This is a genomic window from Arthrobacter sp. Y-9 (assembly GCF_029690065.1).
Lineage (GTDB): Bacteria > Actinomycetota > Actinomycetes > Actinomycetales > Micrococcaceae > Arthrobacter_E.
The window spans coordinates 3023840-3080370 of record NZ_CP121463.1 but is presented as its reverse complement, the minus strand read 5'-3'; the positions used below and the strand labels follow the sequence as shown (position 1 = coordinate 3080370).

The following is a 56531-nucleotide window of genomic DNA, read 5'->3' as shown; positions in this document are numbered from 1 at the left end:
CCGATCGGCCTGGCGGCTCTGATCATCGCCTGGCGCATCCTGCCCCGGCGCTCCGGCGACAAGAGCGTGGGGATCGATGGGCCGGGCGCCCTCCTGATCGTGGCGGCGTCCGCGCTGCTGGTGCTTCCTCTGAACCTCGGCCAGGAGGAAGGCTGGCCTGCATGGACCTGGGTCAGCATCGCTGCCGGGCTCGCCGGGTTCGTCCTCTTCGCCTTCCAGCAGCGCCGTGCCCACGGCCGCGGCAAGACCCCTCTGGTGATGCCCAGCATTTTCAGCAGGCGTGCCTACACCCTAGGTCTGGCGGGCATCGCGCTGTTCTTCAGCGCCCTGATCGGGACCCAGCTGGTCCTGACGCTGTTCTTGCAGATCGGCCACGGATTCTCCGCAGGCGAGGCCGGGCTCGGCAATCTTCCAGTTGCGCTGGGGACCATGGTGGGTGGCGCACTCAGTGGCGCCTACCTCGCCGAACGTCTGGGCCGTGGTGTGCTGCAGATCGGCGGAATCCTGCAGGTCGGCGGTTCGGTGCTGCTCTGGGCGGAACTGCAAGGCACCGGGGGGTTCTCCATCTGGACGATCGTGCCCGGCATAGCAATGGCCGGTCTCGGCTCAGGCCTGGTGATCGCCGCACTGTTCAGCATCATCCTCGCGGCCGTCCGCGATGAGGAGATCGGTTCCGCCTCCGGCGTCCTGACTGCTGTGCAGTCGATCGCTGGGTCCATCGGAGTGGCCGTCCTCGGTTCCACCTTCTTCGACGGGATCAAGAGAGGTTCCCCGGAGTCCGCCTTCCAGCAAGCGCTCTGCATCCAGGCGGGACTCCTGGTGGTGTTCCTCGGGCTCACTTTCCTCTTCCCGCGTAAGGGCAGGGCGGATGAGTTCGCGACGACGGCCGACGAAGCCGACGACGGCGCAGTGTCTGTGGGCGCCGGGCAAGCCGGAGGAGAGTCCGGGCCGCAATCCGCCCAAGGCGCCGCCGGCCGGGAGTGAGCCCGGGTTGGTCAGCCCTGCAGGGGCGCGATGCGGAGGCGGCGGACGCTTTCGGCGAGGATCGCCTGAGCCTTCTGTCCCAGCCCGGGGTCGGTCACGAGCTCATCCGCGTCCTCGAGGGCCGCGATGCTGCTGATGCCCTGGATGCCCCACTTGGAGTGGTCGGCCACCACGACGAGTTTGCGGCTGGACGCCAGGAACGCGCGGTCCGTCTCGGCCTCCAGGACATTAGGCGTGCTGAATCCGGCCTGCGGATCCATGCCGTGCACGCCGAGGAAGGTGACATCCAGGTTCATGCTCTTCAAGGCCTGGGTGGCGACCGGCCCCACGAGGGCGTCAGACGCCGTGCGCTGGCCGCCGATGAGAATGACCTCGGTCTTCGGGTTGACCACGGTGGAGCGGTAGAAGATCTCCGCCGTGCGGATGGAGTTGGTGACCACCGTGATGGCCGGACCCTTGACCAGTTCCTGGGCGAGTGCCCAGGTGGTGGTCCCGGCGCTGAGCCCGACCGCCATGCCCTCGGAGACGGAGCCCGCGGCGACGGCGGCGATGGCCTGCTTCTCCGCCGTGAATTGCGTGGACTTCAGTTCGAAGCCCGGTTCGTGGGTTCCGGCGTCGCCCAGGATCTTGGCGCCGCCGTGGATCCGTTCCAGCAGGCCCGTGTCGCTGAGGGCTTCGATGTCACGGCGGACCGTCATGGCGGAGACTTTGAGGGCGTCGGCGAGATCGGAGACCTTGACGATGCGCTCCTTCTGGACCATCTCCAGGATGGCCTGATGCCGGGCGGCTTGCAGCATGTGCGACTCGCTCCTCATGATCGTCTCCTGTGTCTGGATGAAGTCTAGTGCTGCGGTGCCTGAGCGGGGACGACGGCGCGGCTCACCCCTTGCTGGACCCGAGAGTGAGGCCCGCGACAAACTGCCGTTGCAACAGGAGGTAGATGACCAGGGTGGGGATCACCGTGATCACCGCACCGGCCGCCAGGAGGTTGTAGTCGTTGAAGAACTGGCCCTGGAGGTTGTTGATCGCCGTCGTGACCGGAAGCCGGTCACCGTTCTGGATGAAGAGCAGCGGCCAGAAGAAGTCGTTGTAGATGAAGATGACTTCCAGGGTGCCGAGTGCGGCGAAGGCCGGGCGGCAGAGCGGCATGATGATCTCCCAGTACTGCCGCCACAGTCCGGCGCCGTCCACGAGCGCCGCCTCGGTGAGGTCCGGGGAGAGCGCCTTCATGTAGTTCGACAGGACGAAGGTGCAGAAGCCGATCTGGAACGCCGTGTTCACGGCGATCACGGAGATGTAGGTGTTGAGCATGTTGCCGGAGTCGCTGACGGCGTACGGCACCTGGAAGTGCTTCATCATCAGGAACAGCGGCGCGGCGAGCACCTGGGGCGGCAGCAGATTGCCGGCGGTGAACATGATCAGCAGGGTGATGTTGAATTTCCAGTTCACGCGGCTCACCGCGAAGGCCATGAGCGAGGCGAGGAACAGTGTCAGGAGCACCGCCGGCACCGTGATGATCACCGAGTTCCAGAAGTACTTGGAGAACCCGCCCTGGGTCCACGCCTGCACGAAGTTGTCGAAGTTGAAGGGGCCCTGGACGCTGAAGTAGCCGTACTGATTGGTGGCCCAGCTCGGACGGAGGGCGGTGTACAGCGCCCAGCCGAGCGGCACCAGCCACATCACGGCCATCACCACGAGGAAGAGGTGTGTCCCGTAGTGGCGCTTGCGCTTGGAACCCCGCTGCACGGCGTCGTGCGCGACGGCGACGCCGGCCTGCCGCCCGGCGCTGCGGGTCCGGGGTGCGGTGGTGCTGCTCACGATCTGCTGTCCTTTCCGAAGGTGCGGGTGAGATAGAAGACGATCGGGACGAGGGAGACCACCAGGAGCACGGTGGCCAGCGCCGATCCGACCCCGAGGACCTGTCCTTCGCCGACCAGGTTCTGGATGACCAGGGCGGAGAGGAGCTCCAGGCCGTTCGTGCCGCGGTTGATGACGTAGACGACGTCGAACGCGCGGAGGGATTCGATGATGGTGATCACCACGATCACGATGTTCACGGGCTTCATCGCCGGGAACACCACGCGGAAGAAGGTCTGGAAGCTGTTCGCCCCGTCGATGGCGGCCGCCTCACGGAGCGTGGGGTCCACGCCTTTGAGGCCGGCCAAGTAGAGCAGCATGACGTAGCCGGCGTGGCGCCAGGTGGCGGCGATCAGCGCGGCCCAGATGTTGACCGAGGAGTCCCCGAACCAGTCGACCGCCTGCGGGGTCCCCGCGGTGCCGAGGAGGAAGTTCAGCAGGCCGTTGTCGCGCTGGTAGAAGAGCTGCCAGATGATGCCGACCAGCGCGAGCGAGAGCATGACGGGCGCGAAGAAGATGCTCTGGTAGATCCGGGTCCCGCGGATGTTCTGATCCAGCAGGACGGCGAGGAGCAGGCCGATAGGGGTGGCGATGACGGCCAGGAACACCAGCCAGAGGACGTTGTGCTGGATGGCCGGCCAGAAGGGCGGATAGTCCTGCAGGATGAAGCGGTAGTTGTCCACGCCCGCGGGTTTCATGTCCGCGAAGTCCAGGCCGTTCCATTTGAGGAAGCTGAGCCCGATGGAGAAGAGGGTCGGCAGCCAGACGAAGATCAGCTGGATGAGGGTCGGGATGGCGACCATGGCGCTCAGGACGAGCACATCGCGTCTGCTCAGCCGGCGGACATGGCCCGGGCGTTTCCGGGGTCCGGGGCCCTTCCGGGGTGCGGGGCCGCCGCCCGTCCGGGAGGCGGTGGAAGAGGTGGTCATGGGGGTCTCCTTGCGGCGGTGACCGGGGCGTCCTGGAGAGCGCCCCGGTCACCGGGTGGGTCCGGGCTACTGGGCCGAGTAGAGGGCCTTGGCCTGGGACTCGAGATTCTTGACGTCCACGGTGCCGTCCTTGAGGAAGGCCTGGAGCGCCGGGATCATGACGTTGTTCGCCATCGCCGGGAGGGCGTCGCGGTCGAAGAACTGCGTGATGGACTTCGCCTGGCCGATGACGTCCGCGCACTTCTTGTTCAGGGCTGTGAAGCTGCTCTGATCGGAGCCCTTCGCGGTCTGGATGTTGGAGGGATCGCCCTTGTAGTAGGCGTCCTGACCCTCCGGGGTGCCGATGAATTCCAGGAAGTCCTTGGCCGCCTGGTTGTCGCCGCCCTTCTTGGAGAGCAGGAATCCGTCGATCGGAGCCTCCACCGCCTCCTGGCCCTCGACCGCCACCTCGGGGAACGGGAAGAAGTCGATGTCCTTGAGCACGGCGGGATCGGTGAACTGCTGCGTCACGAACGAGCCGAGGAGGTACATGCCGGTCTTCTGGGCCGCGAGGGCCTTGGCGGCGTCCTGCCAGGTCTGGCCGAGAGCGCCCGGATCCTGGTAGGGCAGGAGGGCCTTCCAGGTGTCGAAGACGTCGCTCACCTTCTTCTGGTCCCACGATTCCTTGTGGGCGCAGAGATCCACATGGAACTGGTAGCCGTTGAGCCGCAGGTTGAGGTAGTCGAAAGTGCCCATGGCCGGCCAGCCGTCCTTGTCGGCGAAGCCGATCGGGATGAAGCCGTCGGCCTTCATCTTGGCGCACAGGGTCTTGAGCTGGTCGAAGGTGGTGGGGACCTCGTAGCCCTTGGCCGCCCAGACGCTCTTCCGGTAGAAGAAGCCCCAGGGGTAGTTGTAGTTCGGGATGAAGTACATCTTGCCGTCGGGACCGGTGGAGGCCTTCTTGAGGGCGTCCGAGTAGTTGCCCCCGATCTTGGACCAGACGTCGTCGATGGGCGCCAGGAGTCCCTTGCCCGCGTAGTACTGCATGCGGTAACCGGCGAACCAGGTGAAGGCGTCGTCCGGGGAACCCTGCAGGTACGAATTGATCTTGTTCTGGAAGTCGTTGTGGGGAACGGTGTTGATGGTGGCGGACTTGCCGGACTTCTTCTGGAAGGCGGCGAGCGTGTCGGCGAGAGCTTTCTTCGGCACCTCGTCGGACAGGCTCGAACCCAGGGTGAACGTGGTGGCGGCGGAGCCACCGCCGGAGGGGCCGGAGCCCCCGGTGCACGCCGCGAGGAGCGGAACGCCGGCGAGGCCGGCCGCGCCGAGTGCGAAGGATTTGAGAACGGTGCGACGCGGGGCGACTACGCTGCCGGCCGGCATCTGAGGCTGTGGCATTTTTTCTCCTTCAAGAACCCATTGCCTGTGATGTGCGCCACACTAGCAGTCAATGGAACAAAAGTGAACAAGAAGAAACCTTCGCAAACATAAAGATTCAGAATCGATCTGGATGTCGCGTCGGCATAACGGCCTCCCTCGCCCGGAATGGCGGGGTTCGGCGGGGGGCTGAGTCAGCAATCTACACGTGTCACTTCTGCGTAACGCAAGCATTTCGGGAAGAATCTCGAACCTATTGACTCGAGTAGATGGCGCTGGGAGACTCTTCCGCATGACTCAGATCTCACCGTTCTCCCTCGGAATCGTCGGCGCCGGCCAGTTCTCCGGCCAGTTCGCCAAACTCTTCAAGGCCCACCCCCTCGTGCAGGACGTCTATGTCACCGATGTGCTCGCCGAGCGGGCGGAGGCGCTGGCAGCCCGCCAGAACCTGGCCGGCACGTTCCCCAGCTTCGAGGACATGCTGGCCTCCGACGTCGACGCCGTCGCGATCTTCACGCAGCGCTGGACGCATGGACCGCTGGTGGTCCAGGCGCTCAAGGCGGGCAAACACGTCTACTCCGCGGTGCCCATGGCGATCAGCGAAGAGGAGATCGCCGCCATCATCGAGGCCGTCCGGGAGACCGGGCTGACCTACATGATGGGGGAGACCAGCTACTACAACCCCGCCACGATCTACGCGCGGGACCGCAAGGCCGACGGTGCGTTCGGCCGGATCTTCTACGCCGAAGGTGACTACGTCCACGACATGGACCTCGGCTTCTACGCCGCCTACCAGTACAGCGGCGGGGAGGAATGGCAGAAGACCGCCAGCTACCCGCCCATGCTCTACCCGACGCACTCCCTGGGCGGCGTCCTCGGGGGCATCGGAGGCCATGTGACGAGCGTGAGCTGCATCGGCGTCCGGGACGACCGCGGCGACGGCGTCTTCGACCGCGAGATCAGCATGTTCGACAACGACTTCTCCAACGCCACGGCCCTGTTCGAGATGGACGGGGGCGGGAGCATCCGCATCAATGAGTTCCGGCGCGTGGGCTACCCGTCCCATCTGCGCGAGAGCCGCTTCCGGTACTTCGGCACCGAGGGCAGCTTCGAGCAGCTCGTCGAGACGGCCGTGTGGCAGGACAAGGAGGGCTTCACCGATGTGAGTGAACAGATCAGCACCCTGCCCAGCATTCCGCTCGATGACCCGTCCCTCGCCGACGTCGACCCCGCCCTGCGCGACGCCTTCGTCTCGGGCCTCGCCCCCGTGCACGATCCGTCCCGGCTCCCCGCGGAACTCCGCGCGCTGCCGAGCGGGCACGAGGGGAGTCACGCCTTCCTGGTGGACGACTTCGTGACCGCCGTGGCCGCCGGCACCCTGCCGCCCGTGAACGCCTGGACGGCCGCCCGCTTCACGCTGCCGGGCATCGTGGCCCACCAGTCGGCACTCCGAGGAGGGGAGCGGCTCCCGATTCATGACTTCGGGGACGCCCCGGAGCTTCCGGCGGCCCGCAGCACCGAGGCCGCCCGCGGCTAGCATGGTGGCTATGCCGGACCTCTCCGCCTCCCCCCGACCGGTGATCACGCGGAAGGACGTCGCCCGCCTGGCGGGCGTCAGCACCGCCGTCGTGAGCTATGTGGTCAACGGGGGACCCAAGAACGTGGCCCCGGCCACCGAGGAGAAGGTCCGGCAGGCCATCGCGGCGCTCGGCTACCGGCCGAACGCGGCGGCGCGGGCGCTCAAGAAGGGGTCGTCGCAGATCCTGGGCATGGTGGTCCCGAAGATCAGCAACCCGTTCTTCGCGAGCCTGGCCGAGGCCGTCGAGCAGGCCGCGGAGGAACAGGGTTTCGCCCTGCTCCTGGCCGACTCGCGGGATTCGCTGACCGCAGAGCGCAGGCATCTGCGGAACTTCATCGACCGGCAAGTGGATGGCGTGTTCCTCTGCTCGGTCCTGGTCCAGCCGGACATCCAGGAGCTCCGGGAGCGCGGTGTCCGGACGGTGCTGCTCAACTTCTCCGAGGAGTCGCCGTCGGTGGACGCGATCGGCCCGGAATTCTCCGAGAGCACACGACGCGCGGTCGAGCACCTGGCCTCGCACGGTCACCGGGACATCGCCCTGGTCATGGGCCTCACCACCGGGAACGCGCCGGACCGCCGCGAAGGCGGCTGGCGCGCGGCCCTGCAGGGCCTGGGGGAGTCGGAAGGACGGATCTTCCGCTGCACCTTCGACCGGCACGGCGGTTACGAGGCCGGGAAGCAGTTCCTCGCCGTCACGCCCCGGCCGACCGCGGTGTTCATCAGCTCGGACCAGCAGGCCATCGGCTTCCTCCGCGCGGTGCAGGAAGCCGGTCTCCGTGTGCCCGACGACGTGGCGGTCATGGCGTTCGACGGATCGGACGAGGCGGAGTACTGCTGGCCGCCGCTGAGCACCGTGCGCCAGCCCGTCAAGGAGATGGCGGAGGCCGGTGTCCGGGCGATCATCGGGGCCGAGCGTGACGAGCCCTCCCGGAACCAGGTGTTCGACTGCGAGCTGATCCTGCGGCGGTCCTGCGGCTGCCACGCCGAGGATTCCTGAGCGCACCCGGCGTCTGTATCCCGGCGCCGCCGCGCACGTGTCGCCCCGCACCTCCACCGCCCCGCACCTCCACCGCCCCGCAAAGGGGCGTCACGGACTACCGTGCGTCGGAGCCCGTGTGCCAGTCTCGGAAGGATCGCTCAACGACGGGAGAACGCCATGCCGGGCGGGTACACGCACATCGTCATCGGCGCGGGGGCCATCGGCTCTGCGGCCGCCTACTGGCTCTCCCAGACCCCGGGCACCCGCGTGCTCGTTCTGGAGCAGGACGAGCTGGTCAACACACGGAACTCGTCCGGCGACGTCTCCCGCATCATCCGGCACGCGTATCACAGCACCGCGTACACGGCCCTGACGCCCGCCATGTTCAACGCCTGGGCGCACGTGGAGGAACAGTCCGGGCTGCCGCTCTACCTCCGGACCGGCGGGCTGGACCTCGCTCCCTCGGAACCTGCGGCCCGCGCGTCCCTGGACGGCTATCGCAGTGCGCTCGCGGCGCAGGGCATCCCGTATGAGGACCTCGACGCGGACGAGATCCGCCGTCGCTGGCCCCAGTGGCGGATCGAGGACGACGTGACCGGCATGTACCAGGAGGCCGGCGGGCTGATCGACATCCGGGCGAGCGTCGCCGCCCACACCTCCCTGGCCCTCGCCCACGGGGTGACCTTCCTCCCGCACACCCGGGCCACCGGGGTCGACGTGAGGCCGGACAGCGTGACGGTCCGGACGACGCGGGGCGACTTTCCCGCGGACCGGCTCGTGGTGGCCGTGTCCTCGTGGCTGGGGGATCTCATGCCGGACCTCGGGCTGGACTACCGCCTCACCCTGTCGCAGGAGCAGGTCAGTTACTTCACGTCGGCCCGTCTGTCCGAGTTCACCCCGGACCGATTCCCCATCTGGATCTTCCACGGCGAGCAGGACCACTACGGGTTCCCGGTCTACGGTGAGCCGGCGGTCAAGATCGCGCGGGACATGCGCGGCCGGTTCATCAGCAGCGACGAGCGCGTCTACGAAGGCGACGCCGAGGAAGCCGCGCTGCTGGAAGGGTTCCTGCGGCGGCACCTGCCGGGCGCCGTCGGGCCCGTGTATGCGAACAAGACGTGCGTGTATGACATGCCGGCCGACCGCGACTTCGTGCTGGACACCGTCCCCGGCGCGCCGCATGTGGCCGTGTTCAACGGGGCGGGGCACGCGGGGAAGTTCGCGTCGCTCATGGGCCGCATCCTCGCCGAGCTGCTGACCGAGGGCTCCACGGCGCACCCCATCGGGGCGTTCTCGCTGCGGAGACCGGCCATCACGGACCCGGATTTCGTGCCCACGTTCCAGCTCCAGCACTGAAGCATCACTGCGCCGGGAACAGCGCTGCGCCGAGAACAGTGAAAGGGCGGGTGCCGGAAACTTCCGGCGCCCGCCCTCTTCCGTCAGACCGGCGTTCTAGAGCACGCGTTCCGGCCGGGCCAGGATCCCCGGCACCAGCTGGGCCGCCAGCGCGGCGGCTCCGCGGACCACCAGGAAGCCCGCCACGAACACCGCTGCCGTCGTGATCACGGCCAGTGGCTGAACGAAGACGGCGAAGCCCACCAGCGGGAACAGCAGACCTGCGGCGCACGCCGCGGAGCCGCCCGCCACGACCCACAAGGCCGACATGACGGAACGGCGGCTCGCCTCGACCATGACGGAGCGCGGCATGCCGAGCCGGTCCAGCGAGACGTGCACGGCGGCGCGGTCGAGGGTTGCCGCGGCCTGGTTGATCCCGACGGAGCACGCGACCATCACGAACGACGCGGCCACCGTCACGAGCACCCCGGTGGAGATGTCCCGCATGAGCCAGCGCGAGCCGTCGTCCATGGGGTGGTCCTCCGTGATGGCCGCCATCGCGAGACCGACCGCTCCGAACACTCCGACGAAGCTGGTCATCGCCACGCCGCTGACCTGCCGCCATGCGGCCTTCGGGTCCTCGAGGATCATGCGTGCGGCGAGCAGCTTCGCGACGGTGGGCGCCTTCCGGTGCCGGCGGCGGGCCACGACGCGGATGAACCAGGGGCCGATGAAGTTGAGGGCGAGGAGAGCGCCGCCGAACACCACGGCCATCGCGATGATCATCGCGGCGACCCCGCCGAACTGGCCCAGCGCACCGATGCCCTGCATGAGGAGCACGCCGACGACCACGATCCCGGCCGCCACCAGCGCGCGCACCCAGTGGGCGGTGCCGGCGCGCTGGCGGGTGCGGACGCCCAGTGGGGTCACCACCACGGACCGGAGCCCGACGACGGCGCTCACCGAGGCGAGCAGCACGATCCCCAGCGCCAGGAGGGGCACGACGGCCCAGGGCAGCCAGATCTGATCGCCCAGTGCGGAGCCCCTGAAATGGAGCAGCCCGAGCAAGGGCGCCGTGGCGCAGTAGAGGACGACGCCCAGAAGGGAGCCGAGCAGCGCGGTCGTGGCGGCCTCCAACACTGTCAGGAGGGTGACCGTCCCCGTGGACGCGCCCAGGAGGCGGAGCGAGGAGAGGCGGTCATCCCGGCGTCGTGCGGCGAGCTTCGCGGCCGAGGCGCCCACCGTGCCGAGCGGGACGAGCAGGAGGACCAGCGCGATGACGGCCAGGACCTGGTAGGTGATCGCGAGATCGTCGTCCCAGCGGAAGAAGGCCTGGGCGCCGCCCGTGACCAGCAGCAGAAGCGCCGTGACGAGGGCGAAGGACAGGAGCGGCAGCAGGATCGCGGCGCGGTCGCCGTCCTGCCGGCGCCGGAAGAGCCCTGCCAGCCGAAGTGAGGTCCGCAGGGTGTTCATCGGGCGGCACCGCTTCCGAGACCGAACGCACCCGAGGCGGGTGCCGCGGCGCCGGTGTCGGAGACGATCCGGCCGTCGCTCAGGGTCACGATGCGGCCACAGCGGCGAGCGACCTCGGGATCGTGGGTGACCATCACCAGGGTGCGTCCTTCACCGACCGTGCCGAGCAGCAGGTCGAGGACCTCCGCGGACGTGGTCGAGTCGAGGGCACCGGTGGGCTCATCCGCGAAGATCAGGCGGGCGCCGGTGATCTGGGCCCGGGCGATCGCCACGCGCTGCGCCTGACCTCCGGACAGCTCGCCGAGCCTGCGGTTCTCCATCCCGGCCAGGCCGAGGTGGGCCAGCCAGCGGGCGGCCTCCTCCTCGGCGTGCGCCCGGGGGACGCCGTTGAGCATGCGTGCCACGGCCACGTTCTCCAGGGCCGTCAGCTCGTGGAGCAGGAGTCCCTGCTGGAAGACGAAGCCGAACTCCTCGCGGCGCAACCGGGCGCGGGCGCCGTCGTCGAGGGTCTCGACCTGAAGGGGCCCGGCGTCGGAGACGAAGGTGATCGAACCGCTGGCCGGCCGGATGATGCCCGCCAGGCAGTGGAGGAGGGAGGTCTTGCCGGAGCCGGACGCGCCCATGATCGCCACCGACTCGCCGTGGCCGATGCTCAGGCTGACGAAGTCCAGCGCCGGGAGCGGCGCGCCGGGGTAGGAGAGGGACAGGTCTCTGGCGTGGAGGATCGTGGTCATGACTCCAGTCTTCCGAAGCCTGGGGGCGGGCACATCGGAGCAGGAGCGGAGTCTGAGCGGGGCGGTTCATACCCCGGTATGAAAGCGACGACGGCGGGTGTGCACCCTCGCGCTGAGAGCGCACACCCGCCGTCGCCGGCCGACCGGGACGGGGCGGCCAGGCGGCTCGCCCTGTCGCCCTACTTCCGGAGGTCCGCGGCGATCTGCTGCATGACCGTGGGGTCCGCCAGCGTGGTCGCGTCACCCGGATCTCGGCCTTCCGCCACGTCCTTGAGCAGACGGCGCATGATCTTGCCCGAGCGGGTCTTGGGAAGTTCCGGTACCACCAGGATGTTCTTCGGCTTGGCGATCGGACCGATCTCCTTGCCCACGTGGGTGCGGAGGTCCTGGACGATCACGTCTCCCGTGTCCTCCACGCCTTCGCGCAGGATCACGAACGCCACGACCGCCTGGCCGGTGGTCTCATCATTGGCGCCCACCACGGCGGCCTCCGCCACGGACGGGTGGCTGACCAGCGCTGATTCGATCTCCGTGGTGGAGAGGCGGTGGCCGGAGACGTTCATGACATCATCCACGCGGCCGAGCAGCCAGACATCCCCGTCGGCGTCCTTCTTGGCGCCGTCGCCCGCGAAGTACATGTCATCGAAGCGGGACCAGTAGGTGTCCTTGTAGCGTTCCGGGTCGCCCCAGATGCCGCGGAGCATGGACGGCCAGGGCTCGCGGATGACCAGGAAGCCGCCGTGGCCGTCCGGCACGGACTCGCCGACCTCGTCCACCACGTCCACCGCGATGCCGGGCAGCGGCACCTGGGCCGAACCGGGCTTCGTGGCGGTGACTCCGGGCAGCGGGGAGATCATCATGGCGCCGGTCTCGGTCTGCCACCAGGTGTCCACGATCGGCGCCTTGTTAGCGCCGATGACCTCGCGGTACCACATCCAGGCTTCCGGGTTGATGGGCTCGCCCACGGAACCGAGCACGCGGATGGAGGAGAGGTCGTACTTCTCCGGGATCTCGCGGCCCCATTTCATGAAGGTCCGGATGGCCGTGGGAGCGGTGTAGAGGATGGAGACTTTGTACTTCTCCACGATCTCCCACCAGCGTCCCTGGTGCGGGGAGTCCGGGGTGCCTTCGTACATGACCTGGGTGGCGCCGTTGATGAGCGGCGCGTAGGTGACGTACGAGTGACCGGTGATCCAGCCGACGTCGGCGGTGCACCAGTAGACGTCCGTCTCCGGGTGGAGGTCGAACACGTTCTTGTGGGTGAACGCCGCCTGGGTCAGGTAGCCGCCCGTGGTGTGCAGGATGCCCTTGGGCTTCCCGGTGGTGCCGCAGGTGTAGAGGATGAAGAGCGGGTGCTCGGAGTCGTGGGCCACCGCGGTGTGTTCGGCGGAGGCGCCTCCCACCACGTCGTCCCACCACTGGTCGCGGCCCTCGGTCCAGGACACCGGCTCGCCGTTGCGCTTGACCACGACGACGTTCTGCACCGTGTGGCCGTCCGCAGCGAGCGCTTCGTCCACGGCGGGCTTCAGCGCGCTTGGCTTGCCGCGGCGGTAGGTGCCGTCGGCCGTGACGACGAGCTTCGCTTCGGCGTCGTCGATGCGGGAGCGCAGAGCGTCGGCCGAGAACCCGCCGAACACCACGGAGTGGATGGCGCCGATCCGGGCGCAGGCCAGCAGCGTGATGACGGCTTCCGGGATCATGGGGAGGTACACGGCGACGCGGTCGCCCTTGCCGACGCCGAGGGATTCGAAGGCGTTCGCCGCCTTCTTCACCTCGTCGGTGAGCTGGGCGTAGGTGTAGCTGCGGGTGTCCCCGGGCTCGCCTTCGAAGTGGATGGCCACGCGCTCGCCGAGACCGTTTTCGACGTGCCGGTCCAGCGCGTTGTACGCCGCATTGACCTCGCCGCCCACGAACCACTTCGCGAAGGGGGCGTTGCTCCAGTCCAGAGCGGTCTCGAAGTCTTTGTCCCAGCTCAGCAGCTCACGCGCCTGCCGGGCCCAGAAGGCGGGGCGATCAGCTGCGGCTTCCGCATACAGGCCCTCGCCGGCGATGGCGCTCGCCGCGAACTCGGGGGTGGGGGCGAAACGGCGGTTCTCCTGGAGCAGGTTTTCCAAGGCGTCACCTGCGGCTGGAGTGGTCTCTTCAGACATCCTGGATCCTTCTACTTCTTCGTTGAGGTGCATTCCACCGACCACCTTAGTCCTCCGCTCCGACAAATGAGTGTCCGCGGTCACACTATGGACCACGGTGAACAGGATGCCGGTGGGGCCCGCGGGCCGATCCTCGACACGAGCGGGACGGGATGCAGCGGGCGATTTGGCGCTTTTCTGGAGAAATCTCAGGGAGCACCGCCGCGTGGGGCCTGGCGTTCTCAGGCAACACTTCTCCCGGCCGGGCCGTCCGGCCATTAGGCTGGTGACAAGTCCGCAGCATGACCTCCATCGACAGGAGAACACAGCCGATGTCAACGCCAGAGTTCAACAACCAGGGCGGGCCGGAAACGCCTGGCCAGCAGAACCCGGAGCGGAATCCGTGGGGACCTCCGGGTCAGTACCAGGGCCAGCCGCAGGGGCAGCAGGCGCAGCAGCTTCCGGGACAGTACCCGGGCGGACCGCAGAGTGGCGCCTCCGCGGGTGCCCCGTACGGAGGCACGGGCACGCCGGGACACACACAGGGACAGCAGTACGGCCAGCAGCCCGCTCCTCAGCAGACCGCGCCCGACTACGGCCGGCAGGCGCAGGGCGGGGGATATCCCGGCCCCGGTTACACCCAGGCGCCCGGCGCGGGCCATGGCGCACCGGTGAGTCAGCAGCCCGAGGGCGGAAAAGCCCTCCTCGGCCCTCTGACTCTCCGTGACGTGCTCGTCCTGGTCGCCGTCGTGCTGCTCCTCGTGAGCAACGGCCTGGGGAACTTCGGCCGCCTCGGCTTCATCCCGAGCCTCGAGTTCCTCGGCCTCGACCTGATTCTTCCGCTCGCGGTCGGGGTCGGCTTCGTCATCCGCCGGGTCAGCCCGACCACCAAGCTCCGTCTCGGGTCCTTCTCCCTCGACCAGCTCGCCTCCGTGCTGGCGTCCCTGGCGCTGCTGGGCGCGCTGAGCCGGATCGGTCTCCTGCCGTTCCTGGGGTACTACGCCTACATCAACTGGACGTCGGTGATCCTGAGTCTCCTCGGTGCCGCGTTGCTCTTCGTGACGACCGTCCTGGCGCGCTTCATCCCCGTGTTCGCCGCTGATTTCACCGGCCGTCCCGAGACGCCCGCCCACGTCGTGGCGCGGGATGCCGCTCCGGCGAATCGTCCCGAGCAGCCGGTGCACTCCGGTCCGTCGCACTCCGGTCCCGCTGCGCAGCAGTATCCGAGCACCCCGGGCTACGGGAACCACCCGGGTGGTCCGGCGCAGGGCGGTGCGCCTCAGGGTGCGCCGTCGCCGTACGCTCCGCAGGGCTACCAGCCGCAGCAGGCGCAGCAGGGCTCGGCCTGGGCTGCCCCGGCTGCCGCCGGCGCGGCAGGTGTGGGCGCAGCCGCCGCGGCGGCCGCAGCCTCCTCGGCTGCCCCGGAGAACCCTTCCGCCGGGCACGGTGCGCCTGCTGGCGAGCCGGCGGATTCCCCGGCCGACGACGCCGCGTCCTCGCCGTCCACGTCCCGGCACCGCGCGCCGGAGGCGCCTGAGCCGTCTGAGCCGTCTGAGGCGCCGGAGGGCCTGGGCGAGGGTGTGGGCGAGGCCCGCGACGCCGGATCCGCCAGCTCGGCTGAGGAACCGTCGTCCGCGCCCGCCGCAGGAGCTGTGGATTCCGATCCCGAAACGGTCACCGGTTCCGGCTCCGATGTCGGCACCGGCTCCGCCGCCGCTGACGTGCAGACGGACGAGCAGTCCCCGACGCAGGACGACTCGTCGCTCGCCGCGTCCGACCCGATCGTGGGTGACGAGGTTCTGGCGACCGCCGACTACGACGCGTCGGAAGGCCCGTCCGAGGACGACCTTCTGAAGGAGGCCCAGTCGCACGTGGCCGAGGCCCCGGAGCTTCCGGAGCCCGTGCTCGGCGTCCCGACGCTGAACGAACCCGTCGAGGAGCCCGAAGAGGAGGAGTTCTTCGCTCCCCACCCGGACGATGACTCCGACGTCACGGTGCTCCGCAGTGCGCTGAATACTGGCAGTGCGCCCACCACGGGGGCGGGCAGCGACTCTGCCGGCGCCGCGGAGCCGACCCCGGCTGAGGACGCCTCTCCCGCAGGTTCCGGGTCGGCCGAGTCGATCCACGCCGTCGTCGATCCGCACCGTGAGACGGAACAGCCCGCGCAGCAGGCCTTCTGGTTCGCGGTGCCGGAACGGCGCGTGGCGCTGGACGAGCGCAGTGGCGCCCCCGTCTTCGACCTGGAGCCGGGCAAGTGGATCCTCGCGCTGCAGGAAGGCCCGCAGGGTCTGGTGGTCCAGAACGAGGACGGCCGGATCGGCGTGCTGCATGACCTCCGCAACATCGAGCGGGGTTCCTGACCCGCAATGACGAAGAACACCGTGGCGGCCGGCGGCGAAAGCCTGCTGGCCAAGAAACGCCGGGCGCGGAAGATCAACAAGGTGCTGGGGGAGTTCTATCCGTACGCCCACCCCGAGCTCGATTTCCGGAACCCGTTCGAGTTGCTGGTCGCCACGGTGCTCTCCGCGCAGACCACCGATGTGAGGGTCAATCAGATCACCCCCGCGCTGTTCGCCCGCTATCCGGGCCCCCGCGAGATGGCGCAGGCCGAGCTTCCGGAACTGGAAACCATCATCCAGCCCACCGGTTTCTTCCGGGCCAAGGCGCGGAACCTCGTGGCGCTGGCGACGCGACTGGTCGACGAGTACGACGGCGAGGTCCCGCCGTCCGTGGAGGACCTGATCACCCTGGCAGGCGTGGGCCGCAAGACGGCCAATGTGGTGCTGGGCAACGCGTTCGGCATCCCCGGCATTACGGTCGACACGCATTTCGGACGTCTCGCCCGGCGCTTCGAGTGGACCACTTCGGAGGATCCGGTGGTGGTGGAACGCGAGGTGGGCGAGCTGGTGGAACGCAAGGAGTGGACACAGCTTTCGCACCGGGTCGTGTTCCACGGCCGCAGGGTGTGCCATTCCCGGAAGCCGGCGTGCGGCGCCTGCGTGGTGGCCCAGTGGTGCCCGTCGTACGGCATGGGGGAGACGGACCCCGTCAAGGCGGCCAAGCTTCTGAAGTACGAACTCGCTCCCGGTCAGGAGGAACTCCGCGCCGCGTATCTGGCCGCGGTGGAGGATCCGGCCGAGATCCGCATGGCTTCTCAGCGAGCACTGCTGGCCGAGTCCGCTTCGTGAGCGCCCTGCAGGACCTCCGCCGATTCGCCGGCGAGGCCGGAACCGTCCTCGCTGAAGAGCTGGGTGCACGGTGGCGGCTCACGCTCGCCGAGCCCGACACTGCCCGCGACGCCGCGGTCCTCATGCTCTTCGCCCCCACGGCCGGAAGCGCCGCGCACGACCCGGATGGTCTGGGACCGGACGACCTCGACCTGCTGATGCTTCAACGCGCGACGACGCTCGGTAGCCACGCGGGCGAGATCGCCTTCCCTGGCGGCAAAGTGGAGCCCGACGACGCCGACGAGGCCGCCGCTGCTCTGCGGGAGGCGGTCGAGGAGACGGGTCTGGACCCGGCCGGTGTGGACGTGGTCGGGGTCCTGCCGTCGCATCCGCTGCCCTACAGCAACTTCATGGTCACTCCGGTCCTGGCCTGGTGGCGCGAGGCGAGTCCGGTGTTCGTGGTGGATCCTCGGGAGTCGGCCCAGGTGTTCCGCATCCCCGTGCGGGACCTCCTCGATCCCGCCAACCGGGTCACGGCCAGCCTGGAACGAGCCGGAGTCACCTTCGAGTCCCCGGCCTTCCTGGTGGAGGACATCTTCATCTGGGGATTCACCGGCAAGCTGCTGGAGGAGACGTTCCATTACCTGGGGTGGGCCAAGCCATGGGACCCGGAGCGGAAGCACTTCTTCACGCTCTGAATCGCGGCGGGGTTCCGACCGGCGGTCGGTAGTCGGTGAGAGGGGCGGCGCAGCATCATTTGGCCTGATCGTAGGAATCGACCACCGCCACCGTGAGCGGAAAGTCCACGGGGGCCGTGCCGAACAGCAGCCGCCCGGCATCCCGGGCCGCGCTTTCCACCGCCTCGACACAGTCGGGGATGAGCTCTTCGGGGGCATGGACCATGATCTCGTCGTGGAGGAAGAAGACGAGTTCGGCGGGGCCCGTGATCGGCCAAGACGAGGATCCGGCCGTGCCGGTATCGCTCTCCTGAACCTCCGGCACGGCGGCCCTGAGCTCGTGGAGCCTCGACCGGATTCCCGCCAGCCAGCACTCGGCCCACTCCGCCGCAGTTCCCTGGACGACGAAGTTGCGGGTGAACCGGCCTCGTGACCTGGCCCAGGAGTCCGCACGGCGCTGTTCTTCCTGCGTCTGAGTCCGCTGGGCCGCGTCCCACGCCGCACCGGGAGGCGGGGTGGTCCGGCCCAGCCACGTGGAGACGGATTCCCCGCGTTCCCCGCGTCGGGCGGCGTCCTCCACGAGCCCGATAGCCGCGGGATACAGTTTTTTCAGCTGAGGCATGAGCCGGGCGGATTCGCCGGTGGTCGCACCGTACATCGCACCCAGAAGGGCGACCTTCGCCGAGGAACGGCTGCCCCCGAACCCGGCGTCGGCGATCTCCGCGTACAGGTCCTGGCCGCGGGCGGCGGTGGCCATGCCCTGATCGCCTGACATCGCCGCCAGAATGCGCGGTTCCACCTGTGAGGCGTCGGCGACCAGCAGTTTGTACCCCGGTAGCGCCCGGACCGCGTTCCGGACGGATTTCGGGATCTGCAGGGCCCCGCCTCCTCGGGACGACCATCGTCCGGTGACCACGCCTCCCACCACATAGTCCGATCTGAAGCGCCCGTGACGCACCCAGCTGTCCAGCCACGACCAGCCGTTCGCCGTAAAAAGCCGGGAGAGCTTCTTGTACTCCAGCAAGGGGGCGATCACCGGATGGTTGAACTCCTGCAGTTCCCACTGCCGGGTGGTCCGCACTTCGATCCCGTTACGGTGCAGCGCTCGCAGCAGGTCCTGCGGCGAGTCCGGGTTGAGCGAGGGCGAGCGGAGCAACTCCCTCATCTCCGTCACGAGGCTCTCCATCTTCCGGGGCCGCTGCCCGATGGCAGGTTCCGGGCCGAGCACGTCCTCCAGTAGTCGGCGATGGGCAGCCTGGTCCCACGGAACGCCCAGGAACTGCATCTCGGTGGCCACCAGGGCCGCCGCCGACTCCGCCGCGACCAGCAGGCGCAGCCGGACGGGCGAGGTGGAGTCCGCGATCGCCTTCAGCTGAGCGGCGAACTCCTGGCGCGTCAGTTCGTGGTCCCGGGCTCGGCGCGGTGCGTCGAAGAGACTGTCCTGGACCTGCTCCACAGGGCCGGCGTCAGGGCTGGGGTACTCCGTGGAGCCGCTGATCCGGGTAGCCATCTCCGCATAGTCCGGATCATGCACCCGAGAGGAGAACCGCAGAATCGTGCGGATCAGGCTGATGTCATGACATCTGGCCACCCGCACGCCGGCGGCCAGGAGACGGGGGTAGAAGTCGTGCACCGTGTCCCATGCCCAGCGGGGCTGCTCTCCTTCGAGCGACAGCACTTCCGCGGGGAGCTCTTCCGCAGGGACCCGCCACGGACTGCCGATCGTCACGCCCGAGGCATCGAGGCGGGACAGGTGTGCCCCGCCGTCGTCGTCGGGGGTGATCAGGATGTGCATGGTTCCATTCTCCCGGGTGGCGCCGACGTTTCCCGACGGGGTTCTCGCGGTGTGGATAAGTGGCTGTGAGGCGTGTCCACATCGCGGAGCCGGCCCATGCCGGCACGCCCGATTCGCCAGCAGGCTGGATTCATGAAACGACGTATGCAGAGCGCGGCGGCACCTCTTCCAGCCGCGCAGGTCTCCCCCGGATCCCTGGAAGCGGGTGCCTCCGGACCGGATTCCTTCAGCGCGCCATTCCTCCTGATCACCGGACGCGCCGTCATCCGCGAAGCCGTCAGGGCCGCTGCCGCTGCGGCCGGTGTCCGGCTGCGTGTCGTCGAAGACGTCCAGAGCGCGCTTCCGGAGTGGGACCGGTCCAGAGCTGTGATCGTGGGCGGAGACGTGCTGGAACTGCCGGTTCGCCGCCGGCCGGTGGATGCGCTGCTCGGCGCCGAGGATGACCCCGGGCTGTGGGACCGTGCGGCGATGTGGGGTGTGGAACGGGTCGGCGTCCTGCCCGCCGCCATGGGCTGGCTGGCGGAGTTCCTCGGCGGCATGGGCACAGTGCGCGACGGCGGGCTGGTCACCGGGGTCTGGGGCGCCGCCGGAGGAAGCGGCACCTCGACCCTCGCGGTCTGGCTGGCGGCGCAAGCGGCTGAGCAAGGAGTGCGCGCGGTGCTCGTGAACACCGCGGCTCAGGACGCCGGGTGGGGATACGCGCTGTCCGCCACGGAACTGGTGGGAGCCGGATGGACCGAGCTGAACTCGAGCGGAGGCGCGATCAGTCCCGAACGCCTTGCGAACTCCTTGCCGCAGGTCTCCGGGTTCTCGGTCCTCACCTGGACGGCAGCCCGCGCCGAGCCGGGAACGGCTATTCATGATCCTCGCGTCCTGGATGCGGCGCGCAAGGCGTATGACCTGGTCATCCTCGATCTTGCGGATTCCACCTTGCACCAGCTCGCGTGGTGGTGCGACTCGTTGACCGTGTGCGCCCCTCTCACTCTCAGCGCGGCCGTCCGTGCCGGCAACGAGCTCGGTCATGTGCCGGTGTCCTCTCCTGGACTCGTGGCCCGGGCCCACCGAGGACGGGGTCCGGAAGCGGCAGAGCTCGCCGGGAGGTTGGGTCTCGAGTATCACGGCCTGATCCCGCCCTTGCGGGGCGTCGCTGCCGCGGCGGATGAAGGCCGCCTGCCCGCGCTGGCCCACGACCGCCCCGTGCGGAAGGTGGTCCAGGCGGTGCTGACTCACGTCGGAGGTGGTGCCCGATGACCGAGACACCGGACGAGCGAAGGAACCCGTCGGATCTCCCCGGGCCGGACAGCGGACGACGCCGAGCGGCCCGTTCGGCCACTCCACGCCGGCGGCGTCCTTTCGAGGCCATCGGCAGCGGACCGGATGATGGCTTCGCCCAGAGTCCCGGCAACGGACACGGCGTGGATCAGGCGCTCCTCGAGACGATCCGCCAGGACGTGCTGAGCTCACCCGGCCCCGTGACCACCGAACTGGTCGCCGCCGCGGTGAACTCGACGGGCCGGTTCCTGGGGCCTTCCGTGGCGCTCGCGGCGGTGGAGAGCATCAACGCGGAACTGCGTGGTCTGGGGCCGTTACAGGTGGTCGCCGACGTTCCGGGAGTCACCGACATCTTCGTCAATGGCCCCGACGACGTCTGGTGGGACCGCGGTTCCGGGTTGGAACGGATCGCTGTGCCCTTGGGGCGTGAAGAGCAGGTGCGCGCCCTCGCCCAGCGGTTGATCTCGGCCGGGGGACGACGCCTGGACGAAGGCAATCCGTGCGTTGATGTGCGGATTCCGGGCGGCTACCGGGTTCACGCGGTCATCCCGCCGTTGTCGCCCGACGGCACCGTGCTGTCCATCAGGATCCGCCGCGATCAGCGATTCACGCTCGCTGAACTCGGCGAGGCCGGGATGTTCACTCCGGACCTCCAGGCTGTGCTCCGTGCCTTGATGATGCGACGCATGAACTTCTTGATCAGTGGCGCCACCGGCTCCGGCAAGACCACTTTGCTGTCCTCCTTGCTGAGCCTCGCGGGACCGCAGGAGCGGCTCGTCCTGATCGAAGACGCGTCGGAGCTCGACCCCGGACACTCCCATGTCATCAGGCTCGAGTCCCGGCATGGAAACATCGAAGGCAAAGGAGCGATCGGGCTGCGTGAACTCGTCCGGGAGTCCCTGCGCATGAGGCCGGACCGGCTCGTGGTGGGGGAGTGCCGCGGCGCAGAGGTCCGTGAACTGCTCATGGCCTTGAACACCGGACATTGTGGGGCGGGGACGCTGCACGCGAACTCGGCCGATGACGTGCCGGCGCGTCTCGAGGCCTTGTGCGCCTTGGCGGGGATGGACGGCATCGCCACGGCGGCCCAGGTGTCGAGCGCGGTCGATGTGATCATCCATCTGGCCCGGACATCGACGGGACGGGAGATCCGCGAACTGAGTGTGGTCCGCGCAGTCGGCGGCCGCTTGACGACGGAATCCGTCTTACGTCACTCCGGCGGGCGAGTGACGCACGGGCCGGGCTGGCAGGCCTTCAGGACCCGGCTATATGGCGAGACGGAGTCGTGATGCTCTTCCTCGTCTTCCTGATGGCGGCGCTGCTGGTCGCCGGTCCCGGACAGGGCACCTGGGTGTGGCGGGACCACTGGCGTTCAGGTGACGGCCACTCCCGTCGCGGTGGTGGGGAGTTCTGGAACGGCACCCTGGCCACTTTTCGGAATCGACTCGGTCGGGGCGCTTCCGGTGCCCGGAAATCCGTCGCTTCGGATCTCGAAGCCATGGCTGTTCTGGTCCACCATCTCAGTGCATTGCTGAGTGGAGGGCGCAGCCCGGCCCAGGCGTGGCGGGAACTGCTGGACCTCGAGCGGACGGACCCTGGGCTGCCGACCAGGTCCGGGCCGGGCGGGAGCCGTCTGGCGGATGCGGGACCGCTCGTCGCGGCGGCTCAAGCGGCTGCTCTGGGGGAAAGCCCTGCGCTCGCCATTCACCGGCACGTGACGACCGGACAATTCGCGAAGGTGTCCGGTTCGTCCGCCCGGCAGTGGTCCAGGCTCGCCGCCTGTGTCCGGGCCAGCGAACTCAGCGGCTGTCCACTGGCAGAGCTGCTGGCGCGATTCGCTGTTGACCTCGAACATTCCGCTGACGCGGAGAGGTCTCGCCAGACGGCGCTCGCCGGTCCCCGGGCCAGTGTCGCGTTGCTCGGCTGGCTGCCGTTCTTCGGGCTGGGCCTCGGACTGCTTCTGGGCGTCGACCCGGTGACCATCATGCTGCAGTCACCGCTCGGCGGGCTATCCGTGGGTGCGGGCCTCGTCTTCTGGTTTCTCGGACGGGTCTGGTCTTCGCACTTGGTGCGCCAGGCGGAGGCGGCGCCATGACGGGCCTTCTGCAGTTTCTCGCCCTGCTGCTTGCGTGCTGGTGTCTGACCAGTGCCAGGCCATCGAGCGCCGCGGTTCTGGCCCGGAGGACAGCCACCGCCCGGCAGAGATCCGGCGAGCCGGCCAACCCGTCGGAGACCTTCGCGAGTGCCGGAGCAGTGGAGGACAGCGCCCTGCTGCTCGAACTCGTCGGGGTCCTGCTGGAGGCCGGACTCAGCGTGCAGCGCAGCCTCGAAGTGCTGGCCGAGTGCACGGAGCCGGCCATCGCAGCTCAGCTTCGAAGGGTCGTGGCAGGTCTTGCCATGGGCGGAGCGTGGGATGAAGCCTGGCGCAGTGCATCCGGAGCCGGGCTCCCTGCTGGCGTGAGCCCTAGCCGGTCGGGTCAGGGCGGGTTCGCAGGCCGCTTCATGCGTGGATCCGCACCGGGACTTCACCCGGCCCTACAGGCCGTGAAGCAATCACTGGGATTCGCCGCACTCAGCGGAGCACCGTCGGCTCACAGCATCCAGTCCAGCGCTGCGGCAGAGCGGCGCAGGATTCTGCGGGAATCCGAGCGCCGGGCCGCGACTCTGGGGGTCCGGCTCGTCCTGCCTCTGGGGATGTGTTCACTGCCGTCGTTCATCTGTCTGGGCATCGTCCCGGTGGTCCTGGCGCTCCTCCCCGGAGTCATCTGACATCGCCCAGGCGGGAACCCACTGAACACCGCAACTGATCCAAGCAACCCTCATTCGAACAACCACAGAAATTCAAACAACCACAGAAAGGAAATCTCCATGCAGAACAACACTTCTCCTTCTCCAGCGGACGTGAGTATCCCGGAACGCCGCACCCTCGCGGGCGGAGTCCACGCAGGGGTCGCCCGATGGCCGAGGAGCCTTGCGGGCGAGTGCGCCGTTCTCTGGCTTCGTGTGGCCGGATTCCTCTGGCGCTTCCGCACCAGGCTGGCCAGAACCTGTTCAGGGCAGGCCGGGACCTCGACGGCGGAATATGCCATCGCGACCTTGGCCGCCGTGGCGTTCGCCGGGCTCCTGGTCGTCATCATGCGCAGCGACGAGGTCCGAGGATTCCTGCTGAACATCATCCGCACGGCCCTGGCGATCCCGTGAGAGAGCGCCGTCGCGGCCACGGGAGGCCGGGCGAACGCGGCACGGTGACCGCGGAGTTCGCGGTGACGTTGCCGGTGGTCGTCTCCCTCCTCGCGATACTCCTGGGAGCCGTCGCTGCCGGCTCCCAGCAAGTGCGCCTTGAGGAGGCGGCCCGGGCCGCATCGCGTGCTCTCGCCCGCGGTGACAGCCAGGAAGCGGCCAGCGCCGGTGCTCTCCGACTGGCAGGGGACCGCGCGTCGCTGGAGTTCCACGACGACGGCGCGGGCTACGTCCGCGCGACCGTCAGGGCACCTGCCCCGGGAGTCATCGGCGCCGCGGTTCCCTGGGTCCAGACGGCTCAGTCGACGGCGGCCTTGGAAGATCCCGGAGGAACTCCATGAACCGCTGGCAGGATTCCTGCTCGGCTGCTGAGGAGACCCACAGGCCGTTGGAACGTGGCTCGGGCACCATGCTGTCACTAGGACTCGGGCTGGTCCTCGTCATCGCGGTGCTGCTCGTCGTCCTGCTCGGACAGGCGGCCTCGCTGGCTTCCCGCGCGGCCGCTGCGGCGGATCTCTCAGCGCTAGCGGCCGCGGACGCCGCGCGTGGCTTACGGGACGGAGATCCGTGCACCGTGGCGGCGGAGATCGCCTCCAGGGACGGAGCGCAGCTGGACTCCTGTGAACTGCAGGGGCCTACTCGAGACGTCGCGGAAATCCGGACGAGCGTCGGTGGCGTGTTCGGGGTGGGGCGAGGCGAAGGGCGTGCGCGGGCGGGTCCCCCGCCTGAGGACGGGGGTGGTCCTGCGCCGGTCGTCACCGGCGGGCACTGCCTGATCGGCTTGCGCGGCCCGCGTAGCCTGGGCGGCCCAGTCGGCGGGAGCGTCCTGCACGAAGACCCCTACACCTCGCCGTCGAGCGTCTTCGGGCCGGTCCAGTCATGGGCGTCCTTGAGGAAGGCCTCGAGCAGGACCAACGCCCCCGCCTTGTCGAGCGGGTTGTTCTTGTTACCGCACTTCGGGGACTGGACGCACGAAGGACAGCCGGATTCGCACTCACAGGACAGGATGGCCTCGCGAGTGGCTGCAAGCCAGGTGCGGGCCTTGGCGAACGCCCGCTCGGCGAAGCCTGCCCCGCCGGCGTGCCCGTCGTATACGAAGATCGTGGGGTGCCCTGTGTCGGCGTGCAAGGCCGTGGAGACACCGCCGATGTCCCAGCGGTCGCTCGAGGCCACGAGTGGGAGCATGCCGATCGAAGCATGTTCCGCCGCATGCAGGGCGCCCGGGAATTGCGCCTCCACCAGACCGGCGTTCATCAGGCGCTGGTTGCCCACCACGAACCACACCGCCTTGGTGAACAAGTCGCGTGCCTCCAGGTCGAGAGGCTCCTCACCGAGCACCTCATTGGAGGCCAGCGACTTCCTCTGGAAGGAGACCACTTGAGTCGTCACCTTGACCTCGCCGAAGTGAACCGCGACGTCGCCCCATGTCATGGAGCGGTCCACGGACAGGACTTCCACCTGGGTGACGTCCCGGGCGGTGGTGTAGTAATCCGGATTGGCTCGCCGGACCAGGACGGTGTGGTCCTCTTCATCCAGTTCCTCCACGAGGTAACTGGAACCCTGATGGATGTAGACCGCTCCCCGGTGCGCCTGGTAATGCGTCTGGGGAGAGTCCATCGAGCCGAGCAGGGCACCGGTGTCCGCGTCCACGATCCGAGCGGGTCCACCGCCGTCATCACGGATGCTGACCATTCCCGCCGCGCTCTGGGCGTGCGTCCAGAACCAGCCGGCGGGGCGGCGGCGCAGATAGCCGCGTTCCACCAGGGTGTCCAGCATGGCGCGGGCGGTGGGGCCGAAGAGCTCCTCATCTCCGGGCCGCAGTGGCTGTTCAGCCGCGGCGGCGCAGAGGTGCGGGCCCAGGACGTAGGGGTTGGACGGATCGAAGACCGTGGCCTCCACCCCGACGTCGAACACGGCCTCGGGGTGGTGCACGAGGTAGGTGTCGAGGGGGTCGTCGCTGGCGACGAAAGCGGCCACGGCATCCTGACCTGCCCGCCCGGCACGACCGATCTGCTGGAAGAAGGATGCCCTGGTCCCGGGCCAGCCGGCCACCAGGACAGCGTCGAGGCCCGAGATGTCGATGCCGAGTTCCAGGGCGGAGGTGCTGGACACCCCGAGGAGTTCCCCGGAGCGCAGGGAGGCCTCCAGCGCCCGGCGCTCCTCGGGGAGGTACCCCGAACGGTACGCGGCGATACGACCCGGGAGACTGGGATCCACGTCGTCCAGAAGGCGCTTGGTGATGGAGGCGATCCGCTCGGCCCCTCTGCGGGACTTGATGAAAGCGATGGTGCGCACATGGGACGACACCAGATTGGCGAGCATGTCGGCGGATTCGGCGATCGCGGTCCGCCGGGTCGGAGCTCCGTTCTCTCCCTCCAACTCGGTCAGCCGGGGTTCCCAAAAAGCGACCGTGGTGGCACCCCGGGGAGAGGCGTCCTCCGTCACCGCGGTGACAGGTGCGCCGATCAGCCGGGAGAAGGATTCCGCGGGTTCAGCGGCCGTGGCGGAGGCTGCGAGGAACACCGGTTCGGCGCCGTAGTAGGCGCAGACCCGGCGAAGGCGCCGCAGCAGATTCGCCACATGGGAGCCGAAAACGCCCCGGTAGCTGTGCGCCTCGTCGATCACCACGTAGCGCAGGCGGCGGAAGAACCGGGCCCACCACGAGTGGTTCGGCAGGATGCCGTGGTGCAGCATGTCGGGATTGGCCAGGATGATGTTGGCGTGCTCGCGGATCCACCGGCGTGAACTCGCGTCGGTGTCGCCGTCGTAGCTCTCGGCCCGCAGCGTCCCCAGGCGAAGCGAACGCAGGGAGGCCAGCTGGTCTGCTGCCAGTGCCTTGGTGGGGGCGAGGTAGAGGACCGTGGCGCCGTCGTCGTGGAGCTTGCCCGGCTCGGCGAGCACCCGCAGTTCCGAACGGTGGACGGCGTCGACGGCGGGCAACTGATACGCCAGGGACTTGCCGGAAGCGGTGCCGGTGGCGATCACCACGTGGTTACCGGCATGAGCCCGCTCCGCCGCAGTCACCTGGTGCTCGTACGGGGTCTCGACCCCGAGCCGCTGGTATGCCGCCACGACGTCGGGGTGCGCCCATTCCGGCCAGGAACCGTGGCGGGCCTGACGCGAGGGGATGGTGCGGACGTGCTGAAGCTGTTCCGGTTCCGCGGAGCGGCCCAGGAGAGGGATCAGCGAGTCAGAGGAGCGCACCGGAACATTGTGTCACCCGCGGGCGGGACCCACTTTCGCCGTGGAACCGGGTCAGTCGGATGGCCTGAGCGGCGCGCCCTCGTCAGACGGCTCGCCGTCCGCGAATTCGCGCTCAGCCCACCGCGAACGCCGGCCTCAGCCGTCCGGCCTGAGGGGCATTCCACGCGGACGTGCGGCACCAAGGATGCTGGAACCGGACGCTCAACCCGCTCAGATGTCGGCGGGCTTCTGCTCCGTGCTGGAGAACATGACGACGGCGCAGACTTCCTGCCAGCCGAGGTGGGAGTACAGCAGGCGGCCGTCCGCGGAGGCGAGGAGCAGGCCGGTTTCCACCGGGTGCTCGAAGGACCGTGCCGCCAGGGACTTCATGATGAAGCTGCCGAGGCCGCGACGGCGGAAGTCGTCATGGGTGACGATCTGGTCGAAGACCGCCACGGTGCCATTGGTCACGAACACTCGCCCGCTGGCGGCCACGACGTCACCCGCGCGGACCTCCGCACGGTGGGAACCGTCCACGACCGTGTAGCTGACTTCGAGGTCATCGTCCGGGAGCCAGGGATCCTCGGTGTCCTGGGTGTCCATGTCGACGATCATCATCGACTCGGACGTGGAATTGAGGAAAAGGCCCTCGGAATCACCGAGGGCGAGGTACTTCTGGGGGTCGCGGGTCAGGACCGTCAGGAGACGTCCCGGCACCTCGCGGGTGTGCTGTGCGAGGGTCGCGAAATCCTCGGCCGACGGGTCCACCGCGAAGAACTCGCGGGCCTTGACGGTGTCGTCACGGTCCACGGCAGGGAAGGCGCCGACGCGCTCCACCGAATAGCCTCGGCAGCCGGCCCAGCCGTCCACCCAGACATCCAGCAGGCCGTCAATGTCTTCCATCAGGGTCTCCGCAGTCATGATTCGAGCCTATGACAGGGCCGGTTAAAGCGACAGCCGGTATCAGTATCTTGTCGGTAAACTCTCAGTCTCAAAGTCATCTCGACGCCGGCTGGACGCGAGCCCGCGCCGCCCGGGACAGCCCCGATCCGCCGGAACGTTAACCTTTAACGGTGGCCCAGAACAAGATTGCCCTCTATTACGCCTTCGCCCCCGTCGCCGACCCGGACGCCGTGCGGCTGTGGCAACGTGCGCTGTGCGAGAAGCTCGGTCTGCGGGGCCGCATCATCATCTCGAAGGACGGCATCAATGGCACCGTCGGCGGTCCCATCCAGGCCGTGAAGCAGTACGTCCGCACCACCAAGGAGTACGGCGCCTTCCGGAACCTCGACGTCAAGTGGTCCGACGGCGGGGCGGAGGACTTCCCACGGCTGAGCGTCAAGGCCCGTGAGGAGATCGTCTCCTTCGGGGCGCCGGGTGAGCTGAAGGTCGACGACCAGGGGGTGGTCGGCGGTGGCACGCATCTCTCGCCCGAAGCGCTGCACACCCTGGTGGCCGAAAAGGAAGCCGCAGGCCGGCCCGTGCGGTTCTTCGACGGGCGCAACGCGTTCGAGGCGCAGATCGGCAAGTTCAAGGACGCGATCGTGCCGGACGTCGCCACCACCCACGACTTCATCCGTGAATTGGACTCGGGGAAGTACGACGACCTCAAGGACCAGCCGGTCGTCACGTACTGCACGGGCGGCATCCGTTGCGAGGTGCTGTCCAGCCTGATGGTCAACCGCGGCTTCACCGAGGTCTACCAGCTCGACGGCGGGATCGTGCGCTACGGCGAGAAGTTCAAGGACAAGGGCCTCTGGGAGGGCTCGCTCTACGTCTTCGACAAGCGCATGCACCTCGAATTCAGCGACGAGGCGAAGACCATCGGCGCCTGCGCACGCTGCGCCGCCCCCACGAGCGACTTCCACAATTGCAGCAACCCGGAATGCCGCACTCTGACCCTCTACTGTGCCGAATGCGCCGCGGACCCGGAGAAGCTGCGCTGCCCGGACGGCTGCCAGGTCGCCTGAGTCCGCCCGGCGCACTTACCCGACACCCCGACGGCGGCAGCCCCCGCGCCAGCCGAGGGATCGCGCCAGCCGGCCCAGCCCTGCCGCAGGCACTCGGGCCGCCCCGCAGCCCTGCCCGCTCCAGGCAGCCCCGACTGCGGCAGCCCCCGGCTCAGCCCTTCGGGACGAGCTGGAACGCGTAGATGATGGGGGCGTCGACCGTGGACGCCTTGACACTGAGATCACCGGCCGGGAGGGACACGGTCACGACGTCCTTGTTGCCATTGCAGGCGCTCGTGGCGTCGGCCACTTCCTTGCCCGCCACGGACAGGGTGAAGTACGTCTTGCCGTTGCCTTCGCAGGTCATGGTGAAGGTGTAATTCCCCGACTTGAGGTGGTCGAAGGACGTGTCGGCCGGCTGGCGGTCCAGCAGCTTGCCGCTGCCGCCCAGAACGGCGCCCGAGGCCGAGGGCAGGGCCGTGGCCTGCCAGGACGGGACGTCCACCTGCTCGATGCCCGGCCGCTGCACGCATCCTGACACCGTTCCGAGCAGCAGTGCGCCGAGCGCTCCCGCCGTGAGGGCGCGGGTGAGGACAGTCATGCGGGAGGTCATGCATCTACGCTACCGCGCGTCGTCGTGGTCCCCGTGCCAGTGCCCGGCACCGCGCCCGGGCAGCCAGCGGCCGACGACGCCGGCCGTGCCGCTCAGGCTGGAAGTCGGGCCGGCCGCGTGTGACCGTTCAACCTCATGCCGGCCCCGTAGAGCAGTGTCGAGCAGACGAACGTCGGGAGCGTGGCGCCGAGGGGACTGGGCCACACGAAGCTCAGCACCACCGAGACGGCGGCGCCGGCGGCCCAGCTCGCTACCGCCACCCAGTTGACGCCCCCGGTGTACCAGAACGCCCCGCCGGAGGCCCGCAGCAGATCCTTGCCGTACCGCGCACGCTTGAACCAGTAGTAGTCGACGATGACCACGGCGAACACCGGGACGAACAGTGAGCTGATGACCGTCAGGAAGGACGTGAACTGGTCGAGGAGCCCCAGCCAGGCGGAACCGGCGATCGAGACCGTCCCGAGGATGAGAGCGGCGGGAAGGAACCGGACGCGGCCGTCGGGCCGGGCGTTCACCACGGTGGTGGTCATGCCGTAGACCACCATCGAGTTGGTGGCCATGACGGAGAAGAAGATCACGAGCGCGAGCGGGATGCCGAACGGGCCCACGATGGTGACGGGGTCGAACGAGACCGCGTCCCCGCCCGAGAGCACCACGTAGCCGAGCGCGGTGGCGCCGAGCAGCATCGCGACGATGGTGGAGAGCGAGTAGCCGATGCCGCCACCGAGGACTCCGGCGCGGGTGCTGCTGGCCATGCGGTTGATGTCGGCGGACAGGACGGTCCAGGAGACCGCCGTGGCGATGACGAGGTCGAGGACGATCGCGGGCGTCGAACCGAGAGCCGGGTCCACCGGGATCGCGGCGAACTCCGAGGGGGCGAAACGGCCCAGGGCCGTGGCGAAGACCCAGGCGATGACCACCAGGATCACGACGGCGAGCCACGGCTCGACGCGGGAGATGCCCGAGTGCCCGAAGATCGCCAGGATCACCACGAGCAGCTGGCACAGCATCGAGAACAGGACCGGATTGCTGAAACCCGTGAACTGGTGCACCACGTGATTGACGGTGACGCCGGCGAGCATCGCCTGCACCCAGCTCCAGCCCATCAGGATCACGACGTTCGCCCCCACCGGCAGCAGCGAGCCGCGCAGGCCGAACGCGCCGCGGGTCACGGCCATGGTCGGCAGACCGGTGCGCGTGCCGATCGCGCCGATGGATGTCAGGACCACGGCGCCTACCAGCGTCCCCGCCACGATCATCGCGACGGCGGTGGGGAACGGCACGGCGGTCACGAACAGCGTGCCCGTCAGCAGCGTGGTGACCACCAGGTTCGCGGCGAGCCAGATCATCCCGATCCGCGCGCCGGACAGGGTGCCCTTGACGGGTCCTGAGCTGTCAGCTTCCGCGGAGAGCCGGGCGTCGAGTCCTGCGTACACCGTTTTCAGGGACACGCGTCACTCCCCGGGGACGGTGGAGAGGTGCTCGTGGACGGCGATCAGGCCGTCCCCTTCGGTGCGGAAGACGATGGTCTCGCGTTCGGTGCTGCGCTCGACGCTGCCGTCCCCCGGGTCCACCGTGGTGTCGACGGTGTGGGTGAAGACGGCCATGCCGGGATAGCACTGGATGAGGGCGTCGCGGGAGACGCAGTCGAGGACGGCCCAGCCCTCCGCGCGCCAGCCATCCCAGGCGCGCTCGTAGGAGGCACGGTCGTTCAGGCGGTGCTGTTCGGGGTGGAAGACGAACGTGGCGTCCTCGGCGAACGTGCCGAAATACGCGTCCCGGTCATTGGCCCGGAAGGCCTGGACGATCGCTGCGGCAGCCTCTTCGACGCTGGCCTGGGTGGGTGTCTCCATGATGCTCCTTCGAATCGACGCCGGGCGGAACAGCGGGGAGCCCGCAGGTTTCGCGTCAGGCAACATGTGATGCTACTGGAATAACAATTGGCGGGGTAGAGGCGGGCGCTCAACCCGCCCGCCCAGGGCCGGTGCGCCTACCATGGCAAGGTGACTGAACCGACCTCCTGGCAGGACTCGCCCGAAGCCCGCGTGGACGCGCCGCGCGCCGACGACCTCCCACTGCTCCAGGCCCTGGCCTCGGATCTGACGGACCTCGACTACACCGCCGACGGCGTCGCCGACCTGCTCGGAGCGCCCGCGTACGAGGCGCTCTCGCGGGACCAGCTCGTCCCGGCCCGCATCGCCCTCGAACCGCACGCCGGACGCGGGCTCGCCGCCGTCGTCGGGCTGTGGCTGCTGGCCGCGCCGCAGACAGCGGAGGCGCTGGCGGCGGCCTTCCCCCGGCTGGGCATCGACGGCCTGCTGGCGCTCGGCCTCGTGGAGCGGATCGACGACGGCGCCCTCCGGGCCGCCGTCGACCTGCGGCCTTACGCGTGGACCGGTCAGGACGGGGCGGAGTCGCTGCTCTGGGTCGCCAGCGATCTGGGCGCCCACCAGAGACCCGGGGTGCTCCGCCACGACCATGTGCTCGGCATCGGTCAGGCCTCCACCACGCTCGTCCAGGTGACCATGCGCCGCCCGGTCGCCACCGCGCTGGATCTCGGAACGGGCTGCGGCATTCAGACGTTCCACCTGCTCCAGCACGCGCGGCACGTGGTGGCCACGGACATCTCCCCGCGGGCGCTCGCGTTCACCCGTTTCAATCTGCTCCTCAACGCCAGAGCCCTCGGAATCGACCCTGAGAATCCGGAGGACCGCGTCAGCCTGCGCTGCGGCTCGCTCCTGGAACCGGTCGTCGGGGAGCGTTTCGACCTGGTGGTCTCCAACCCGCCGTTCGTCATCACCCCGCGTCACGACGGCGAGTCCACCGACGACCAGTTCACCTACCGCGACGGCGGGCTGCCGGGCGACGCGATCGTCTCCACGCTCTTCCGCGACCTGCCGGGTGTCCTCGCTCCTGGCGGGGCCGCCCAGATGCTCGGGAACTGGGAGATCGCGGAAGGCGCCGCGTGGGACGAACGGGTGCGGTCGTGGCTGCCGGACGGCGCGGGCGCGTGGGTCATCCAGCGCGAGCAGCTCAGCCCCGAGCTCTACGCCGAGACCTGGCTTCAGGACGCCTCGGAAGGCCGCGACCCTGAGCTGTACGCCCGGAGCTACCGCGACTATCTCAACGATTTCGCGGGCCGCGGCGTGGGCGCGATCGGTTTCGGCATGGTGCTGCTGACCGGCCCGGGGGAGGGCCCCGAACTCGAGCGCTTCGAGGAGATCACCTATCCCGTGGAGCAGCCGCTCGGGCCTCACCTGCTCGCCGCCCTGGAGCGCCGGGCCTGGCTCGAGGAGCATGAAGTGGGCGACGCGGCTCTCGTCGTGGCCGAGGACGTGACGGAGGAACGTCATCAGCGCCCGGGTGCGGAGCATCCGGGCGTGATCCTGCTCCGGCAGGGCGCCGGCCTGCGGCGCACCAACCTGCTCAGCAGCGAGCTCGCGGGCTTCGTCTCGGCCTGCGACGGCGACTTCACGGCCGCTCAGCTGGCCGCCGCCGTCGTGAGTCTGACCCCTTCCGCCGAGGGCGGCGGACCGATCGATGACGCGTCCCGCATTGTCGCATTGCTGGAAGACGTGCACAATTTGGTGATCGATGGCTTTCTTGTTCCCGTAGGCCTGGTGTCCCAGCCCTGACTGAGTGCTGGACCTCAGGGGCAGTTTCGTCAAAGATTTCCTTCATATCTGCCCCCCAATCGATAGAATGGTTTTGTGAGCACCCAGGCTTCAGAAACTGCGCAGGAGCCCCGCCGCCAGGTGGAGATCTCCGACCCTAAGGCCATCCGTGCGCTTGCGCATGCCGCTCGCCTGGCTGCCATCAGTGACCTCTATTCGAGCCAGGTGAGCCGCACGGCCACCGAGCTCGCGGCCGTCACCGGACTCACCCCCAGCGCGATGAGTTACCACCTCCGCGCGCTCCAGAAATGGGGCATGGTCGAACCCGCCGAAAGCGACGGCGACGCGCGTGAGCGCCGCTGGAAGGCTGCGGGCACCGATTTCATGATCAAATCGGTCAGCGGTTCGGGGCACCCCGAGCTCGCGATCCTGGATCTCGAGCTGGATGCGCAGCGACGCCGTATCCTCGCTCACAATCAGGAACGGGACGAGCTGACCCTGCGGGGAGCCGAGGACCAGCGCTTCCCCTCGATGTCGATGTCCACCGAGGTGCTCTACCTGGACCCGCCCAAAGCACGCGAGCTGATCGACCGGATGAACCAGTTGATCAGGGAATACGCCGTGCAGGACCGTAGCGAGGCCTCCGAGGACACCCGCCGGGTGTCCGCGCTCTGGTCGATCGTCCCGGACAGCGCTCCCTGAGCCGCTGTCCACTCCCGGCCGCAGGCCGGATGTCCACAGGGCAGGCTCCATGTCGGAACTGCCCGGCAAAGTGTGGTGAACTAGGCAGATATGGGCGTCAGGCCCGCCAGAGAAGAATTCCGTAGGAGCACCGTGCCCACCAAGGCCAAGACCGGCAAGAAACTCGTGATCGTGGAGTCTCCCGCCAAGAGCAAGACCATCGCCAAGTACCTGGGCGAGGGTTTCGTGGTGGAGGCTTCCATCGGTCACATCCGTGACCTGCCGCAGCCCTCCGAGCTCCCCGCCGAGCTGAAGAAGACCTCGGTGGGCAAGTTCGCGGTGGACGTGGATCACGACTTCAAGCCGTACTACGTGGTCTCCAGCAATAAGAAGAAGGTGGTGGCGGAACTCAAGGCGCAGCTCAAGGACGCCGACGAGCTCTACCTCGCCACTGATGGGGATCGCGAAGGTGAAGCCATCGCGTGGCACCTGCTCGAGGTGCTCAAGCCCAAGGTCCCCGTGTACCGGATGACCTTCGGTGAGATCACCAAGGAAGCCATCCAGCGGGCCATGACCAGCCTGCGGGACATCGACACGGATCTGGTGGACGCCCAGGAGACGCGCCGCGTCCTGGACCGCCTCTACGGCTACGAGATCTCCCCTGTGCTCTGGCGCAAGGTCGCCAGCGGGCTGTCCGCGGGCCGCGTGCAGTCCGTGGTCACCCGCCTCGTGGTGGACCGCGAACGGGAGCGCATGGCGTTCACGTCCGCCTCGTACTGGGACCTCACCGGTGTCTTCAGCGCCGCGGGCGAGTCCTTCAAGGCCAAGCTGAGCGGCGTCGACGGCAAGCGTCTCGCCACGGGCAAGGACTTCACCGACGCAGGCCAGCTCAAGGGCAAGGCCGTGGCCCTGCTGGACGAAGCCGCCGCCACGAGCCTGGCGGAGAACCTGGGTTCCGCGGACTTCAGCGTCCGCTCCATGGAGACCAAGCCGTACACCCGCCGTCCGGCCGCGCCGTTCACCACGTCGACCCTCCAGCAGGAGGCGGGCCGCAAGCTCCGCTTCTCCTCGAAGATCACCATGCAGGTGGCGCAGCGTCTCTACGAGAACGGCTACATCACCTATATGCGTACCGACTCATCGGCGCTTTCGGATGAGGCCGTCAACGCGGCCCGCAAGCAGGCGAGCGAGCTGTACGGCGCCGAGTACGTCCCGTCCAGCCGGCGCGTGTACGCCAACAAGAGCGCCAACGCGCAGGAGGCCCACGAGGCCATCCGCCCCGCCGGTGACGCCTTCCGCACCCCGGCGCAGGTCAAGTCCCAGCTCTCCGCTGACGAGTTCCGCCTGTACGAATTGATCTGGAAGCGCACCGTCGCCTCGCAGATGGCGGACGCCAAGGGCTCGACGGCGACCATCAAGCTGGGCGCCGTGTCCTCCGACGGCCGGGACGCCGAGTTCACGGCCTCCGGCACCGTCATCACCTTCCCCGGCTTCCTGGCCGCCTATGAGGAGGGCAAGGACGAAAGCCGCGAGGACGACTCGGACGAGTCCCGCCGTCTGCCGAACGTCGGCGAAGGCGACACCCTGCAGGGCAGTGACATCACCGCCGTCGGGCACCAGACCTCCCCGCCCCCGCGCTACACGGAAGCTTCGCTGACCGCTGAGATGGAGAAGGAAGGCATCGGCCGTCCCTCCACGTACGCGGCCACCATCTCCACCATCCAGGACCGCGGCTACGTCCGGAAGCAGGGCTCCGCCCTGGTGCCCAGCTGGATCGCGTTCTCCGTCATCAAGCTGCTCGAACAGCACTTCTCCGACTACGTGGACTACGAGTTCACGGCTGACATGGAGACGGACCTGGACCGCATCGCCCGCGGTGAGGAGCCCGGCGCCAGCTGGCTCAAGCACTTCTACTTCGGGGACGGCGGCAAGGAAGCCGGCCTGAAGTCCGTGGTCAACAACCTCGGTGAGATCGACGCCCGTGACATCAACTCGATCCCCGTCACCGACGGCATCGTGCTCCGGGTGGGCAAGTTCGGCCCGTACCTGGAGAGCACCGTTCCCACGGTCGACGCCAAGACCGGCGAGGTCGTGGAGGCGCTGCGAGCCAACGTCCCCGAGGACCTGGCGCCGGACGAGCTGACCCCGGAGAAGGCCCGCGAGCTGCTGGAGAACTCCGCCCCGGAGGAGCGCGTCCTCGGTGTGGACCCGCACACGGGGCACACCGTGGTGGCCAAGAACGGCCGCTACGGCGCCTTCGTCACGGAGATCATCCCCGAGCCGACGGCCGAGGAAATCGCCGCGCAGCCGGTCGAGTACTACAAGAACGGCAAGCCCAAGCCCCCGAAGAAGCCGGTCAAGGTCAAGCCGCGTTCCGGGTCGCTGTTCAAGTCCATGTCCGTGGACACCGTCACGCTGGAGGAGGCTCTGGCCCTGCTCAGCCTGCCCCGCGTGCTGGGACAGGATGAGGAAGGCACTCCCATCACGGTGCAGAACGGCCGCTTCGGTCCGTACCTGAAGAAGGGCGCGGACTCCCGGTCGATCGGTTCCGAGGAGGAGATCTTCACCATCACCCTGGAACAGGCGCTGGAGATCTACTCGCAGCCCAAGCAGCGTGGTGCCCGTGCGGCCGTTCCGCCGCTCGCCGAGTTCGGACCGGACCCGGTGTCGGAGAAGAACATCGTGGTGAAGGAAGGCCGCTTCGGGCCGTACATCACCGACGGGATCACCAACATCACCGTCCCGCGCTCCACGAGCGTCGAGGAGCTGACCCGGGAACGCGCCGTTGAACTTCTGGCGGAGAAGCGGGCCAAGGGGCCGGTGAAGCGGACCACCCGTAGCACCACGTCACGGAGCACGGCCAAGAAGCCGGCCGCGAAGAAGAAGGCCTGACACAGGACATAATGAGCACATGCGTCTAGGCGTCCTGGATATCGGTTCCAACACCGTCCACCTCTTGCTGGTGGATGCCCATCCGGGTGCCCAGCCGGTGCCGTTCGCATCCCACAAGAGGCCGCTGTCCCTCGTCCAGTACCTGGAGCCGGACGGCAGCATCAACGAGGCCGGACAGAAGGAACTCGTCGAGTTCGTCCTGGAGGCCTGGGAGTTCGCCGCCCGGCACAAGGCGGAGGACCTCCTGGCTTTCTGCACCTCGGCGATCCGGGAAGCCACCAACGGTCCCCAGGTTCTCGCCCGCGTGAAGCACGAGACCACCGTGACCTTACGCGAGCTGTCCGGCAGCGAAGAGGCGGAGATGACCTTCTTCGCCGTCCGTCGCTGGTTCGGCTGGGCTGCGGGCACCGTCCTGGACCTGGACATCGGCGGAGGCTCCTTCGAAATGGCCCTGGGCCGGGACGAGCTCCCGGAGATCGCCACGAGTGTGCCGCTCGGCGCGAGCCGCCTGACACGCGACTGGCTGGCCGAGGATCCGCCGACGGCCAAGAGCATCAAGGAACTCCGGAAGTACATCCGGTCCACGCTCAAGCCCGTGGTGAAGGACTTCGCGCGGATCGGCACCCCGCACGTGGTGACCGGGACGTCCAAGACCTTCCGGTCGCTGGCACGGATCGCCGGCGCCGCGCCCAGCGCCGCCGGTCCGTATGTGCGGCGTGAGCTCCTCCGGGAGGACCTCGGTCTGTGGGCACAGCGGATCTCGGCGATGAGCGCCGAAGACCGGCTGCATCTGCCGGGGGTCTCGCAGGCCCGGGCGCCCCAGTTGCTGGCCGGTGCTCTCGTAGCCGAGGCGGCGCTGGAACTGTTCGACCAGCCGCGGATCGTGATCTGCCCCTGGGCTCTGCGTGAAGGGCTCATCCTGCGGCGTCTCGACCAGCTGGTCTTCGACGGGCCGCTGGACCCACCGGCCCACGTCAAGGACGATGGAGAACTCTGAGATGGCCGAATCCGGCAGGTCTCCCCTCACGGTCGCGCTGTCCAGCGCCTCCGTGTACCCGCTGAGCGTCCATGACGCCTTCGCCGTGGCCCAGGATCTGGGCTACGACGGGGTCGAGGTCATGGTCACCAACAACCCCATCAGCCAGGATCCCCGGGCCCTCCGTCAGCTGAGCGATCGGTACGGCCAGGAGATCGTGTCCATCCATGCGCCGACGCTGCTGCTGACCCAGCAGGTGTGGGGCAAGGCGTGGAACAAGATCGAGCAGTCGTGCCTCATGGCGCGTGAAGTGGGCTGCGACGTCGTGGTCGTCCACCCGCCGTTCCGCTGGCAGAACGGGTACGCGGAGGAGTTCTTCGACGGCGTGCTCGAGGCGCAGGAGCGTCACGGCGTGAAGATCGCCGTGGAGAACATGTACCCCTGGCGCGTCCGTGGCCGGGAGATCCTGATGTACCTGCCGCACTGGAACCCCCTCGGATTCGGGTACCAGCACGTGACCTGGGACTTCTCGCACTCCGCGACGGCGGGCATGGACAGCCTGGATGCCATGCGGGAGCTCGGCTCCGCCCTGCGCCACGTGCACCTCACGGATGGCACCGGAGCGGGCAGCAAGGACGAGCACCTCATGCCGGGGGAGGGCAATCAGCGCTGCGCCGAAGCCCTCCAGTACCTGGCCGCCTCCGATTTCGACGGCGTCGTGGTGGCGGAGATCAGCACCCGCAAGGCCAAGGTCGCGGGGGAGCGGGAAGAGATGCTCGCACAGACCCTCGCCTTCGCGCGCCGTCACCTGGCCCGCTAGCCACTCCCTGAGATCTCCTTTCGCCGAAACAGTGGGTTTCCGCTGAAACAGTGTGTTCTGCACGCGGTTTCGGCGGAAACACACTGTTTCGAGCAGCCCTGCCGTCCCGCACGGTTCGCGTCATTGCGGAGGAAGGCTTGACGTAGATACCCCCCAGGGGTATTTTTGAAGCGTTGTCAGTGAAGTGGTATGTCCAGGCGGTCGTCTCTCCGCCGCCGTCACAGCCGTTCAACCCCAGCACCCACGACCTTTCTCACGTCAAGGAATGGAACTGACATGTGCGACTCCGAGCTCCGGAACAACCTGACCCTCACCCCCGTGCAGGACTCCTCCTGCACCTGCTGCGCCCCGGCGGCGCCCAGCTCCTCGACCGACGCGCTGGAAGCGGCGCCCGAGCAGTCCCGTCAGGAGGCGCAGACGCTCGACGTCGGCGTCGACGGCCTGAGCTGCGGCAGCTGTGTCCGGAAGGTGGAGACGGCGCTCTCCGCCGTGGAGGGCGTCGAATCCAGCAGCATCGAGCTGGTCCCGGGCGGAACCTCGCGGCTCCGCGTCTCGGGAACGGCCGGCCTCTCCGCCGTGCGGGACGCCGTCGCGTCCACCGGCTACCACCTGAGCGAACGCTGAGCCGGCGCCTGGCGACGGGCACGGTCCCGTCGGCAGGCGCGGCAGATCTCCCGGGAGGGGACATGAAGCAGCAACAGCACGACCATCACCATCCTCAGAATCCTGACATCCCTGGTGCCGAGGCCCCCGGCGGGCCTGGCGGCCCCGGCGGGCATGGCGGCCACGACGGGCATGGCGGCCACGACGGGCCTGGCCAGACCACCGGCCACGAACCAGGCTCCCACGAACCAGGCCACGCGCCCGGCTCGCTGAAGACGGCGGCCGCCACGACAGAACACCACCACACCCACCACCACGCAGCCGACGACGACCACCAGGTGCATCAGCACGGGGAACACGCCGGGCACAGCACCGCCATGTTCCGCAGCCGGTTCTGGCTCACGCTCGTGCTCTCCGTCCCCGTGGTCTTCTTCAGCCCGATGGTGGGCCATCTCCTGGGGTTCCGCGCCCCGGAGTTCCCCGGTTCATCCTGGATCACGCCCGTCCTCGGCACCGTGATCTTCCTGTACGGCGGCGCCCCGTTCCTGAGGGGCGGCGCCCAGGAACTGCGGGACCGCCGCCCCGGCATGATGCTCCTGATCAGCATGGCCATCACCGTGGCCTTCCTGGCGTCCTGGGCCACCACCCTGGGCCTGGGCGGCTTCGACCTGGACTTCTGGTGGGAGCTGGCCCTGCTCGTCACCATCATGCTGCTCGGGCACTGGATCGAGATGCGGGCCCTCGGCTCGGCCCGGGGAGCGCTCGACGCCCTCGCCGCGCTCCTGCCTGACGAAGCGGAACGTCTCACCGAGGATGGGACCGAGACGGTGCCGACCTCCGCGCTGCGAGCGGGTGACCTGCTCCTGGTGCGGTCCGGCTCGCGGATGCCGGCGGACGGCGTCATCACGGACGGGCGGGCCGAGTTCGACGAGTCGATGATCACCGGCGAGTCGAGAGCCGTCCCCAGGTCTCCGGGCGACCAGGTGGTCGCCGGCACCGTCGCCACGGACAACAGCGTGCGGGTCAGGGTGACCGCGGTGGGCGGCGACACCGCTCTGGCGGGCATCGAACGCCTCGTCGCCGAAGCGCAGGCGTCCTCGTCCCGGACACAGGCCCTCGCAGACCGCGCGGCCGCCTTCCTGTTCTACTTCGCCACCGGCGCGGGGCTCCTGACCTTCCTGGTCTGGGCTCTCCTCGGCGACATTCCCGAGGCCGTGACCCGGACCGTGACGGTCCTCGTGATCGCCTGCCCGCATGCCCTGGGCCTGGCCATCCCGCTCGTGATCGCGATCTCGACGGAACGGGCGGCGCGGGCCGGGATCCTCCTCAAGAACCGGATCGCCCTGGAGAAGATGCGGACCGTCGACGTCGTGCTCTTCGACAAGACCGGAACCCTCACACAGGGTGAACCGGCCGTCCGCGAGACCGCCGCGGTCGACGGGGATGCCGCCCGGATGCTCGCCGTCGCGGCCGCCGTCGAGGCCGACAGCGAACACCCGGTGGCCCGCGCGATCGTCCGCGCGGCCCGGGAGCGTGGCCTGACGGTTCCCCCGGCCCGTGACTTCGCCGCGTTGACCGGGCGAGGGGCTCGCGCCGTCGTCGACGGCGTGGAGTACCAGGTGGGCGGCCCCGCCCTGCTGGCTGAACTGGGCGTCGCCGAGCCCGACGGGCTGAGGGTCGCCACGGAAGCCTGGTCGTCGCGGGGCGCGGCCGTGCTGCACGTGCTCCGGGACCGGACCGTGCTGGGCGCCCTGAGCCTGGAGGACGGCATCCGGCCCGAGTCCCGGCAGGCGGTGTCCGCTTTGCAGGCGCGGGGGATCACGGTCGCCATGATCACGGGCGACGCGCGTCAGGTCGCCGAGGCGGTCGCCTCGGAGCTCGGCATCGACGAGGTCTTCGCCGAAGTGCTGCCCGCCGACAAGGACGGCAAGGTCGCAGAGCTCCAGGCCCGGGGCCTGCGCGTCGCGATGGTGGGCGACGGCGTCAACGACTCCCCGGCGCTGGCCAGGGCGGACGTGGGGATCGCGATCGGCGCCGGCACGGACGTGGCCGTCGAATCGGCCGGGGTGGTGCTGGCGGGGAACGACCCGCGGGCCGTCCTCTCCCTGGTCGAGCTCTCCCGCGCGAGTTACCGGAAGATGTGGCAGAACCTGGTCTGGGCCACGGGCTACAACGTCCTCTCGGTGCCGCTCGCGGCGGGCGTCCTGGCCTTCGCCGGCGTCGTGCTGTCTCCGGCGGCCGGTGCCGTGCTCATGTCCCTGTCCACCATCGTGGTGGCCCTCAACGCACAGCTGCTGCGCCGCCTCCGGCTCGACCCGGCGTCGCTCGCATGACCGTGCTGAAGCGGCTGCTGTTCGTCCTGGGTGTGGTGGCGGGGCTCCTGGGCATGCATCCGCTCGCGGGGCTTCCGACGGCAGTGGCTCACTCGCACGCGGCCGCTCACCCCGCCCACGACGACGGCGCCGTCCCGCACGTCGGCGACAGTTCGCCGTCGGAGGCTTCCGCGCCGTGTGACGGCCCGGCGCCCTGTCACACCATGGCGGGCGCGGGGTCGGGCTGCGTCCCCTTGCCTGGCGGTCCGGCTCCGGGGCTCGTGGCCCCGGCTGAACTGCGGGCCGGATTCGGAGTGGTATTCCGTGCGGAGCCGGCCCCGCCGTCCGTCCATGACGTCCAGGCGCCGTCCCTGGTGGAACTCTGCATCAGCAGGACGTGAGGTCCCGGTGGCATCGCAGACCGACCCCTGAATCCACTGGAAGGACCCATTTCATGAAGAAGACACTGATCACCACGGCTGCCGCCCTCAGCGCCGCGCTCCTGCTCTCGGCCTGCTCGACGGGCTCCGGAGGCTCGGGCGGCGACATGGCCGGGATGCCCGGGCACAGCATGCCCGCGTCCAGCGCCCCGGCTCCGTCGACCGGCAATCCCGCCGGTGATGGCCACAATGCCGCGGACACGATGTTCGCGGCCATGATGATCCCGCACCATCGTCAGGCGCTCGAGATGAGCGGGATCGTGCTGGAGAAGAAGGGGTTACCCGTGGGGGTGACGGCTCTGGCCCGCAGGATCCAGCAGGCGCAGGGTCCGGAGATCGCCACGCTCACCTCCTGGCTCAGCGGCTGGGGTGAGAATCCCGCCGATCACCGAGGCCACTCGATGGAGGGGATGATGAGCGCCGAGGACCTGGAGCAGCTGAAGTCCGCCCAGGGGACGGAGGCCGCACGGCTCTTCCTGACGCAGATGATCAAGCATCACGAGGGAGCGCTCACCATGGCCCGCACGGAGAGCCGTGACGGCAAGGATACGAAGGCCGTGGACCTGAGCCGCAAGATCGTGGCCGATCAGACCGCGGAGATCGCCGAGATGAAGAAGCTGCTGGCCGGACTCTGACGGGCAGGGGGCCCGACGGCGGGCCGGTGGTGAGAGGTGCCGGCTCGCCGGGGGTCTGTGTCTGAGGACCCCCGTTAACGAGCTAGCCCTTTAACGAGCGAACGCCGGGTAGCTTGATCAAGGAACACTTGGGGGGAACGTTCCTTGCACTACCCGGCGTCGTCCAGCCCTTGCGGGGCTGGATCATCACTCGCACCTCCATGAGGCAATAACTACTTTACTCTTCAAGCTCCCCGAAACAACAGTTTTTACCTTGGAACTCCCTGGGAAAAGCGATGTTTTTCACTTAACACGTGTTTGACGTGGGAAAACTTTGTCCAAGACGCCAGGTGACGCGGCGGGCTCGGGCGTGGCGGGCCGCGTAACGCGGCGTTAAAGACCGAAAGCCGGCAGCTGAACGGGGGATCAGGGGGAAAACCCGAACAGCTGCCGACTTCCGTGCGGACGCTTTCGCATCCGCAGATTCACTCGCACCCTTTGAGGTAGTTATTACTCTAGGAAGGCAAGTTGTGAAGAGGCTTCACCGAACCCGTGCATAGCCTGGGAATCAGGAAAACGGCCGGTGACCTGCGTCTCAGGGCGTGGTTAGATCCCTTCGCCCTGTCCGACCGTGGCACGCCACGGTCGGTCCCGGAGTGCTGACACTCGATGTGGCCAGGCCCAGTGATCCGGGCCCCTTGTTCCAGCCCAGTGCTCAAACCCGGGGCTCACACCCAGTGCCCAAACCCACCGTGCTCAGGCACCCGCGCTCCACCCTTCGCCCCCTCGCTGTCACAAGCCTCGTGGCCCTCGGGCGCTCCATGCCAAGATGGGGACATGAGCAGAATCGCCTTCCTCGGTTGTGGATCCATGAACGAAGCCATCCTGTCCGGCATGATCGCCGCCGGCTCTGAGCCCAGCGACATCGTCGCGACGGTGCGCCGCGCCGAACGGGCCGCGGAGCTCGCCGAGCGCCACGGGGTGGTGGCCATCGCGGGCTCCGAGGACCCGGAGGCGAACCGTGAAGCCGTGCGGGACGCCGCCGTCGTGATCCTGGGGGTCAAGCCGGTGGGGATCGCCGCGCTCGCCCGGGAGATCGCCCCGGTCCTCGCGCCGGAGACGGTCGTGGTGAGCGTGGCCGCGGCCGTGTCCATCGCGCAGCTGGAGGCGGCTCTGCCCGCCGGTCAGCCCGTCATCCGCACCATGCCCAACACGCCCGCGCGTCTGGGCAAGGGCGTCATCTCGGTGTCGGGGGGCACCAGCACCAGTGCCGACCAGCTCGCCACGGTGCGGGCGCTCTTCGAAACGGTGGGGACCGTCGTCGAGATCCCGGAGGAGCAGGTGGACGCCCTGTCCGCCGTCAGCGGTTCCGGACCCGCTTACGCCTTCTACCTGGCCGAGGCCATGGCCGCCGCCGGCGTCGAACTGGGGCTGGATCCCGAGCTGTCCGCCCTCCTCGCTCGCGAAACGGTCGCTGGAGCGGGCCTGATGCTGGGTGAAGAGGGCGCCGACGCCGCGGCGCTGCGCAAGGCCGTCACGAGCCCCAACGGCACGACGGAACGCGCCATCGCCACCTTCGATGAGAAGGGCATCCCCGCGATCATCGCCGCAGGCGCGCGTGCCGCCGCGGCCCGTGCCGCGGAGATCACGGCGAGCCTGGACTGACGGCGCCGCACCCACCCGCGAGGTCACAGTTGAGGCCCGGAAAACCACGTTTTCCGGGCCTCAACTGTGACCTCGCGGGCCGACGTGTGGACCGCGGACTGGACCGCGGCGCGTAAGCCTCAGGGGCGTGCCGCGAAGCGCTCCAGGAGGTCGACGTGGCCTGAGACGATCAGCATGTCGTGGCTGGAGACCTTGGTGTCCGGCCGCGCGTAGGTGAAGTCCTCGCCGGGGGACTTCACGCCGACCACGGTCACGCCGTACTTGGAACGGACCTTGGACTCCTCCAGCGTGAAGCCGACGGTCTCCTTGGGCGGGTACATCTTGACGATGGCGAAGTCGTCGTCGAACTCGATGAAGTCGAGCAGACGGCCGGAGACCAGGTGCGCCGCGCGGACGCCTGCGTCGGCCTCCGGATAGATCACATGGTTCGCGCCGATGCGCGTGAGGATCTTACCGTGCGACGGTGTGATGGCCTTGACCCACAGGTGCTCGATGCCGAGATCCACGAGGTTCACGGTGATGAGCACGCTCGACTCGATGGACGTGCCCACGCCCACCACGGCGGAGGAGAACTCCTGTGCGCCCAGCTGCCGCAGGGCGTCCATGTTCGTGGCGTCGGCTTCGACCACGTGGGTCAGGACCGGGGCCCACTTCTGGACCAGGGTGCGGTCGCGCTCGATCGCGAGGACCTCGCGGCCCTGTTTGACCAGCTGTTCGGCCGTCGCGGCGCCGAAACGGCCCAGCCCGATCACGAGGACCGGCGCGTTGGGGGAGGGGCGGTTCGTGGCGCCCTGGTTCTTAGCCAATGATCGGCCTCTCTTCCGGGAAGTGGTACAGCTGGCTCCGCTGCCGGATCGCCAACGCCGCGGCCAGGGTGACCGTGCCGACGCGTCCGGCGAACATCAGAGCACTCAAAACATATACGCCCGACGGCGGCAGTTCAGCACTGAGGTTGGTGCTCAGCCCCACGGTGGCGAAGGCTGAGATGGTTTCGAAGAGCACGCGGTCCAGGCTCGCGCCGCTGATGGCGAGCAGGGAGAACGCGGCGACCGAGACGAAGGTCGCGCCCATGACGATCACCGAGATCGCCACGCGCATGGTGCCCTGGGGGATGGTGCGGCCGTAGACCTTCACGTCCGCGTCGCCGCGGGCCTCGGCGCGGATCGCCAGGAACATCACGGCGATCGTGGTGACCTTGATGCCACCGGCCGTCGACGCCGAGCCGCCGCCGGCGAACATCAGCGCATCGGTCAGGAGCATCGTGGTGGAATCCAGGTGGTTCTGATCCACCAGGTTGAACCCGCCTGAACGGGTCATCACCGAGGCGAAGACGGAGTGGATGATCTTGTCCCCGACCCCCATGCTGCCGATGGTGCGAGGGTTGTCCCACTCCATGAGCGCCCAGAGCAGGCTGCCGACCACCAGGAGGATGAGGGACACCTGGATGGTGAGTTTCGTGTGGAGGTTCCACTTGCGCCAGTTCAGGCCGTTCTGCTGAAGCACCATCACCACGGGGAAGCCCAGCGAACCCAGGAACACGCCCAGCATGAGGGGGATCAGGATCCACAGATCCGTCTCATACGGCACGATCCCATCCGAATGCGGGGTGAATCCGGCGTTGTTGAACGCGGAGATCGAGTAGAACACCCCGTGCCAGATGCCGGTCCAGAAGCTCTCGCCGAGCGTCCAGAAGCGCGGGATGAGGGCGAGGGCCAGGGCGCCTTCGATCACCATGGACGTCATGATGACCACCCGGAGCAGGGTGCCGACCTCCCCGAGCCTGCCGGCGTTGTTCATAGCCTCCTGGGCGATGAGTTTACCGCGCACGCCGAGCTTCTTGCTGACCATGAGGGCCAGGAGCGAGGCGAGGGTCAGCGTTCCGAGGCCGCCGACGAAGATGCCGATCATGATCACGAACTGTCCGAAGAACGTCCAGTGCGTGGCGGTCGAGACCACCGTCAGGCCGGTGACACAGACCGCCGAGACCGCGGTGAACAGGGCCTGGTGCAGCGGGGTGACCTGTCCATTGCTGGACGCCATCGGCAGCGAGAGCAGAAAGGTGAAGAGCAGGATGACCGAGCTGAAGGCCACGAGGGCCAGACGGGCGGGCGAAGAGTTGGCCAGCCGGTCGATGAAGTCGCGCACCGCCGTGAAGGCGCCGAACCTGCCGGGCTCCTGAGGGGGCTGCCAGCCGGTGAGGGGTTCGGCGAACGGGGCGTCCATGCCCTGGCTGTCGCGCAGCGTCCGGCCGGCCGGAGTGGCCGCCGCGACGCCGCGGCGGGCCTTCCCTGCGGCGCGTCCGCCCGACGTCGGAGCCGCCTCGGCCCGGGAGGGCCGTGGGGGCTGGTGATGGGGCCCGGAGGTGGGCATGAGCAGTCCTTCTGTTGAGGCTCTGGGCCGGGGCCCGCGTTGTCCTTGCAGTAGTTAACCACCATTCGGCCCCATTGCACGGCTGACGTGTAGCCTGTCCTTGATGTCTCAGTCCCATGAAGCAGCACCGGCGCCGTCTTCTCCTGTCCACTCCCCGGCAGTGCCACGGAGTGCGGTGAATCATGACATGCCGCTGACCACCGTGGTCTGGGACCCCGCGATGACGGCCTATGACTTCGGCCCCACCCACCCCATGGCGCCCGCGCGGCTCGAGCTGACCGCCCAGCTGGCCCAGGACCTCGGGGTGCTGTACCGGCCCCAGGTGACGGTGCTGGCCCCGGAGATCGCCACGGACGCCGAGCTGGAGCGGGTCCATGATCCCGCGTATGTGGAGGCGGTCCGTCAGGTCTCGAAGGATCCTGCCAGCCCGCTGCCCCTGCTGGGTCTGGGGACCGAGGACGACCCCGCCTTCGAGGGCATGCATGAGGCGGCCGCCCGCCTGGCAGGTGCCTCGTTGCTTGCCGCGGACCGCATACTTTCCGGGGAGGCCGTTCGCGCGGTGAATTTCGGCGGGGGCATGCATCATGCTGCCCGGGACCGCGCCAGCGGGTTCTCCATCTACAACGACGCGGCCCTCGCGATCACGCGCCTCCTCGACGGGGGAGTGCGGCGGGTGGCGTACATCGACGTCGACGCCCATCACGGAGACGGCACTCAGAGCATCTTCTGGAACGACCCGCGGGTCCTGACGGTCTCCCTCCACGAGTCCGGCCAGACCCTCTTCCCCGGCACCGGATTCCCCGGGGAGACCGGCGGTCCGGAGGCGATGGGCAGCGCCGTGAACATCGCCCTGCCGGCCGGAACGGACGACGCCGGCTGGTTGCGTGCGTTCCATTCGGTGGTTCCGGCGGTGGTGCGGGAATTCGCGCCGGAGGTGATCGTGAGCCAGCACGGAGCGGACTCACACCGGGACGATCCCCTCAGCAATCTCCGCGTCACGGTGGACGGACAGCGCGAGGCCATGAACTCCGTCGCGTCCCTCGCGCAGCGCCATTGCGGGGACCGCTGGATCGCGACGGGTGGTGGAGGGTACGAGGTGTGCTCCGTGGTGCCGCGGTCCTGGACCCACCTGGTGGCCATCGCCAGCGGCCGTTCCCTGCCGGTGAGCAGTCCGGTCCCGGAACGCTGGATCGAGCGCGTCGAACGTGACTACGGGGTGAAGGCCCCGCGCTTCATGGGTGACGGGGAGGACATCTGGTGGCGGTCCTGGGAGACCGGCTATGACCCGTCCAACGCCGTGGACCGGGCGATCATGGCCACCCGCAAAGAGGTCTTCCCCCTGTTCGGGCTCGACCCCTGGTTCGACTGAAGGCCTTGCCGTGCACGTCACAGCTCCGGTTTCCCCGACGCCCACAGGTCTTTGCCGCAGGACTCATGACGGCACAAGGATGCCTTCGGCGATATATGTCGCTAGGGTAAGGGGCATGGTGGTTGACGACATCTTCGCGGTCATTGCCGAGCCGACGCGGCGGGAGATCCTGTCCGCGCTCCGTTCCGGCGACAAAGCCGTCGGTGAGCTCGTGGAGGATCTCCAGGCGAGCCAGCCCACGGTCTCCAAGCATCTCCGTGTTCTGCGGGAAGCGGGTCTCGTGACCATGCGCGCCCAGGGCCAGAAGCGCTATTACTCCCTCGAACGGGAACCTCTGCGAGCGGTGCAGGAGTGGCTCGGCGGCCTGACGCCGGTGACGTCACCGGCTCGGCCGGCCCGGCAGCAGACCGCAGGCGCCCCCGGAAGCCGCGTGGCGCCGTCGTCGGCTCCTGCGCTGCAGCCCGCTGCAGCGGCGTTCGTCCAGCCGGAAGCGGAGCAGGCGGAGCATGCCGGTCTGGAAGGGGGCGCAGTCGCCAACACGGGCCAGCAGCTCGGCCGTGCGGCGAGCCGCGCCGCCACCCGCGCGGCAGAGGTGTTCGCGAACCTTCCCAAGCTGGGCCGCAAGAAGTAGCCCCACCCCCTGATCGACTGCTCCGTAGGATGCGGTTTCCGACGGAAATCCGGGAGAAACGGCATCCTACGGAGCAGTTGATGGAGGCAGGGCAGTCGATCGGTTGAGACGACGGGGGGGGGTCAGACCAAGGCGGCCTGGAGTCCCAGGAACACCGTGTCGCCAACGGCCAGCCCCAGGGAGCGGGCCTCGCCTCGGGTCACCACCACGTTTACCGGGGAACCGTCGGGAGTGGCGAGCAGCTGCACTTCGAGGCGCACCTCGAACCCCACCCGGGTGCTCCGGACGATCCGACCGGCCGTGGCACCGGGTGTCTCCGAGGTGAAGATCTCCAGGTCGTGCGGCCGGACCAGCCGGCCGTGGAACTCCGTCACGGGGCCCAGGAACCCGAGGACGAAGTCGTTGGCGGGCTCGTCGTAGAGCTCGTCCGGCGTGCCGACCTGCTCCACCCGGCCGTGGTTGATGACCACGATGTTGTCGGCCACTTCGAGGGCCTCCTCCTGGTCATGGGTGACGAAGAGGGTCGTCACGTGGACCTCGTCGTGCAGGCGCCGCAGCCAGTCCCGGAGCTCCTTGCGGACCTTGGCATCGAGCGCGCCGAACGGTTCGTCCAGCAGCAGCACGCTGGGTTCGATGGCCAGCGCGCGGGCCAGTGCCATGCGCTGCCGCTGCCCACCCGAGAGCTGCGCCGGGAGCCGGTTCGCGAACTGGGTCAGGTGCACCAGTTCCAGGAGCGAGTCCACCTTCTCCTTGATGCGCGCCTTGGGAAGCTTGCGGATCTCCAGCCCGAACGCGATGTTCTTCGCCACCGTCATGTGCTTGAACGCCGCGTAGTGCTGGAACACGAAACCCACATTGCGCTTCTGCGCCGGCAGATGCGTGGCCTCCTGACCGCTGATGGTGATGCTCCCCGAGTCGGCGTTCTCCAGCCCGGCGATGATCCGCAGCAGGGTGGACTTGCCGCCGCCGGACGGACCGAGGAGAGCGGTCAGCTGACCGGTGGGGATGTCCAGGTTGATGTCCTGCAGGGCCACGAAGTCCCCGAAGTTCTTGTTGACCTGAGAAACCGTGATGCTCATGAGCGGTGCTCCTTGGAGGGGCGGAGGATGGTCACGACCACCAGTGCGGTGACGGCGATCAGGACCAGAAGGAACGCGGCGGCATAGGCCGTCGCCTCGTCGAAGTTGCCGTAGCGGTTGGCCACCAGGAGGGTGGCGGTCTCGCCGTTGAAGGACGCCCCCTGGCTCACGATCTTCACGGCGCCGAACTCGCCGAGCGCGCGGGCCAGCGACAGCACGACGCCGTACACGAGCGCCCACTTGATGGCCGGCAGCGTGATGCGCAGGAACGTCTGCACCGCCCCGGCGCCCAGGCTGCGGGCCGCGAGCTCCTGTTCGGTGCCGATCTCCTGAAGGACCGGGACGATCTCCCGGATCACCAGGGGCAGGGAGACGAAGGTGGTGGCCAGGACGATGCCCGGGGTGGAGAAGATGATCTGCCAGTTCAGCGATTCCAGGAGCGGGCCGAACCAGCCCTGATTGCTGCTGTACGCGAGGACCAGAGCCAGTCCTACCACCACGGGGGAGACCGACATGGGCAGGTCCACCAGGGCGGAGAGCAGCCGGCGGCCGGGGAACGAGTAGCGGACCAGGAGCAGGGAGATCCCGAGACCGAACACCGCGTTGAGCCCCACGGCCCAGAGGGCGGCGGTCAGCGTCAGATTGAAGGCATAGCCGAACGCCGGGTCGGAGAGGCGGGTCAGGAACGCGTCGAACCCGCCGACGTCGTTCACCGGTGCGAAAGTCCGCAGCACCACGAGCGAGACCGGCCAGACGACCAGGAAGAACAGGTAGACGATCACGAGCACGCGCAGCAGGATGCGGACGGCGCTCCCGCCGCTGCGGCGCGGACCGCGGTTCCGGGACGCCCGACGGCGGGCGGGGCCGCTGGGCGCGGAGGTCCGCGGGGCGTCGGACGCGAGCCCGGCCTGGTCGGCGGTCGCATCAACGGCCGCGCCCGCGGAGACGCCTACGGAGACGCCGGTAGACAGGGAGGTCTCAGCCACGACGCGCCACCTTCCGTTGCAGGATGTCGAGCGCGACCAGGACGGCCAGGGAGACCACCAGCAGGACGAGCGCCACGGAGGCGGCGGCGGCCCGGTTGTCGCTCTCGATGAACTTGAGGATCTTCAGGGACGCCACCTCGGTCTCGAATGGCGTGTTGCCGGAGATCAGGACGAGGGCCCCGAACTCGCTGATGGCCCGGGCGAACGCCAGGGAGGCGCCGGCGGTGATCGCGGGGATCAGCGCGGGCAGCAGTACGCGCCGGAAGGTGGTGAAGCGCCCGGCCCCGAGGGACGCGGCCGCCTCTTCGACGTCCTGGTCGAGTTCCAGGAGCACCGGCTGGACGGTCCGGACCACGAAGGGGAGGGTGACGAACAGCAGCGCCAGGAAGATGCCCTGCTGCGTGTTGACCACGTTGATGCCGAGCGGGCTCTCCGGCCCGTACAGGCTCAGCAGAACCAGACCGGCCACGATGGTCGGCAGCGCGAACGGGATGTCGATGATGACCTCGAGGATCGCCTTGCCCGGGAAGCGGTCGCGGACCAGGACCCAGGCGATCGTCGTTCCCACCACGACGTTCACGAGCGCCGCGCCCAGGGCCTGCAGCACGGTCAGCCGCAGTGCCGCGAAGGTCTGCGGGTCCGTGATGGTGCCGATGAACTGCTGCCAGCCCCCCGCCGTCGAGCTCAGGACGATCGCGGCGAGCGGGATCAGCACCAGGATGCTGAACCAGAGCAGCGCGAGTCCGAGGCCCGCGGCGGCGGGGCGGGTCAGCGTGTCAGGCCTCATTTCTTGACGGCCGCCGCACGCAGCTGGTCGATGAGGGCGCCGTCCGCGAAGAACTTCTTGTCCACGGTGGTCCAGCCGCCGAAGTCCTTCTCCACCGTGAGCAGGTGCTCAGGGGTCGGGAACGGGTTGGCGGGGTCGTTGGCGCCCTTGACCTCGGTCTTCACGCCGTCGATCACGGGGCGGAAACCGGTCTTGGCGAACTCGGTCTGGCCGTCCTTGCTGAGCACGAAGTTCAGCCAGTCCTTGGCCTTGGGGTCGGCCTTCTTCAGGATGGCGCCCGGGTTCTCGATCAGCACGGTGTCATTCGGCACGATGTAGTCGTAGTCCTTGCCCTTCTGCCGGGCGAGGATCGCCTCGTTCTCGTAGGAGATGAGGACGTTGCCGACCTTCTTGTCGAAGGCTTCCGTGGCCTCGCGGCCGCTGCCGGCCCACTGGGTCACGTTCGCGAAGATCTTCTTCAGGAAGTCGGAGGCCTGGGCCTCGGTCTTGCCGGAGGCGACCGCGTGGCCGTAAGCGCCCAGGATGTTCCAGCGGGCGGAGCCGGAGGACTTGGGGTCCGGGGTGATGATCTTGACGTCGGGACGGGTCAGGTCCTCCCAGCCCTTGATGCCCTGGGGGTTGCCCTTCGGCACCACGAGGACGACCACGGAGTCCGAGACGATGCCCTTGGTGGCGTTCTTGTTCCAGTCCTCGTCCACGAGACCGGCCTTGACGAGGCGGGTGACGTCGCTCTGCAGGGAGAAGTGGACGTAATCCGCCTTGGCGCCGGCGGCGACCTTGCGGCTCTGGTCGCCGGAGGCGCCGTAGGAACCGCTGAAGGTGACGCCCTTGCCGGCGTCGGTCTGCTGGAACTTGGCGGCGATGGCCTTGTTGGCCGTTTCCGGCACGGCGAAGCCGACGATCGAAAGCTGGGTGCCACTCGCTCCGGAGGCCCCACCGCTGCAGGCGGTCATGCCGAGGACTGCTGCGAGAGCGGTGGCGGTGACGGCCAGACGGGATTTCCAGGTCTTCATGAGGTCTTCCTTCAGTGAGCCGGAGCTGCCGGTGACAGCGGGACCGGGCGGAGAAGCGGGGTGGTCGCCGGGCGCCGATGCGCCGCGGTTGCTGGCAAATGTACCGACGCACGACGACGGCGTCGCGTGCGGTTGTCATATAGGTCTCCGTGTGTAGTTGCGTGACCTGGAGGGCGGCCGGGCCCGCCATAATCCGGCCGCGGGCTTGCGCGCGCCGGGCGGAGGTCCTACAGTTTGGGACCATGACGAAGCGTTGGTATGCGTATTTTGCTGTGGCTCTGGAGGGCCAACGGCGTCGCTAGTCGCGCATACACATCGACCTTCAGAGCACACAGGGCAGGGATGCAATCCCTGCCCTTCGCCATTCCGGCGGGCTCTGCGGGTCAGGGTCCGTCCAGAACCGAGGACCCAGATCATGAAACCAGCAGCCATCGTGAACCCGGCGGCGCCGTCCGCCGTGGACCTCCCGCTCACCCCGGGAGCCGCCTCTCCCGCCGCGACCGTTCCGGTGACCCGCTACGCGCCGCTGCCCACGCCCCGCGAACTCCGAGCCTCCCGGCCGCTCACGGCGGCGCAGGGGACCGTCGTCGCGCGGGCCCGTGACGAGGTCCGCGCCATCCTCAACGGCGTGGACGACCGGCTTCTCGTCGTGGTGGGTCCATGCTCCGTGCATGACACCGAAGCGGGTCTGGAGTACGCCCGTCGTCTCGCGGCGGAGGCCGAACGGCACCGGGAGGACCTCCTGGTGGTGATGCGCTGCTACTTCGAGAAGCCCCGCACCACCGTCGGCTGGAAGGGCCTGATCAACGATCCCGGGCTGGACGGCGGCCACGACATGGCGACGGGTCTCGACCGTGCCCGCGGATTCCTGGCGGACGTGACGGATCTGGGGCTGCCCGTGGCCACCGAGTTCCTCGAGCCGTTCAGCGCCCCGTACCTCGAGGACCTCGTGAGCTGGGGCGCGGTCGGCGCACGGACCACGGAGAGCCAGGTGCACCGGCAGATGGCCGCGGCACTGGACCTGCCGGTCGGATTCAAGAACGCGACCGACGGGACCGTGGGGCACGCGATCGACGCGTGCCAGGCCGCCTCGGGGGAGCAGTCGTTCCTCGGGACGGACCTGGACGGGCGGACCAGCGTGGTGCACGCGGCCGGGAACCGCGACGGGCACGTCATCCTGCGCGGCGGGGTCTCCGGGCCGAACCACGACGCCGGATCCGTCGCGGAGGTCTCCAGGGCCTTGCAGGCGAGGGGCGGCAACCCCCGGGTGGTGGTGGACGCGAGCCATGCCAACAGCGGCAAGGATCACGTCCGGCAGGCCGGGGTCGCCGTCGAGCTCGCCGAGCAGCTCGAGAGCGCCTCGACGGCCGACGCGATCGCCGGGGTGATGCTGGAGAGCTTCCTGGTGCCCGGTGCCCAGAAGTTCGACCCTCAGACGGGTGCCGCGACGCGCGAGGCCCTCGTGTACGGGCAGAGCATCACGGACGCCTGCATGGGCTGGGAAGTGACCTCTGACGTGCTGAAACGTCTCGCCGTCGCGAGCCGGAACCGGCGGGCGGGACAGTAGTCATCCGACGCATCCGTGGCGTCTTTCACTTTAGGCTCAATTGCCACTAGAGTTACTAGCACTCAGGATGGGACAACCTCAGTACCGACACGCCGCACTACCTCGCGGCGTGAACCAAGGCTGAATTGCAGGAGGGGGAGGCCGGACGTGGCCCACTTTGCGAACACCGACTTCCTCACGGTGGCTGAAGTTGCAGACCAGATGCGTGTGTCCAAGATGACCGTTTATCGCCTGATCCACTCGGGCGAGCTTCCGGCTGTGCGCTTCGGGCGTTCCTACCGTGTGCCGGAAGTGGCTGTCGAGGAGTACGTCCGCGCAGCGGTCACGGGGAATCGCTCCGAAACCGCGTGAACCTGGGTTCCTCCGGACCGGTCCTCAGGGACCCGGTCAAGGGCAGGCTGCCGGAAGCGGTACCCTGTTAAGGAACGTTTTACGTCATCGTAAGAAAGTGTGGCTTGCCAGGCCCCGGATTCTCGGGTGCGGGGTGGCCGCGTATTACCGTAAGGAACTTCTGTGGGTTCAGTTATCAAGAAGCGTCGCAAGCGCATGGCCAAGAAGAAGCACCGCAAGCTGCTTCGCAAGACTCGCCACCAGCGCCGCAATAAGAAGTAGAGATACTTCGCACGCGTACAGGCCCGGAACCATCAGGTTCCGGGCCTGGTGCTTTTAACGCGCGACGACGGCGGGTCGCCTGGGTGGCCGCGAGGTAATCCCCCGCGGCTTAGACACGATCCTCCGCTCGTTCCTCGCTGCGGCTCGCGATGCGCCGCTTCCGGGATTGCCTCACGGCGCTTCCGATGTCACCTCAGTCGTCGCGCCCGTGAGTGTGAGGGCCCGGGACACTGATGTTCCGGGCTGACGTGTGCTCCTTGGAGAGGCCCGAGGCTGGGGGTGTTCTTGAGGTTGCACTTTCTCGGGGCTGGGAGGCGTGGAACCCCGAGAAACCGCAATCTCGACCAAGTGTGCCCCCCCAGAATCCGAGCACCTCGGGCGTCCTCCCCACCGAAACCACGTCGCGGGCGGAGCGGTACGGGGGCCGGCGTCGCGGGTTTTCGGAAGCGGCGCATCGCGAGCCGCAGCGAGGAACGAGCGAAGGCTCGTGTCTAAGCCGCGTGAAAACCGGCGACGCCGGCACAGAGGAAGAACTACCTCCGCCCGCGGGCGTGGTTGAGACCCCTCCAGAGCCCGTACACCGCCCCGCCCACGGTGGCCGCCTTCAGGCCCAGGGTGGCGGCGCGGCGGCCGGAGCGGAAGTCGTAGACCGGCCAGTTCTGGGCCTTGGCGTGACGGCGCAGACCGGCGTCGGGGTTGATCGCGACCGGGTGGCCCACCATGCTCAGCAGGGGGATGTCGTTGTGGGAGTCGCTGTAGGCCCAGCACTCCGCCAGGTCCAGGCCCTCGGCGTCGGCCAGGGCGCGGGCCGCGTCGGCTTTGGCGTCCCCATGCAGGATGTCGCCGACCAGGCGGCCGGTGTACACGCCGTCGACCACTTCGACCCGCGTGCCCAGGGCGCCGGTCAGGCCGAGTCGTGACGCGATGGGTTCGGCGAGTTCGATCGGGGTGGCCGTGATGAGCCAGACCCTGCGGCCGACGCGCAGGTGCTGCTCGGCGAGGGCGCGGGTGCCGGGCCAGATCCGGCTGGAGATGCTCTCCTCGAAGACCTCGTCACCGAGGGTCGCGACATCCTCGGCGCGGATCCCGGCGGCGATCTTCATGCCGCGGTCACGGATCTCGTGGACGTCGGAGAGCTTCTCGCCCCGGACGATGAATTTGAGCTGCTGCCAGCCGAACGAGGCGGCGTCGCGCAGGGTGAAGACCTTCCGCTCGTACATCTTGCGGGCGGCGTGGAAGATGCTGGCGCCGCGGATCAGCGTGTTGTCCACGTCGAAGAAGGCGGCTTCATGGCGGTGCAGATCGGCCACGGGAACGCTGGAGGATGATTCAGTTCGCGTGGAGGCCATGAAGACGAGTCTATCCAACGGCGCTGATGTGCCGTGGGTGCCCCGATACCGCTACCGTGGGAGGATGCGGGTCCCTGAACTTCTCCTCATCACCAAGAAGGACTGTCATCTGTGCGCCGCGGCCCGTGAGACCGTGTCCGAGGTGGCCGGCCGCCTGGGAGTCCCCTGGCGGGAATCCCTGATCGACGACGACGCCGGCCTGCGGGAGCGGTTCGCCGACGAGGTGCCCGTGGTGATGATCGACGGCGTGCAGCGCGACTTCTGGACGATCGACCCCGTCCGCCTGGAGCGGAAGCTGCGCGCTGCGCAGCAGGGCTGACCGAGGCCGCCCATGAAGAAGACTGACCGATGAAGAAAAAAGAACTGAGTCCGCTGCCGACCGGGGGGAAGGCCCCCGTGGAGGTGCCGCGCAGCGCGCAGGATGCGCTGAGCGGTTATCCGGCTGCCGGGCAGGCGGTCAAGCAGATCCCGCCGGCCGCCGTCGCGCGTCTGACGCTCTACCTGCGCGCCCTCAACTCCCTGACCGGCGACGGCGTGGAGCGGGTCTCCTCGGAGGCGCTGGCGGAAGCGTCCGGGGTCAGCTCGGCGACGCTGCGGAAGGACCTCAGCTACATCGGCTCCCATGGCACGCGCGGTGTCGGCTATGAGGTCGACTACTTGAACCGTCAGATCGCCGCAGCACTGGGCCTCACCCTGGACTGGAAAGTGGCGATCGTGGGTGCGGGCAACCTGGGCCGCGCGCTCGCCCGGTACGGCGGTTTCCAGTCACGTGGGTTCGACATCGTGGCGATCTTCGACGCCGACCCGCTCATCGTCGGCCAGGAGATCGGCTTCCTGAGGGTGAGCGACGTCCTCGGACTCGAAACGGGCCTGGCGCAGACCCGGGCGAACATGGTCGTG

General features: G+C 68.6%; 52 protein-coding genes and 1 pseudogene (2 of these 53 running past the window's edge). 32 read left to right on the top strand and 21 right to left on the bottom strand.

What is annotated here, in order from left to right:
• A protein-coding gene (locus tag P9849_RS13960; RefSeq protein WP_278267331.1) for an MFS transporter crosses the window boundary here: on the top strand, positions 1-984 show its 3' portion. The gene continues 537 nt to the left of window position 1, outside the view; only the last 984 of its 1521 coding nucleotides appear in the window; its start codon lies off the left edge, out of view; it ends in the stop codon at positions 982-984.
• Between the two features lie 11 nt (positions 985-995).
• On the opposite strand, the gene P9849_RS13955 is transcribed toward P9849_RS13960, so the two are convergent.
• From P9849_RS13955 to P9849_RS13940, 4 genes are all read right to left on the bottom strand, one after another.
• Positions 996-1781, bottom strand: a complete 786-nt coding sequence (locus tag P9849_RS13955) for a DeoR/GlpR family DNA-binding transcription regulator (RefSeq protein WP_278269168.1) — start codon at positions 1779-1781, stop codon at positions 996-998.
• Positions 1782-1863: 82 nt separating this feature from the next.
• Positions 1864-2802, bottom strand: coding sequence for a carbohydrate ABC transporter permease (locus P9849_RS13950; RefSeq protein WP_278267330.1), 939 nt, complete (start codon positions 2800-2802; stop codon positions 1864-1866).
• Positions 2799-3770, bottom strand: a complete 972-nt coding sequence (locus tag P9849_RS13945) for a sugar ABC transporter permease (RefSeq protein WP_278267329.1) — start codon at positions 3768-3770, stop codon at positions 2799-2801. The genes P9849_RS13950 and P9849_RS13945 overlap by 4 nt, the downstream gene beginning before the upstream one ends.
• Positions 3771-3836: 66 nt before the next feature.
• A complete protein-coding gene (locus P9849_RS13940) occupies positions 3837-5147 on the bottom strand; it encodes an extracellular solute-binding protein (RefSeq protein WP_278267328.1) in 1311 nt (436 codons plus the stop codon).
• Between the two features lie 271 nt (positions 5148-5418).
• On the opposite strand from P9849_RS13940, the gene P9849_RS13935 reads away from it, so the two are divergent.
• From P9849_RS13935 to solA, 3 genes are all read left to right on the top strand, one after another.
• Positions 5419-6663 (top strand): Gfo/Idh/MocA family oxidoreductase, encoded by a 1245-nt coding sequence (locus tag P9849_RS13935; RefSeq protein ID WP_278267327.1) that lies wholly within the window; start codon positions 5419-5421, stop codon positions 6661-6663.
• A 1-nt stretch (position 6664) separates the two neighbouring features.
• The gene (locus P9849_RS13930) at positions 6665-7702 is read left to right on the top strand and encodes a LacI family DNA-binding transcriptional regulator (protein ID WP_278267326.1); all 1038 of its coding nucleotides are present in this window, start codon (positions 6665-6667) and stop codon (positions 7700-7702) included.
• A gap of 159 nt (positions 7703-7861) precedes the next feature.
• Positions 7862-9040 (top strand): N-methyl-L-tryptophan oxidase, encoded by a 1179-nt coding sequence (solA, locus tag P9849_RS13925; protein WP_278267325.1) that lies wholly within the window; start codon positions 7862-7864, stop codon positions 9038-9040.
• A gap of 96 nt (positions 9041-9136) precedes the next feature.
• Here solA and P9849_RS13920 read toward each other — a convergent pair whose 3' ends face one another.
• From P9849_RS13920 to acs, 3 genes are all read right to left on the bottom strand, one after another.
• Positions 9137-10492 (bottom strand): FtsX-like permease family protein, encoded by a 1356-nt coding sequence (locus P9849_RS13920; protein ID WP_278267324.1) that lies wholly within the window; start codon positions 10490-10492, stop codon positions 9137-9139.
• The gene (locus tag P9849_RS13915; protein ID WP_278267323.1) at positions 10489-11226 is read right to left on the bottom strand and encodes an ABC transporter ATP-binding protein; all 738 of its coding nucleotides are present in this window, start codon (positions 11224-11226) and stop codon (positions 10489-10491) included. Before P9849_RS13915 ends, P9849_RS13920 begins: the two co-directional genes overlap by 4 nt.
• Before the next feature lie 179 nt (positions 11227-11405).
• Positions 11406-13376 carry an acetate--CoA ligase gene (gene acs / locus P9849_RS13910; protein ID WP_278267322.1) on the bottom strand — a complete coding sequence of 657 codons (1971 nt, stop codon included), beginning with the start codon at positions 13374-13376 and terminating at the stop codon, positions 11406-11408.
• A gap of 311 nt (positions 13377-13687) precedes the next feature.
• Between acs and P9849_RS13905 the strand changes: the two genes are divergently transcribed.
• From P9849_RS13905 to P9849_RS13895, 3 genes are read left to right on the top strand one after another with little or no spacing between them, the layout of a single operon-like run.
• Positions 13688-15715, top strand: a complete 2028-nt coding sequence (locus P9849_RS13905; protein WP_278267321.1) for a hypothetical protein — start codon at positions 13688-13690, stop codon at positions 15713-15715.
• A gap of 6 nt (positions 15716-15721) precedes the next feature.
• Positions 15722-16543, top strand: a complete 822-nt coding sequence (nth, locus tag P9849_RS13900) for an endonuclease III (protein ID WP_278267320.1) — start codon at positions 15722-15724, stop codon at positions 16541-16543.
• The gene (locus P9849_RS13895) at positions 16540-17220 is read left to right on the top strand and encodes a CoA pyrophosphatase (protein WP_278267319.1); all 681 of its coding nucleotides are present in this window, start codon (positions 16540-16542) and stop codon (positions 17218-17220) included. The genes nth and P9849_RS13895 overlap by 4 nt, the downstream gene beginning before the upstream one ends.
• 55 nt (positions 17221-17275) lie before the next feature.
• Here the strand turns inward: P9849_RS13895 and P9849_RS13890 are convergent, their stop codons facing one another.
• Positions 17276-18994 carry a bifunctional 3'-5' exonuclease/DNA polymerase gene (locus tag P9849_RS13890; protein ID WP_278267318.1) on the bottom strand — a complete coding sequence of 573 codons (1719 nt, stop codon included), beginning with the start codon at positions 18992-18994 and terminating at the stop codon, positions 17276-17278.
• A 132-nt stretch (positions 18995-19126) separates the two neighbouring features.
• Between P9849_RS13890 and ssd the strand changes: the two genes are divergently transcribed.
• From ssd to P9849_RS13855, 7 genes and pseudogenes are all read left to right on the top strand, one after another.
• A complete protein-coding gene (gene ssd / locus P9849_RS13885) occupies positions 19127-20245 on the top strand; it encodes a septum site-determining protein Ssd (RefSeq protein WP_278267317.1) in 1119 nt (372 codons plus the stop codon).
• Positions 20242-21555, top strand: a complete 1314-nt coding sequence (locus P9849_RS13880; protein ID WP_278267316.1) for a TadA family conjugal transfer-associated ATPase — start codon at positions 20242-20244, stop codon at positions 21553-21555. The genes ssd and P9849_RS13880 overlap by 4 nt, the downstream gene beginning before the upstream one ends.
• Positions 21555-22361: a hypothetical protein gene (locus P9849_RS13875; RefSeq protein ID WP_278267315.1), complete on the top strand. Its 807-nt coding sequence runs from the start codon at positions 21555-21557 to the stop codon at positions 22359-22361. The genes P9849_RS13880 and P9849_RS13875 overlap by 1 nt, the downstream gene beginning before the upstream one ends.
• Positions 22358-23035: a type II secretion system F family protein gene (locus tag P9849_RS13870; protein WP_278267314.1), complete on the top strand. Its 678-nt coding sequence runs from the start codon at positions 22358-22360 to the stop codon at positions 23033-23035. The genes P9849_RS13875 and P9849_RS13870 overlap by 4 nt, the downstream gene beginning before the upstream one ends.
• A 99-nt stretch (positions 23036-23134) precedes the next feature.
• Entirely contained in the window at positions 23135-23467 is a 333-nt protein-coding gene (locus P9849_RS13865) for a DUF4244 domain-containing protein (RefSeq protein WP_278267313.1), read from the top strand.
• Positions 23464-23847 (top strand): TadE family type IV pilus minor pilin, encoded by a 384-nt coding sequence (locus P9849_RS13860; RefSeq protein ID WP_278267312.1) that lies wholly within the window; start codon positions 23464-23466, stop codon positions 23845-23847. Before P9849_RS13865 ends, P9849_RS13860 begins: the two co-directional genes overlap by 4 nt.
• Positions 23844-24167: pseudogene (locus P9849_RS13855) on the top strand (Rv3654c family TadE-like protein); the annotation flags it as partial. The gene P9849_RS13860 and the pseudogene P9849_RS13855, both read left to right, overlap by 4 nt.
• 179 nt (positions 24168-24346) lie before the next feature.
• Here the strand turns inward: P9849_RS13855 and P9849_RS13850 are convergent.
• Positions 24347-26710, bottom strand: coding sequence for a DEAD/DEAH box helicase (locus P9849_RS13850; RefSeq protein ID WP_278267311.1), 2364 nt, complete (start codon positions 26708-26710; stop codon positions 24347-24349).
• Between the two features lie 210 nt (positions 26711-26920).
• Positions 26921-27610, bottom strand: coding sequence for a GNAT family N-acetyltransferase (locus P9849_RS13845; RefSeq protein ID WP_278267310.1), 690 nt, complete (start codon positions 27608-27610; stop codon positions 26921-26923).
• 152 nt (positions 27611-27762) lie between these two features.
• On the opposite strand from P9849_RS13845, the gene P9849_RS13840 reads away from it, so the two are divergent.
• Positions 27763-28659: a rhodanese-related sulfurtransferase gene (locus tag P9849_RS13840; protein ID WP_278267309.1), complete on the top strand. Its 897-nt coding sequence runs from the start codon at positions 27763-27765 to the stop codon at positions 28657-28659.
• A gap of 151 nt (positions 28660-28810) precedes the next feature.
• On the opposite strand, the gene P9849_RS13835 is transcribed toward P9849_RS13840, so the two are convergent.
• The 3 genes from P9849_RS13835 to P9849_RS13825 all read right to left on the bottom strand — a co-directional run bounded on the left by P9849_RS13835 (position 28811) and on the right by P9849_RS13825 (position 31104).
• A complete protein-coding gene (locus P9849_RS13835; RefSeq protein WP_278267308.1) occupies positions 28811-29251 on the bottom strand; it encodes a hypothetical protein in 441 nt (146 codons plus the stop codon).
• Positions 29252-29343: 92 nt separating this feature from the next.
• Positions 29344-30702 carry a cytosine permease gene (locus P9849_RS13830; RefSeq protein WP_278267307.1) on the bottom strand — a complete coding sequence of 453 codons (1359 nt, stop codon included), beginning with the start codon at positions 30700-30702 and terminating at the stop codon, positions 29344-29346.
• Between the two features lie 3 nt (positions 30703-30705).
• A complete protein-coding gene (locus P9849_RS13825) occupies positions 30706-31104 on the bottom strand; it encodes a nuclear transport factor 2 family protein (RefSeq protein WP_278267306.1) in 399 nt (132 codons plus the stop codon).
• Between the two features lie 150 nt (positions 31105-31254).
• Here P9849_RS13825 and P9849_RS13820 point away from each other — a divergent pair, with 150 nt between their 5' ends.
• The 6 genes from P9849_RS13820 to P9849_RS13795 all read left to right on the top strand — a co-directional run bounded on the left by P9849_RS13820 (position 31255) and on the right by P9849_RS13795 (position 38858).
• Positions 31255-32886, top strand: coding sequence for a methyltransferase (locus P9849_RS13820; RefSeq protein WP_278267305.1), 1632 nt, complete (start codon positions 31255-31257; stop codon positions 32884-32886).
• A 75-nt stretch (positions 32887-32961) separates the two neighbouring features.
• On the top strand, positions 32962-33567 hold the full coding sequence (locus tag P9849_RS13815) for a winged helix-turn-helix domain-containing protein (RefSeq protein ID WP_278267304.1): 606 nt from the start codon (positions 32962-32964) through the stop codon (positions 33565-33567).
• Between the two features lie 132 nt (positions 33568-33699).
• A complete protein-coding gene (gene topA, locus P9849_RS13810) occupies positions 33700-36438 on the top strand; it encodes a type I DNA topoisomerase (protein ID WP_278267303.1) in 2739 nt (912 codons plus the stop codon).
• Positions 36439-36457: 19 nt separating this feature from the next.
• The gene (locus P9849_RS13805; RefSeq protein WP_066215891.1) at positions 36458-37435 is read left to right on the top strand and encodes an exopolyphosphatase; all 978 of its coding nucleotides are present in this window, start codon (positions 36458-36460) and stop codon (positions 37433-37435) included.
• On the top strand, positions 37422-38234 hold the full coding sequence (locus tag P9849_RS13800; RefSeq protein ID WP_278267302.1) for a sugar phosphate isomerase/epimerase: 813 nt from the start codon (positions 37422-37424) through the stop codon (positions 38232-38234). Before P9849_RS13805 ends, P9849_RS13800 begins: the two co-directional genes overlap by 14 nt.
• A 276-nt stretch (positions 38235-38510) precedes the next feature.
• The gene (locus P9849_RS13795) at positions 38511-38858 is read left to right on the top strand and encodes a heavy metal-associated domain-containing protein (RefSeq protein WP_278267301.1); all 348 of its coding nucleotides are present in this window, start codon (positions 38511-38513) and stop codon (positions 38856-38858) included.
• On the opposite strand, the gene P9849_RS13790 is transcribed toward P9849_RS13795, so the two are convergent.
• Positions 38837-39205, bottom strand: a complete 369-nt coding sequence (locus P9849_RS13790) for a hypothetical protein (RefSeq protein ID WP_278267299.1) — start codon at positions 39203-39205, stop codon at positions 38837-38839. The two genes, P9849_RS13795 and P9849_RS13790, sit on opposite strands and share 22 nt — an antisense overlap.
• A gap of 9 nt (positions 39206-39214) precedes the next feature.
• Here P9849_RS13790 and P9849_RS13785 point away from each other — a divergent pair, with 9 nt between their 5' ends.
• The 4 genes from P9849_RS13785 to proC all read left to right on the top strand — a co-directional run bounded on the left by P9849_RS13785 (position 39215) and on the right by proC (position 43868).
• Entirely contained in the window at positions 39215-41170 is a 1956-nt protein-coding gene (locus P9849_RS13785) for a heavy metal translocating P-type ATPase (RefSeq protein WP_278267298.1), read from the top strand.
• Entirely contained in the window at positions 41167-41550 is a 384-nt protein-coding gene (locus P9849_RS13780) for a DUF6153 family protein (RefSeq protein WP_278267297.1), read from the top strand. The genes P9849_RS13785 and P9849_RS13780 overlap by 4 nt, the downstream gene beginning before the upstream one ends.
• Before the next feature lie 53 nt (positions 41551-41603).
• Positions 41604-42224: a DUF305 domain-containing protein gene (locus P9849_RS13775; RefSeq protein ID WP_278267296.1), complete on the top strand. Its 621-nt coding sequence runs from the start codon at positions 41604-41606 to the stop codon at positions 42222-42224.
• A gap of 816 nt (positions 42225-43040) precedes the next feature.
• Complete coding sequence (proC, locus tag P9849_RS13770; protein ID WP_278267295.1) at positions 43041-43868, top strand: pyrroline-5-carboxylate reductase; 828 nt, start codon at positions 43041-43043, stop codon at positions 43866-43868.
• Positions 43869-43987: 119 nt separating this feature from the next.
• Here the strand turns inward: proC and P9849_RS13765 are convergent, their stop codons facing one another.
• Positions 43988-44674, bottom strand: coding sequence for a TrkA family potassium uptake protein (locus tag P9849_RS13765; protein WP_066215881.1), 687 nt, complete (start codon positions 44672-44674; stop codon positions 43988-43990).
• The gene (locus P9849_RS13760; protein ID WP_278267294.1) at positions 44667-46238 is read right to left on the bottom strand and encodes a potassium transporter TrkG; all 1572 of its coding nucleotides are present in this window, start codon (positions 46236-46238) and stop codon (positions 44667-44669) included. Before P9849_RS13760 ends, P9849_RS13765 begins: the two co-directional genes overlap by 8 nt.
• 187 nt (positions 46239-46425) lie before the next feature.
• On the opposite strand from P9849_RS13760, the gene P9849_RS13755 reads away from it, so the two are divergent.
• Positions 46426-47607: an acetoin utilization protein AcuC gene (locus tag P9849_RS13755; RefSeq protein ID WP_278267293.1), complete on the top strand. Its 1182-nt coding sequence runs from the start codon at positions 46426-46428 to the stop codon at positions 47605-47607.
• Positions 47608-47722: 115 nt separating this feature from the next.
• Complete coding sequence (locus tag P9849_RS13750) at positions 47723-48238, top strand: metalloregulator ArsR/SmtB family transcription factor (RefSeq protein ID WP_278267292.1); 516 nt, start codon at positions 47723-47725, stop codon at positions 48236-48238.
• Positions 48239-48360: 122 nt separating this feature from the next.
• On the opposite strand, the gene P9849_RS13745 is transcribed toward P9849_RS13750, so the two are convergent.
• Genes P9849_RS13745 through P9849_RS13730 form a run of 4 tightly spaced genes read right to left on the bottom strand, consistent with a single transcriptional unit; the run spans position 48361 to position 52103 of the window.
• Positions 48361-49317, bottom strand: coding sequence for a sulfate ABC transporter ATP-binding protein (locus tag P9849_RS13745; protein ID WP_278267291.1), 957 nt, complete (start codon positions 49315-49317; stop codon positions 48361-48363).
• The gene (locus P9849_RS13740; protein ID WP_278267290.1) at positions 49314-50303 is read right to left on the bottom strand and encodes a sulfate ABC transporter permease subunit; all 990 of its coding nucleotides are present in this window, start codon (positions 50301-50303) and stop codon (positions 49314-49316) included. Before P9849_RS13740 ends, P9849_RS13745 begins: the two co-directional genes overlap by 4 nt.
• A complete protein-coding gene (gene cysT / locus P9849_RS13735) occupies positions 50296-51090 on the bottom strand; it encodes a sulfate ABC transporter permease subunit CysT (protein ID WP_278267289.1) in 795 nt (264 codons plus the stop codon). The genes P9849_RS13740 and cysT overlap by 8 nt, the downstream gene beginning before the upstream one ends.
• On the bottom strand, positions 51087-52103 hold the full coding sequence (locus P9849_RS13730; RefSeq protein ID WP_208186794.1) for a sulfate ABC transporter substrate-binding protein: 1017 nt from the start codon (positions 52101-52103) through the stop codon (positions 51087-51089). The genes cysT and P9849_RS13730 overlap by 4 nt, the downstream gene beginning before the upstream one ends.
• Positions 52104-52518: 415 nt before the next feature.
• Here P9849_RS13730 and P9849_RS13725 point away from each other — a divergent pair, with 415 nt between their 5' ends.
• The 3 genes from P9849_RS13725 to P9849_RS13715 all read left to right on the top strand — a co-directional run bounded on the left by P9849_RS13725 (position 52519) and on the right by P9849_RS13715 (position 54282).
• Positions 52519-53670: a 3-deoxy-7-phosphoheptulonate synthase gene (locus tag P9849_RS13725; RefSeq protein ID WP_278267288.1), complete on the top strand. Its 1152-nt coding sequence runs from the start codon at positions 52519-52521 to the stop codon at positions 53668-53670.
• 201 nt (positions 53671-53871) lie between these two features.
• Positions 53872-54021, top strand: a complete 150-nt coding sequence (locus P9849_RS13720) for a helix-turn-helix domain-containing protein (protein WP_082724261.1) — start codon at positions 53872-53874, stop codon at positions 54019-54021.
• Between the two features lie 162 nt (positions 54022-54183).
• Complete coding sequence (locus P9849_RS13715) at positions 54184-54282, top strand: AURKAIP1/COX24 domain-containing protein (RefSeq protein WP_003792170.1); 99 nt, start codon at positions 54184-54186, stop codon at positions 54280-54282.
• A gap of 533 nt (positions 54283-54815) precedes the next feature.
• Here the strand turns inward: P9849_RS13715 and P9849_RS13710 are convergent.
• Positions 54816-55631 carry an HAD-IB family hydrolase gene (locus P9849_RS13710; protein ID WP_278267287.1) on the bottom strand — a complete coding sequence of 272 codons (816 nt, stop codon included), beginning with the start codon at positions 55629-55631 and terminating at the stop codon, positions 54816-54818.
• Positions 55632-55695: 64 nt separating this feature from the next.
• On the opposite strand from P9849_RS13710, the gene P9849_RS13705 reads away from it, so the two are divergent.
• Positions 55696-55950 (top strand): glutaredoxin family protein, encoded by a 255-nt coding sequence (locus P9849_RS13705; RefSeq protein WP_278267286.1) that lies wholly within the window; start codon positions 55696-55698, stop codon positions 55948-55950.
• A gap of 29 nt (positions 55951-55979) precedes the next feature.
• Positions 55980-56531, top strand: the 5' portion of a protein-coding gene (locus tag P9849_RS13700) for a redox-sensing transcriptional repressor Rex (RefSeq protein WP_278267285.1). 183 nt of this gene lie beyond the right edge of the window; the window shows 552 of its 735 coding nt (coding positions 1-552); it begins with the start codon at positions 55980-55982; the stop codon falls past the right edge of the window.

Coding starts and splice junctions, on each gene's coding strand:
- P9849_RS13955 (WP_278269168.1), bottom strand. CDS start 1,781: ATGCTGCAAGCCGCCCGGCATCAGGCCATCCTGGAGATGGTCCAGAAG.
- P9849_RS13945 (WP_278267329.1), bottom strand. CDS start 3,770: ATGACCACCTCTTCCACCGCCTCCCGGACGGGCGGCGGCCCCGCACCC.
- P9849_RS13940 (WP_278267328.1), bottom strand. CDS start 5,147: ATGCCACAGCCTCAGATGCCGGCCGGCAGCGTAGTCGCCCCGCGTCGC.
- P9849_RS13935 (WP_278267327.1), top strand. CDS start 5,419: ATGACTCAGATCTCACCGTTCTCCCTCGGAATCGTCGGCGCCGGCCAG.
- P9849_RS13930 (WP_278267326.1), top strand. CDS start 6,665: ATGGTGGCTATGCCGGACCTCTCCGCCTCCCCCCGACCGGTGATCACG.
- solA (WP_278267325.1), top strand. CDS start 7,862: ATGCCGGGCGGGTACACGCACATCGTCATCGGCGCGGGGGCCATCGGC.
- P9849_RS13920 (WP_278267324.1), bottom strand. CDS start 10,492: ATGAACACCCTGCGGACCTCACTTCGGCTGGCAGGGCTCTTCCGGCGC.
- P9849_RS13915 (WP_278267323.1), bottom strand. CDS start 11,226: ATGACCACGATCCTCCACGCCAGAGACCTGTCCCTCTCCTACCCCGGC.
- acs (WP_278267322.1), bottom strand. CDS start 13,376: ATGTCTGAAGAGACCACTCCAGCCGCAGGTGACGCCTTGGAAAACCTG.
- P9849_RS13905 (WP_278267321.1), top strand. CDS start 13,688: ATGTCAACGCCAGAGTTCAACAACCAGGGCGGGCCGGAAACGCCTGGC.
- nth (WP_278267320.1), top strand. CDS start 15,722: ATGACGAAGAACACCGTGGCGGCCGGCGGCGAAAGCCTGCTGGCCAAG.
- P9849_RS13890 (WP_278267318.1), bottom strand. CDS start 18,994: ATGCACATCCTGATCACCCCCGACGACGACGGCGGGGCACACCTGTCC.
- ssd (WP_278267317.1), top strand. CDS start 19,127: ATGAAACGACGTATGCAGAGCGCGGCGGCACCTCTTCCAGCCGCGCAG.
- P9849_RS13880 (WP_278267316.1), top strand. CDS start 20,242: ATGACCGAGACACCGGACGAGCGAAGGAACCCGTCGGATCTCCCCGGG.
- P9849_RS13875 (WP_278267315.1), top strand. CDS start 21,555: ATGCTCTTCCTCGTCTTCCTGATGGCGGCGCTGCTGGTCGCCGGTCCC.
- P9849_RS13870 (WP_278267314.1), top strand. CDS start 22,358: ATGACGGGCCTTCTGCAGTTTCTCGCCCTGCTGCTTGCGTGCTGGTGT.
- P9849_RS13865 (WP_278267313.1), top strand. CDS start 23,135: ATGCAGAACAACACTTCTCCTTCTCCAGCGGACGTGAGTATCCCGGAA.
- P9849_RS13845 (WP_278267310.1), bottom strand. CDS start 27,610: ATGACTGCGGAGACCCTGATGGAAGACATTGACGGCCTGCTGGATGTC.
- P9849_RS13835 (WP_278267308.1), bottom strand. CDS start 29,251: ATGACCTCCCGCATGACTGTCCTCACCCGCGCCCTCACGGCGGGAGCG.
- P9849_RS13825 (WP_278267306.1), bottom strand. CDS start 31,104: ATGGAGACACCCACCCAGGCCAGCGTCGAAGAGGCTGCCGCAGCGATC.
- P9849_RS13805 (WP_066215891.1), top strand. CDS start 36,458: ATGCGTCTAGGCGTCCTGGATATCGGTTCCAACACCGTCCACCTCTTG.
- P9849_RS13800 (WP_278267302.1), top strand. CDS start 37,422: ATGGAGAACTCTGAGATGGCCGAATCCGGCAGGTCTCCCCTCACGGTC.
- P9849_RS13795 (WP_278267301.1), top strand. CDS start 38,511: ATGTGCGACTCCGAGCTCCGGAACAACCTGACCCTCACCCCCGTGCAG.
- P9849_RS13785 (WP_278267298.1), top strand. CDS start 39,215: ATGTTCCGCAGCCGGTTCTGGCTCACGCTCGTGCTCTCCGTCCCCGTG.
- P9849_RS13780 (WP_278267297.1), top strand. CDS start 41,167: ATGACCGTGCTGAAGCGGCTGCTGTTCGTCCTGGGTGTGGTGGCGGGG.
- P9849_RS13775 (WP_278267296.1), top strand. CDS start 41,604: ATGAAGAAGACACTGATCACCACGGCTGCCGCCCTCAGCGCCGCGCTC.
- proC (WP_278267295.1), top strand. CDS start 43,041: ATGAGCAGAATCGCCTTCCTCGGTTGTGGATCCATGAACGAAGCCATC.
- P9849_RS13760 (WP_278267294.1), bottom strand. CDS start 46,238: ATGCCCACCTCCGGGCCCCATCACCAGCCCCCACGGCCCTCCCGGGCC.
- P9849_RS13755 (WP_278267293.1), top strand. CDS start 46,426: ATGCCGCTGACCACCGTGGTCTGGGACCCCGCGATGACGGCCTATGAC.
- P9849_RS13750 (WP_278267292.1), top strand. CDS start 47,723: ATGGTGGTTGACGACATCTTCGCGGTCATTGCCGAGCCGACGCGGCGG.
- P9849_RS13745 (WP_278267291.1), bottom strand. CDS start 49,317: ATGAGCATCACGGTTTCTCAGGTCAACAAGAACTTCGGGGACTTCGTG.
- cysT (WP_278267289.1), bottom strand. CDS start 51,090: ATGAGGCCTGACACGCTGACCCGCCCCGCCGCCGCGGGCCTCGGACTC.
- P9849_RS13730 (WP_208186794.1), bottom strand. CDS start 52,103: ATGAAGACCTGGAAATCCCGTCTGGCCGTCACCGCCACCGCTCTCGCA.
- P9849_RS13725 (WP_278267288.1), top strand. CDS start 52,519: ATGAAACCAGCAGCCATCGTGAACCCGGCGGCGCCGTCCGCCGTGGAC.
- P9849_RS13720 (WP_082724261.1), top strand. CDS start 53,872: ATGCGTGTGTCCAAGATGACCGTTTATCGCCTGATCCACTCGGGCGAG.
- P9849_RS13710 (WP_278267287.1), bottom strand. CDS start 55,631: ATGGCCTCCACGCGAACTGAATCATCCTCCAGCGTTCCCGTGGCCGAT.
- P9849_RS13705 (WP_278267286.1), top strand. CDS start 55,696: ATGCGGGTCCCTGAACTTCTCCTCATCACCAAGAAGGACTGTCATCTG.